We start from the raw sequence: 57,671 nt of genomic DNA, 5'->3' as shown, positions 1-57,671 counted from the left end.
GCCTGTTTGTAGATTCATCACTTGTAATAATGTATGTAATACTTCCTCTAACATTTCCTGTAAATCAGTTGCCTCATTTAACAACTCCGCAATTTCTTTCAATGCTTCTAACCGCCGCATTTCCTTTTCATCATAATTCATGTTCATCACCAATTATCATTATAACATTAAGAAATTTCTAAATACTACAAACAAAAAAAGAAGCTAAATACATCAGCTTCAGTTTAGGTAATGAGACAGTAAGAACACCGTCTTTAAATGCTGCCGCAATTCTTTCTTGATTCACAAATACCTCTCTTTCAAAATCGACTTGAATGTTTTCTTTTTGAAATCCTGGTAAATCTGCTTGCACAATATATTGATCAGAATCCTTTGGAACATCCACTTTAAAACTATTCATGTTCATTGGTTTAGAGAAAATATCAAGGTCCAAACTGAGCAACACCATTTTGACGATTTACTAGCTTTTGAAATATATTACGCATTTTCTATTCCTTCTTATAGATATCAATGAACGATGATCTCTTTCTGTCTTTATTAAATTAATTAGTCAAAAAGGGTCGAATTATTTGTTTGATATTTTAATCATGTATTTTTCAATCTAAATATATTATGGTATGTGAAATTTCAATATTTAAAAGGTATATTGTCTCGTCACAGCTCTAAAAGTTAAATCGTAGAAAGGTATACAGTAATACACTATAGAATACATAATTGGGAATTTCTAATCTATTTTCATTTGGAGGATAACACTATGGGGTATATTGAAGATTTACGTAAAATTGTAGGTCCACATCCACTTAATTTAGCAGGGGTTGCTGTTGCTGTTCTAAATGAGCAAGGACAAATTTTACTTCAGAAAAGACAAAGTGGTATTTGGGGCGTTCCTGGTGGTTTTATTGAATTAGGTGAATCAGCAGAAGATGCAGGAAGACGTGAAGTTTTCGAAGAAACTGGCATTGAGATAGGAGAACTTAATTTAGTAAGTGTTTTTTCTGGAAAAGAGTTTTTGGTAAAATTACCGAACGGTGATGAATTTTATCCCATCACAATCGCTTATATGTGTAAAGAAATAAAAGGTGGCGTATTACAAGCTGATGGTATTGAATCTTTAGAAGTTAAATTTTTCAGCTTGCATCAATTACCAGAAAATATTAGTCCATTTATTAAAAAGCTCATTCAACAACAAGTTGTATCCATATAGAACATATAAAAAAGACTTTTATTTTTAAAAGTCTTTTTTACATAACTCTCATTTTTTAGTTTTCTTCACTCCACTGTAGCATGTAAACAAGACTTAAAGTGCCCAATTGCAAACTCATGTCCTTGCTCATTAAAAGAGGCCACTGCTTTTTCGTGTACAACGATATGAAACCCTTTATTATAGGCATCAGAACACAAATGTATGAATACATGGTATATCTTAAAAACGCCTTCGAGCTTGTCGGAACAAGATTTTTCACAACTTATAATGCAAATTTATTTCAAAAGGACAAAATGGTATATAAATTTGCTTAGCATATGTTTTTTTTAATATGTTGATGGGACTTCTTAAAGGCTGAATTAATATAATTTTTACAAACAAAAATGGACCTTTAAAAGAGGTCCTTTATTTCTTACAAAAAATCAACACTATTATTTAAACATAGTCTAATCAAAAGAAAAACCAAAGACCACTGTATTTTCAGTCTTTAGTTTTTCTCATGTAATTAAAGCATCTGCGACAAAAACAAAATATTATGGTTTAATGATAACTTTCCCACCTACTCTTGTCATCGCTATTGCTTCAGTCACTTTGGTGCCGTTAGTTGATGTATCTCTATAAAAGGCATCCAACGCTTCATCAAACCACTCTGCGTCTTTTAATTTACTAGCTTATGTGTAATGTAGATGGTCAGATGATAAATAAGATGTTACTAAAAAAGGGATTAGCAAGGGTTGCTTATGTATATGCACCAAACACAACTCACATCGATGAGTTTTATGCAATTCAAAAAGAAGCACAGAAAAAAGGAATTGGGATATGGAGTATTGAAGACTATGCTGCTAATGATTTCAATACAAGTTCTTCAACAAACTCTAATCATCCTAAAACAAATTCTACCCCCCTCTCAAAACAATTCAAACGATAATAAAGAAAGCAATGTAGTTTGCAAGGGAAAAATCAAAGGCAATGCAAACAGCAAAATTTATCATGTTCCTGACGGGGATTTTTATAATAAAACAACGAATAACATTGTCTGGTTTTGCACAGAAAAAGAAGCGCAAGAAAATGGATATGTAAAATCAAAACGTTAAAAAAGCACTTAAAAAAGTGCTTTTTTTCATTAACTATATCATGCATCTTGATATTACACTCGTTGGTGAAACAGCTCATGATAAACATCTACTACTTTTTTGATTGCTTCTGCAATTCCAAGATGGAAACCATTCTTTTCTTCTAATGGTGTTAATTCCATTAAACGGACTTGATTACTTTCCATAGGGTCTTTAGGCTGTATATTACCCTCATTCTTCGGATAAACTGCCCAAACTTCGTGCACCGTTCTAAATACACGCCAGTTACCTGGGGATTCATTTTTATATAAGAAAGGAGAATCCATATTGTCACGATAAGAAATTAACTGACGCATAACATCATTCTTTTTTCTCTTTGCATTAGTCCATATGGCATGTACAGGTCTGTATTTAAAATCAACCATAATTGTTCCAATATATTCATTATCTTCGTATATATCCATTCGAGCATCCGGTCGATTATGCGTTCCATTCGCATAAATCGGTTTATCCAGAACTGTTTTTTCCTTATCGAATGGTAATCTTTCATCATAAACCAAACGCAATCGAATATTCTCTTTCTTAAATTCAATTACTGTTCCTGGTTCTAAAAAAGGAACTGTAATTGTTTTTGAATTAGGATGGGTATCAAAAATCCAACCCTTTACCACTTCAAAGCCAACAGTTTCTTTTTGTAATCCGTCTATCAATTGTAAAAACCCCCAAATTTCATACAATAAATCTGTTCGTTTCCAATAGTAGTCGTAATTGGTATCCAGTGTAATGGATAACTCTTCATTTTTTAACAAGCGATACAGTTGATATAACTGTCTGTATCTTAAGTCCAAATGCAAGACATGAGGAATGCTCAACACTTGTGTCTCTTCTACTTCTTCTATCCAATCTTCTTTTAATACAAGCAAGCATTCACTTCTCACACGTCGAACAAATCGTTCATATTCTATCAATTCATCTAATACTTTAGAGTTCAATCGAACTTTAATGTGTTCATCGTGATGAAAACGTCGTTCATCTTTAATCTCTCGTTGTATTTTTTCTTTATGACTATGGAGATATTCCAATAATTCGTTCATTTCTCGCGAGATAAAACGCACGATATTTTTAATCCATTGATTCTCTAATAAGTTATGATTTCGAGTATGTTTAGGTGTGTAAACGTAATCTCTACTTTCTAGATGCCGAGAACGATAGCGGATACTAGTAGCATCAACAATTCCAGCTTTTCCTTCTGGCACTAAATTATATTCCTTACGAATCCGCATACGAGGTTCGGTTTGAATCATTTTTAAAGAATTAATCCATTTCAAGTAATCTCTTTTAACGATATATAACTTTCGAAGAATATGAATGGGAATAGGAAGGGAGCTATTAATTCCAAGACTTGCATTTTTCCTTACCAAGTCTTGTGCTAGTCCATTCAACGTTTCTTCCACTTCATCACGCATTGAAACCCATTGTTCTTCTGTGATTTGTTTTGGTTGTACCTTGAGCCAAGAATAGTAAGATACATTTTTTACAACTACTTTGATACGATAATGTCCAGGAATCAGTGGATAATATCCATCGCGATTGTCTGAATCCTTACCATTATTATATAGATATACAGGACTTATTTCAGAAGATATATATGCAATATCATCTTCCCCAAATTCTAAATCCCGTTCTGGGAGGGTATCCAACCCATCCATATAAAGACGGGCTGTTTCATCCTCACAAATAAATTCTAATAATAAATGTTTGTTTTCTACGACTTCGGGTACGTTTTCATCTTCCATTCGATACAAAAGCGTTTCATCTTGTACGAAGTTAGTAACAGGTATTTCTTTTTCGCTTGGGTGATTAGGATTTTGACGAAAAATAACTTTAAACGGTATGACCATATAAACGTAACTCCTTCGCTTTTTCCGCTATCAATTTTCTTGTTTGTTTAAATTCATATGAATCTGGCATATTAGATAATAATTCTAATAGTTTACTATTTTCTACTTGCTTTGTATCAGGATTATATTGACCAAGTAATTCAGTAAATTGTTCATCCGACCCGCGGACTTTTGTTAGAACACGTTGTACTAACTGAATATCAAAAGCTTCTTCTCTACTAAGAGGAGCGTTTAGCGGAATGTTATTTAGGAAATTGCTGATTTGACGAATAATACGCCATCCGATTCCCAAGTTTCGACTGCAATTTTGCAATTCAATGTGCAAATCCCAGAGGAACTTAGATTCATTTTCATGTAATGAAATTTCACGTTCTTTTCTTTTGAATGTTTCGTATTCATCAAATGTAAATGGCTCTGACTTCGGTATAATTGGTTCTTGTTTACGCTGTTCTTCCATTTGTAGCACATTGGAGTATGGCTGCATGTTTAAAGTAATTACATTTGCTCGGTCTAATACCTTATCAGAGAATTGGAATGTAGATTCATCAAGATTTACAGTTCCTACAAAAATCACGTTACTTCCTATACGTAAAGTAGGTGGAAATACATTTTGGTTGTAGATTCTTGCACTAAACTCTTCATTATACAAACGCAAGATTCGTTTATTTTCTTCCAACTCAAGTACCGATAAGAATTGTGAGAAATAATGTTCAACGCGTGCAAGATTCATTTCGTCAAAGCAAACGATATGCAAGTCTTCACCATATTCATTAGCACGAGCTAAGATATTCATCACGCCGGAATCTCCTGGGCGATATACGTTATGTAATGTATCTAAATACCCAATTACATCTGCATCATCTTGCCAAAACGGACGAACCGGTACAAATAGCATTTGGTCCTTGTTTAGTTTCACAGCATTTGCATAACATTGGACAAGCTTTGATTTTCCAGTACCACTCATACCAGCTAAAATTACAAGACTTCCCGTTTTCATTGCAGTATGGAAATTATATAAATCTTTAGTGTCGTAATAGAGTCCTAAACGTTTGCATTCATTTTGAAATGCTTCCATAAACTCATGTTCTCTGTATCCAATAGAGTGTTCTTCTGGTGTAACAGTCTCTACAGGTCCTTCATCTATTAATTGCTCTTTTGGAGCGTCTGGTGCTTCTAATCCACCAATAGGTTCTCCATGTTCTTCAAGCAAACCTTGCAATTCATCGTATTGGTTTGATTCCATAAAAAGAACCTGTTCATGCACATAACTATTCATGACATATTCCGTTTGTAAATTGATGGAATTTACTTGATTTGATGATGTATAGAATCGAAAACCACCATGAGCGTAATCATGTTTTTCAAATGAACCGTATAGTGTATATTCTTGCTTGTCTGGTTGATGTTTCCATAAAATCATAGTTGGAGTATCGTCATCATCTTTAGGAATTTGTTTATTGTCTCCTATATATTTCTTACCCTGTAATTGTTGTTCAAATACCTCTTTTGTACGCTCAGTTGTTTCTTCTGAAAAAATTGGAATCGGGTCCAAAAATATACCAGGGGCAAAAGAATCAGACTTCTTAACAATACTTACATCCCTTGCAACATGATACTCCATTCCTCCACTTGGTTTTTTTAAATCTACTTTAAAAAAGAGTATGTAGCGATTCAAAAAATCGCGAAGCGCTTGCTTTCTGTCGAAGTCGCTTTTAGTAATATCATCATAAAAACCCCAATTATTTAACTCCTCCGCATAACAACATACATCTCTTATTTGTCGAGGGAAACTTTCAGGCGGCGTAGAAACGATTCGTATATAAAATTGTAAATTATCGTTTCGATTGATAATAACAGAACTTCTTCCTGTTGAAACCTCTCCGTCATTTGCTAAAATCCCTGCAATATCAAAATCCCATTTTTTTGCTCCGTACATGCTACAAAACCCTCTCTCTTATTCTGTTATTTTGGTTTAATAACTCTTTTACTTGATTGAAATTTTTACAAATGTTGATTTTAGTTTTGTCGATTTGTGAATACGAATCGTTTGCATTCAATAGAAATTGGTCTTTATTATCGAGTTCGTATGATAAAACCCAATAAGATTCACAGTCGAGTGGGAATTGATAATCATGGACAGCACCTGCCTCTACAAATTTAAATTCGATTTTTTCATTATCAAATTGGTTTGTATATACGGGTTTTCCAATTACAAGAATTCGAGTTTTATTTGTTTGATTCAAAGTTGCTTTAATTTCAGTCGTTGTTTTGTTATCAGAACCTTCCTTTGTTAGTTCTTGCAATTGTTTCTCATGCAATTGTTTCTCGTTCATTTGTTTTGCATGTAAATGATTTAATTGACCTTGCAAATCTTTTATTGTTTCTTCGTACTCTGCTTTTTCTTTATTCCATTTTTCTTGTTTCCCCTTATACTCGTTAGTTATTGTTTCATTTTCTTTCGATAACTCGTTATACAATCGGTTTTTTTCATTTAGTTTTTCAGTGGTTTTCTTATTGCCTTCTTTTATATCATCTATTTTTTTCTTATGATTTTCATCACGTTTTTCCAACTCCTTCGTCAGGTTTTCTACCTTTTGTTCGAGTTGTTGTATCTTCTTTTGGTCTTTTTTAGAGGTCGTCGTTACCTCTTTTGGTTTTTCGTTAGGAATTGGTTTTTGTTTTGTCATCGGTTTTTTATCGTTCGATTCAGTGTTTTCTGATTTAAGTGTAATGGATTCATTCGGAAGATTTAATAATTCGCTCTGTTCATCTTTTAAAAGTGCATACAATTGGACTGCCTTTTTTTCTTGGTCTTCAGAAAATAGTTTTGCAAATACCGTAGCAGCATTAATGTGCTCTGCAATATTTACTAGTTCGTTTACCTCTTTATCTACCAACGATAATCCATCTAGTAGGCTTGGCGCAATTCCTTTGGACCAGGACATCAATTTTGGTAAATACTTTGTGTCAAGCAAGTTTGAAATAAGCATATTTCTATTTGTTTTATTAGCTTTATTAACGATAGACTGAATTTTATTTTTTCGGACGCCATTAACTGGAATTTCTGTTTTTTCGTATATTTGAGCCAAAACTTCATTACTAAATCTAGGTAGCAACCATCGCCACACATCTTTACTAGACATACAGTCCCTTCTTTCTAAAAGTGATATTGTTTTTTTGTGTGTCTGAATCCGTTTACATAATTATCACTCCCCTCACAATTGATATTTCTAACCGTTTATTCCTATTATGTTAAGAGTCTATAAGAATATAAAGATAGAAAATATACATAACAAAATTTTTCTTGTTCAATGAGTAATATTCTCATTCGTTATTTCCGATAAAGTCCTTAATAAAAGATAAGAAAATATTTCCTGAATCACAAATGTATGATTACATGATATATCTAAAAAAACACCTTCGAGCCTGTGTGAACAATTCTTTTTGCAACTTATAATACAAATTTATTCCAAAAGGACGAAATGGTATATAAATCTACCGCCTTTCAATACAATGCGACCATGAATTAGTTTTACATTATCCCCCTCCTACGGCGTGCAGCTCTTTTTTAATCAACTAACGGTCTTTATTCAAATTGGCTCTGTTAAATTTTAATGTTGATAATTGAGTAAATTAGAGGGAAACCCTTATATTTGGATTTCCTGTTTTTATACTTTCGACTTTTTCGCTGTTAAGAAACATTTTTTAGCCAAGTAATAATTCGAAGTACCTGAAATGGTTCAAACCAAGTAATTAAAAACATCACAACGAAGAAAGAAATAAGTGATATGAATTTTAATGTTCCTTTTTCCCGTTTAGCAACTGCTATAAAACTTAGTGCAATTCCAACTAAAAAAGAAATAAAACTAAAAAGGACAATCGGTTCAGAATAGCCATCTATTTTCCAATTTAATCCGAATAATAATAGCCCTATAAACATCAAGACCACCGAAAATACACTAAATTTTCTAATAATTACACCTCCAAATATGATTTTACCATTTTAAGGAGTAAACGATAATTATTTTTTGTGCATAAGAATTAACAATTACACGATAAACTTAAGCTCTCATATGTATCAATCATTTCATACACAAATGAAGATAGGAGAAACTCTTTTATATTATGTTTAGTGCTTTCGTTACTGCAACTATCAACAAATAAAAACCAAGCAAGTTATCGAGATATTTTGTAGCCACGCCTTTAAATCGGTCTATTCATTGTTTCATACGAGAATGGAGACCATTTACATTTTGAATGTGATACAAGCCTTTAATAACGTACTTACCATCATTTGACTTAATTCTGTAATGTTCATTCCCCTTTTCTTTAGCGTAGGTTTTGTACACTCTCCAAGTATCTGTAACAAGTACATTATTAGGGGTCAGTTTAGAGCCAATCATAGTATCCACCTTATTTTTGACAACACGCCCCAAACAAGCAACTTTTGAGACAGTTGCTTGTTTGGGGCTAATGCCTATATGTTTGAATTTTCCACCTCGCTTACGGAGTTTGCGTTCCGTAATGCCACGTTGCCCTTTTTGAGAGTATAGGAAATAAGTCTCATCAACTTCAACGATACCATCAAATTGCTCAAACTCCATTTGTTTTAATGCACTTAACAATTTGTGCCTCCAATATAAAAGTGTTTCACTTTATAAAACCGAGTTCTAATGATTCTTTCATAGCTTTTAAAGCAGCAAATCCGTTGAGTTAACAATATGAATTCCATATGTTAGTTTTAATTGCTCAAATGCTTTTTCCGTTTCCTCTTCATAACTAGGAATAGGACTCATACAATCATTTAATAGATAAATATTGGAGGTTACAGAACGGTCATCTGTATAATGTTCAACAATTTGCTTTACTGATTCTAAGACACAGTGAGATTTGGCTTCTCCTGCAATAATGATTTTTTTGTAAGATTTTAATGAATTTAAAAATTCATAATTCCCTTCATCGCCCACTGCATATTCAGGCTTAATCATCCCATACATTTCACTTAATGGATTTTTTCCCTTTACGATTTTTTCTATTTTGGTGTTTCGAGCAATAGAGTGGAAATGAATCATATTAGAAAATTGACCTTCTAATGCCGCCCCATTAGTTCCTTCAATGCAGTGATATGTCCAAATACACAGTTGCTTCTTACCTATTTTTTCGAGATTACGCAGATAGTCTAAGCTTTCTTTTTGCTTTTCCACCGCTATCCAAATCCCCTCCTCTACATCATCTAATTTAATAATAGTAAATGGGGCTGGGTGATTCCCTTCTCTATCCACCCACCAACAAGGGTGAAAAATTTGATGTAAGTCATGGGTATCTAATGACACTGCGATAGTGGTAATTTTATTTAAGTTCTTATAGATAAAATTTGTGATATTTCGAATATCTCGATGAGAATTTGGAACCCCTAATTCTCCGTTCTCCATAAAATCATTTTGAAAGTCAATCCCAATAACCATTACTCGTTCCTTATCTTCGCTCGCAGGAACTAATTCCTCTGCCTTTGCCAAAACAAGTAAATCATTTAGTTTCATTCTGTTTGTTCTACCAATTTCATCAATCCTAACAATGTCGTCAAATCTTGTCTTCAACTTAATTCATCTCCTATCTCAATGTTTTTTAATTTACAATTTAGGATACTACTGTGCAAAAAGGAAACAGTTTCAATACGAAAACATACGTTCTGTTTAACTACGAAAAAAATAGCTCATTCTAGAGTCTGTTTTTATGTATATAAGTATCAAGGTTTAGTCACGGCCCATTAAACTACAACAACATTTACTGTAACAACAATATACAAAACACTGATTAGTTGTTCTAAAGAGTCTTTTCAGATTCTGTTATTAGCTAAATAATTTCTTTACTTTCACATACATATTTTAACATTAGTGATTAATAAAAGCTAACCATATCCTTCAATTGCAAACAGATAGTTAATTGAAGGATTATTATGAGATATTACTGTAATAATAAGCTTTGAAGGGAAAGTGGATTCCTAATATTCATAAACAAATATCCGTACATACGCCAACAAGGTGCACTTCCTGTATTCCTCTTTCCCTTAATTTCATTTCTAAGTCCGTTCCAACAAAAGCACTATAACGTGTTTTGTCCATATAGTATACATTCTCATTATCTTGATATTTTTCATACAGATCTTGCAACTCTCCGTATAAATCTCTTCCTTTTGTACCCGCTATATTATGTGGTGGAAATAATTGTGTCTCTGGATGATAGGAATCATTCTTTTCATGTTTATCAATAGTAAACACAACATAATCTCCGTTTTCAATATACTCCTTCGTAATCGCTACAAGATGCTCTTCAATATCTTGCCCTGCCTTTCCACACGTTAAAGCACCATTTTCTGCTACAAAATCATATGTATAATCAATATTTATAAGCGCCCGCTTCATCACTTATTCTCCTCCCTACTTGTTTCACGCTAAACAATAGAAAACGAGTTTTAACGACTCAATATATTTTATTCGACATTTTCAAACAAATCCCTACGAAGCATTTATATATAAGATACAGGTATTTGTCATTTTTATTTGATTTGGATATATCGATTGGAATACGTCGGTAATATTGCACTTTTTATTATCATCCAGTAAGATCCTTTCGCTTGACAATCCCATTTTACGAAAAACAGATAAAACAAAAAGTACACTACTTTTTCAGTAGTGTACTTTTTATTATGCATAACATGTTAGCTATTTTAAAACGCTGGTTTATTTTCAAATTTAGCCTGCACAAAATTAATAACTTTTCCTGATGGATCATTATTTTCAAATTGAACTGCCGTTATTGTATGGTAGCCTGTCTCTAACGTGCTTTGTTTTAATTCTACTGTTGTCTGCGTCATGTTAGTAACATGATGTTTATCTTCAAATATTTTATCTACGAATACAAATGTCTCTTTATCATTTTGAAAATGAGTAAGTTCTAATTCAACTTGCTGAATGAGGGCGTCTTTCTTTACAAATACAGTTGGTATATTCCCACCCTCTGAAGTGCCATCTGGTGTAATTACTTTTACTCTTCCCTCGCCAATCGGCATTGTCCCCTCAGGAAAAGGCGTTACACTCTCTTCACTTGCATTCACAACTTGTTCTTCTTTTACCGGCTGGGTTTCTTCTTTTCCGTTTGAGACACCACACCCAACCAATAACAAAGCAGACGATCCAGCGATTATGAATTTTTTCAAAATTCATCCCCCCTGTAAATTTATTCTTTATTTATTATACAGAAATAACTATCTGTTCTAAGCTCAGTTTTTTTAAACTTCCGTGAACAAACATTCTGTTCATCACTACTGTACCATATTTTCTTTTTTAACATCATTAATTTTTTCAAGAAATAATTAGAAATTCCTTCTTATTCCTCATTTTAGCCCATTATTAGTAAAAAATATCCCCTTCTAAAAAAATTAGAAAAGACATTGGATGCACCAATGTCTTTTCTAATTTTTCGCACAGCACTCTAAAAAATAAACTTTGTAATATCCTCAACTTCTTTTCGCGCTAGTTTTTTCGCTTGATCTTTCGGATAACCAAGTGAAATTACCATATTGATTTGTTTCTCAGGCTCAATTTGTAAATATTGTCGCAGTTGATTTTGAGCCAATAACACAGGTCCTGTCATTGGACAAGTCCCAAGTCCTCTTGCATATGCTGCTAACATTAAATTTTGTGCAGCTAAACAGCTACTCTTAATCCCTTCTTCTTCCCATACTGAATTTGGAACGAAGTCAATCGGATCAAATATTTTTTCGCGAAACTTAGATTCGTATGGTGTAGCTAAGCATACAATTAAAACTGGTGCATCAGAAAAAGCTGTTGCATATGGTCCAAACGAACGTGTAAGTAATTTACCTGCTTTTTCTTCACCTTTTTCCGTTGCTTGTGCAGCCAACTTATGTAAAGCATCCCATGTCATTTGTTCAATTTTTTTAATTTTATCCCGATTCATAATGACAATAAATTCCCACGTTTGTGAATTCGTATCACTTGGTGCGTAACGAGCACAATCAATAATTTCTTCTATATCACGAACAGATACTTCTTGCTCTGTGAATTTTCGGACACTTCGTCTTCCGTGAATTATTTCTTTAAATGCTTCATATTTCATATACATAGAATCCCCTTTTATAGCGTTTTCAGAAATCACCTTACGATCAATTATACCACAAAAAAAAGCTGGAAGAATACCAGCTCCTCTTTCCTCTCACGTTCAATTAGTAACTTTAAAAGGTGCAATACTCTCCTCATAAGAAGCTTGTAACCGCTTCGTAACTGGCCCCCTTTCTCCATTACCAAATTGCTCGGCTCCTATTTGAATGACAGGAAATATTTCAAGAGGTGTTGCGGTAAAAAAGCATTCATCTGCTTTGTATACTTCTTGTAATGAAAACTCGCGCTCTTCTACTTCAATATGTAGGGCTTTTGCTAATGAAATGACATGATGACGAGTAATCCCATGTAAAATAAAATGATCTGCAGGGTGCGTAATCACCTTATTATTTTTTATAATAAAGAAATTTGAATGACACCCTTCTGTTACAATCCCATCTCGAACTAATATTGCTTCTTGATACCCTTCTTCATTAATTTTATTCTTAATCATAATATTAGGTAGTAGATTTAAAGATTTGATATGGCAAAATTTCCAGCGAATATCTTCTTCCACTGTTACTTTGATACCCTTTTCCATAGTAGTAATTGGTCTTGGGAATGGTACAATATTTGCAAAGTACATTGGCTCTAAATGAGAGTTGTATATATGATTTCTCGGCTGCACGCCTCTTGAAATTTGAATATACACATTACCATCTTCTTGAAATTGATTTTTCTCAATTAATTGATGAAGTTGCTGAATTAATTCTTCTTTTGTAAAGGGTGGAACAAGATGAATTTCCTTCATAGATTTAAAAAATCGCTCTAAATGTAAATCTAGCAAGTGAGGTTTCCCGTTGTATAAACGAAATACTTCATATATCCCATCCCCAAATTGTAGACCTCTCTCTTCTAATGCAACCATTGGCTGTTCTTCCTTGGTATTTACAATTTTACCATTAAACAAAATCCAATCTTTGTGAGCACCATTCATCATTTCTTCACTCCTTTACTTTTATTAATTCCATTTTACAACTTTCCCCTGTTTAACAGAAAGAATTTTCTGTTATTTGAGACTTAAAAAACACATCACCCTTTAAATAGTGATGTGTTTTTCTCTACTTTACTTATTTCAAAAAGTATTTTTCAATGTCATCTAGCATAAGGTTCGCAGCTTTAATGCCGCCAGCTGTATTCCAAATAACTTCATCTACTTCAAATACTTTATTATTTTTGGAAGCTTGTAACTGTTTAAAGAGTGGGTCTTCTGTCCATTCTTTCGCTATTGTATTTCCTTCATTCGATTTCTTAGCATCTTTATCGGATGTGAAATAGAATAAGTAGTCTCCATCCATATTCGGAATTTGTTCTTTTGTAACACCTTTTATCGCAAAATCATCCTTATCTTGAAGTGGTGGTCTCTTAAATCCAATATCATTTAACACTACACCAGAGAATGAATTCTTTTGATAAATACGAACGTCACCTGGAACGAATCGAATAATTGAAACTTTAGATTCTACTTTATCTCCTAGTTTCTCTTTTATTCCTTCAATACGCTTCTTATAATCACCAAGAGCTTTTTGCCCTTCTTTTTCTTTATTTACAGCTTTTGTGTATAACGTAAAGTTTTCTTTCCAATCTCCGCGCAGTGTTTCAGCATAAACAGTAGGTGCAATCTCTTTTAATTGTTCATATACTTTTTCATGACGCATTTTATTCCCAATAATTAAATCAGGCTTTAGTTTCATAATTGCCTCTAAGTTAACATCACGCTCAGTTCCTACAACTTTTGTATCTTTCAATTCTTTCGCTACATGTGGATACCATTCATCACCAGCTCTTGGTTTTGTAGAACCAACCGGTGTAACTCCGACCGCTAAAAGTGCCTCGGCGCCTTCATTTGTTAGGACAACCACTCTTTTAGGTGTCCCCGTAATCGTTGTTTCTCCCATCGCATGCTTAATTACATACGAATCTTTTCCTTTTGCTTCATTCGTTTCTTTCTTCTCTTCTTTGCCACACCCTGCAATCATAACCATTAACATTACGATGCAGAGCATAAAGATATTTTTAGTTCGAATCATACTTCCTCCTAGATGAAATTGATTATCATTGACATTTTAAAGGTTAATGTATTGAATAAATGTTGTCAATATATTTTAAAAAACTTTTCTAGCATATATTTCCTCAAAAAAATCCCTCCCTCTAAATTCTTCTGTCTGCAAGACATTCGAGGCAGGGTATTATTCGATTCTATTCATAATCTTTTCATATTTTAATATTGATCATATTTGATATAAGATGGATCATTATATATCCACTGATTTCCTCCTAGGTTTAGCCAACCATTTTGGTTTGCGTATACTAAATAGGATTCTGGATAATTTAACTGATGGATTACTGATGATGATGTCGATGGACCACTTCTTAAATTTACGTTCGTTCCTAGAATATTTGCCACTCCAATCGGGCTTCCATCACTATTCCCGTATTTCACGTAATCAATATATGATGGATCATTATATATCCATTGGCCTGCGCCTAAATCTAGCCAACCGTTACTTTCTTGATAAACTACATAGGATTCTGGATAATTTAACTGACGAATTACTGGGGATGATGTTGATGGGCCGCTTCTTAAATTTACGTTCTGCCCACGGATATATGCCACCCCTTTTGTTTGAGGAGTTGGATTTGGAGGATTTTGGTTTTCCGTTAACCCTAAAATTGCAGCGATTCCTTTTGCATACGCTTGACATAGATCTTCTATAAACTGCGGATTTTTTAATAAATTTGCATCAAAGGTTGTATCAATAAATGCTGTTTCTGTTAATAATGCATCCATAGTCGTTTCCCTTAGTACTGCGTAATTGGCCTTTTTCGCACCACGATCACTCAAACCGTATTTTGTTAAAACAGGATTAACTGCCGCATGCATCTTTTGTTGTTTAGCTGCTGCAGAACTACTATCTGATAGTCCATTATAAATATAACTTTCAAAACCTGTTCCGCCGCCGCTATTAATATGAAATGAGATGAAGTAATCTGCTCCGAAAGAATTAGCAATATTGGCACGTTCTGATAACGGGATAAAGACATCACTATCGCGTGTCATCTTAATATTAATTGTATAATTTGCAAGTAAAATATCTCGAACACGCTTAGCAATTTGAAGTGTTAAATCTTTTTCTTGCAAACCGTTACCAACAGCACCGGAATCGTATCCACCATGACCTGCGTCTATAACTAATTTCATATGCCATTTCCTTTCTGTATTTAATAGAGCATATAATTATGCTCGTCCTATTTTATGTACAACATAAAAAGTTGGTTACAAAACAAATAAAAAAACCCCCTTATGTAAGGCGGTTTCCATCATCTCGATTAAGCCAATTTAAAATAAATATGTACGACTGATAATGAACATGTCGTATACAAAACAAACAAAATAAAATAGCTATTCCAATGCCACTATATATTAAGCCAAACTTCAAAAAAATATTTAACATTGGCGGAAAATTTATCGTATTTTGCAATAAATATAAAGTGAAAAACAAAATAAAAAATACGGGAATGTATTGCCATTCATACGGCTTGCGTTTTTTACGCATCATTTTCCGAATGAAAATTTGGCAAAGTTCTGCCACAACAAAACACCCCCCTATTAGTAAAAAACCCGACGTCATCGTCATACATCCACCTGCCTTATATTCATTTCTTATCTCAGGTATCCTTTTTCCTTCTAGAAGCGCTTTATGTATATTTCACCATTCCATATAAAGCCGAGTCCCTCTGTAAAAGATTTAGCTTGTTCAGTTAGATCTCCTTTTAGTACCTGGATATCTTTTATATCTCTATGCTTCATCATTTCTTCAAATGTAAAGTAAGCATTTGTTCCATATCCGTAACCTTGGTAATCAAAATGAATAATTAAATTAGATAATACAGCGTGTTCACCTTGTACTGTATAATCCATTACACCAATATATGTATCATCAATTTTTATACAATATTGAACTTTCTTCCTATTAAAACCATGAGAAGCAAACATTTCTTCAACAACTCTTTTTGTCTCTGTATTCACTTTTTCAAACGTAATCATATGTTGTCCACCCTCTTACTATTAGTGTATCAAGCATAATACATATTTATGAAAAAAACCTTAAGGTCGTATATGACCTTAAGGTTTTTCTACTTAAACTAAGCTATACGCACGCTTTGTTTCTTCATGAAACTCATTTGTATCGTATTTATGCTCTACATAAATTTGATGCCATACCATAAACGCAAGTACTGTCCAAATTTTACGGCTATAATCACCTTTATCCGCACAGTGTGCTTCCAGTAAGTTTAATACGTACTGTTTGTCGATTAAATGCTCTGTTTTACTTTCTTTAATAATATTAACAGCCCAATCATGCATTTCATCTTTTAACCAGTGACGAATTGGTACTGGGAAGCCTAGCTTTTTGCGATCTAATACATGATCTGGAACGATTCCTCGCACTGCTTCGCGTAAAATTGCTTTTGTTGTCCCATTTGCAATTTTTAATTCTGTTGGAATTTTAGACGCAACGTCAAACACTTCTTTATCTAAGAACGGTACACGAAGTTCTAATGAATTTGCCATCGTCATTTTATCAGCTTTTAATAAAATGTCGCCACGTAGCCATGTAAACATGTCGATATATTGCATTTTGCTAACATCGTCATAATCCTTAATTTCATTGTACAATGGTTTCGTGATATCCATATAGTTTACACTTTCATTGTAATACTTCATTAGCTCAGCTTTTTCTTCTTCACGGAAGATTTTCGCATTACCATAGTAACGTTCTTCAATTGGTGTACATCCACGCTCTAAGAAGCTTTTCCCTTTAAATCCTTCTTTAAGCGCACCACTTAATGCTTTTAAAACGCTTTTCCCTGGAGTAGGGATGTAAGAGAACATTTTTAAAGAATTTGGCTCGCGATAAATGTTATATCCACCAAACAGCTCGTCTGCACCTTCACCAGAAAGAACTACTGTTACATGCTTACGAGCTTCCTTTGCAACGAAGTACAATGGTACAGCAGCTGGATCAGCTAAAGGATCGTCCATGTGCCAAATGATTTTTGGGAATTCATTCATGAATTCTTTTGCTGTAATGAAGACACTATGGTTTGTTACACCTAGTTTTTCTGCAGTTTCTTTTGCAACATCAACTTCACTGAAGCCGCGGCGTTCGAAACCAACAGAGAATGTTAAAAGGTTTGGATTCATTTCTCTTGCAATAGAAGCAATGATAGATGAATCAATACCACCAGATAAGAATGAACCTACTGGTACGTCACTACGCATATGCACTTTTACAGAATCGTACAATACATCACGAATCGCTTGAATGTGCTCCTCTTTTGTTGCACTTGAAGCATTGAAATACGGTTTCCAGTAACGATGAATTTCCATTTCTTTACCGATTTCTTTTACGAAATAATGACCAGGTTCAATTTTATTAATATCAACAGTTAGTGTTTCTGGCTCTGGTCCATATTGGTACGTAAAGTAATGTTGCAATGAAGTTGGGTTTACCCCTTTGTCTTGCATTACATGCATAATACTTTTCTTTTCAGAAGCAAAGAATGTTGTATCACCTTGCTGTGCGATATATAGTGGCTTAATACCGAAGTGGTCACGTGCACCGAAAAGTTTCTTTTCTTCACGATCCCAAATCATAAATGCAAACATACCACGTAAGTAATCTACACATTTTTCTTTCATATGTGCATACAATGCAATGATAACTTCTGTATCAGATTGTGTTGCAAATGTTGCGCCTTTTTCAAGTAACATTTCACGTAATTCTACATAATTGTAAATTTCACCATTAAAAATAATTACATATCGATCATTTTCATACGTTAGTGGCTGATGTCCTGCCTCTAAGTCAATGATACTTAAACGGCGGAAGCCAAATTGTACATGTTCATCACGAAAATATCCTTCGTCATCTGGACCACGGTGGAAAATAATCGTGTTCATATTTTCAAATTGATGTTTTTCTGTTTCTGAAAACTCTCTAGGGTTTTCACATAAACATCCTACAAAACCACACATTCTTCTTACCCTCTTTCAGTTTTCATTCTGTTTCTATACTACTATATCAACCCTATTTATACTAGCATAATCAACTCAATATGGCGATAAAAACTATAAAAAAATCACTCCATTTCACATTTTACCCAATTTTTTTGAACAAACATGAAAAATAGGCACTCACATTTGCACACATTTGTCATATGATATTGCAAATTGATTTCTAGGAGGCAAAAAACATGAGTGATGAAAAAAAAGATTCTTCGTCTCGTCCACCAATTCGTAGTTACTTAAAGCAAATCGATGATTTTTTTGAACAAACACCATTGCGTGATGTAATTGCAGATATGAATCACTTTTTTCAAAAAGGAAACCGTTTATTAACATTTCCTGTAGACCTATATGAAGCTGGTGAAGACCTAGTCATAAAAGCAGAACTCCCAGGCGTTCAAAAGGAACAAATCCAAATAGAAATTCAAAGCGAATACTTAAAAATCTCTGTTACGGAAGATTTCATGGAAGAAACAAAAGATGAAGTTTCACATAATTACTATCGCCGTGAGCGCTCCATGTCAGGAGCTTCTCGCATGATTAAACTTCCATATTTAATTGAGAAAAAAAACGCAAAAGCTTCCTATCAAAATGGCATTTTAGAAATCCGCGCTCCAAAACTTCCACAACAGCACGACATTTTATCGATAGATTAACCATTATATATTTTTCCATATACAAAAAGAAGGATGCTCAGCATCCTTCTTTTATTTCAATAACCGTTCCATATCACGTAAAATATCTTCATATGGTGTATTGCTCATTCCGCTATACTTTTTCATTACCTTACCTTCTTGATCGACTAAGAAAAATGATGTTCCGTGGATAACTTGCCCATTCTCTGGTTTATCTACAAGTGATTGGAAATTATCCTTTGAGAATTTCTTGATATCTTCTAATGAGTACCCTGTTAGCAAGTTCCAATTACTTGTATCTTCTGTGAATTTTTGTATAAATGTTTTCAAATTCTCTGGCTTATCAAGTTCAGGGTCTACACTAAATGAAACGAATTGCACATCTAGCTTTTTCTCTTTTGCCATCTTCTGCAACTTTGCCATATTCGCAGTCATTGGAGGGCAAACCGTTTGACAATTTGTAAACATAAAATCAGCCACCCATACTTTTCCTTTTAAATCTTTTGTTCCAAACTGTTTACCGTCTTGATTTATGTATTCAAAAGTTTCTAAATCCCAATTTAATGGTTTACGGAGTTTTGACCCTGAGCCGCATCCTGCAAGTATAAAGAAGCAAAAAACAACTATGAGACCAATCAGCTTTTGATAACGCTTCATTTTCAAACCTCTCTTCTCTTTCTTTAATTTATGTATGACATGCTTATCATAACAAAAGTAAACACTATGAGAAAATTGTTTATCGCATTTGTTCACGAAATCGTACGAATTTAGGTATGTTACTTCCTATTTTTGAGCGAATTACTAGACAATTATTTCATTGTTTACTAATATCATTCCCTTCTTACTTCTTTACATAACGATTTTCAATAAGTCACTCACTTTGTAAAGATGGCCGCACTATTTTTTTTACAATTTTTTAATCGACAATCAATTTTTCTCACTTTTTTCCTTTACAACATTTCGGTACAATACAACTACAGAGATTTTAAATGAGGTGATGTTCATGGTAAAACGGTATGAAAACATGGATAATGTTAGTACAAAAAAACCAATTCGTTCCTTTTTACGTTGGCGTAAAGAACGAAAACAAAGCAAAAAAGATTTTTCTTATTTAGTAGAACAATCACCTGTCAAGCATACTCAGTTTTTACGAACGAACACTAAAAAAACAACGATTACATGGATAGGTCATTCAACATTTCTTATACAAACGAATGGACTCAACATTTTAACAGATCCAGTATGGTCAAACAAAATAAAACTTGTGCCAAGGTTAACGAATCCCGGCCTTACATTACAGGAATTGCCCCAAATTGATATTGTCCTTATTTCACACGGTCATTATGATCATTTAGATTTTGCCACACTTCGTCAATTGAATTCAGATGTTCTATACTTAGTACCTACTGGATTAAAAAAGTTATTTACAAAAAAAAAGTTTCTGCGAGTAGAAGAATATAATTGGTGGGAATTCACAAAAATTAATGATGTAGACTTTCACTTCGTACCAGCGCAGCACTGGACGAGAAGATCATTGTTTGATATGAACACTTCCCACTGGGGTGGGTGGGTTTTAAATAATGGTACAACAGATGAAACGATTTATTTTTGCGGTGATAGCGGCTATTTCCGAGGATTCAAAGAAATTGGCAACCAATTTTCTATTGATATTGCCTTAATGCCTATTGGTGCATACGAACCAGAATGGTTTATGAAAGTATCACATGTTTCTCCAGAGGAAGCAGTACAAGCTTTTCTAGATGTAAAAGCAATGCATTTCATCCCAATGCATTACGGTACGTTTGCACTTGCTGATGAGACGCCTAAAGAGGCAATTACACGACTTCGTAATAACTGGAACTTACGTATGTTACCGTGGGACCAACTTCATGTATTGTTTCTTGGGCAGACATATATTTCGACCCCATCCAAAAATAAGAAAAAAGAGCATACCCAAGCGTTCAAACATCTTAATGTATAACAACCTTTTTTGAAAATACATTATATAGAGAAAAAACAAAAAGGGTGTTTTCATGGAAAAATATTTACAAAAACGTTGCATCATTAGCGGAAGCGCCTTGATTACTCTTCTTATCTCATATTTTCTATATTAGTAAAAAAAAAAGCTACTTGAATGNNCATTCAAGTAGCTTTTTTTTACTCTGCTAAATACATAAATCCAATTGCGCCTGGTCCTGTATGAGTACTAATAACTGGAGTTGTATAAAAAATTTCTGATTGTGTAAACCCACTAATTTTTTCAACAGCTGCTTTTACGCTTTCTGCTAGGGGAATTGCTTTTGCATGAGGAATAGCAACTGCCTTTATTACTTTTCCTGCCGTCTCTTCTTCAAATAGTTTGGATAATGTTTTTACGATTTGTCCTTGACTACGCACTTTTGTTACAGGATTATATACACCCTCATCTAGACTAGCAATCGGTTTAATATTCAATAAAGAACCAATGAATGCTTTTCCTTTTCCAATACGTCCACCTTTTACTAGATTTTCTAACGTATCCACAACTACATACAAACGAGTATTCTTTCTTACTTCATCAAGACGATTTAAAATATCTTCTAACGAGCGCTCCTCTTGAGCCATTTTCGCAGCTTCAATTACTTGATATGCTAAAGCATGTGTAATAAATTGAGAATCAACAACAGTAACTTTTGTTTCTGTCATTGATGCAGCACTATTTGCCGTTGCAACTGTACCACTCATTCCACTTGTCATATGTATAGAAAGTACCTGACTGCCATCTTCTCCTAGCTTTTCATACATTTCTACAAATGATCCCATAGCAGGTTGTGATGTTTTTGGTAATTCTTCTGATTTTATCATTTCCTCAATAAATTCATCAGGTTGTAAATCTATACGATCTAAATATGTTTGTCCATTTACAGAAATAGATAATGGGATAACATGAATATCATATTTCTCAATCACATCTTGTGATAAATCTGCCGTTGAATCTGTTACAATTTTTATTTTTTGCATATTTTTTTCTTCCCTTTCCAATACGCTCTCCTTGTTATTATACTAGTATTCACAATGCTTTCAACAGTTTGAGCTTATTTTCGACAAAATTCTTTGGTTTTTATGCCCAAAAAGAAAATGACAGAGCACATTTGCCCTGTCTCTATTTTAGATTATGCATTTTTTTCAAGTGAATTTGTTTGATACACATTTGAATAATCATTCCACTTTAAGCAACTTTGTAAATATTCGCGAAAAGAGTATGAGAATCTCGGTTGTTTTTGTTTTTGAATTTTAGCAATAAATAGTTGAAGACGTGACTGAATTAGAAATGCTAACGGATGTTGTGCGTGTAAGACAGGGATTTCAAATATTTTGACACAATTCCCTGTTGAATGGGTGAAATAAAAACTTTTCATGATCACGATATCAATCCTCTTTTTTGTTGGATTTATAACTTTAGTATAAACTTACATTGGTGAAAAGTTTGTCTAAATTTCGGGGATTCCACAATTTTTTTCTTCTTTATATTGTATACGATTACAAGTATAGTATAACAAATATATTAAAAAAGTGCCTTCATAATGAGGCACTTTTTGATTCTTTATTCATTTCTCGTTTCATTTTCCTCTTATACACAAACTTTGATGCTGTAATACTTAATTCATAAATTACAAGAAGAGGTACCGCTACTGAAAAATCAGAAATAAAGTCTGGTGGCGTAATACAAACAGCAATTACAATTAAAATGAAATATGCGTATCTTCTCACTTTTTGTAGTGCTATCGGATTGAGAACTCCTATGCTTGTTAAAAACATTGCGATGACGGGAAGTTCAAAAATCACTGCAAACGGTACAGTCATATTCATAACAAATGAAAAGTACTTATCCGTTGTAAACATTGTCTGAAACATATCCTCACCGAGACTCATTAAAAATTGTAAAATAAATGGCAAAATAAGAAAATAACCGAAACAAAGTCCTCCAATAAACAATAAAAATAATGCCGGTATATACAGAATTGTCATTTTTCGTTCATGTTCATGTAATGCTGGCTTTACAAATAGCCAAATTTGTAAAGCTGCAACTGGTATTGTACAGACAATTGAAAAGACAGCTGCAATTACAAAATAAATCCATAAAATATCACTCGGACCTAAAACAGTTAATTTCATATTCAAATCTTTTACGATAAAATTATATATTTCTTTCGTAAATGAAAAGCCAATGACAATAAAAATCAGAAACGTCAGCGCTGTTATAATGAGTCGCTTCCTTAACTCTCCAAGGTGTTCTATGACACTCATCTCTTGATTGTTCATTCTTCTCACCACATTCCCCATTCACTATACGGCATAGAAACAAAATTTATTTTTTTTCATCTGTATCATCGTGTAAACCTTTTGCAGACCTTTTAAACTCTTTTAATGTCTCCCCAAAAGCTCGTCCAATTTCAGGTAACTTTTTTGGACCAAAAATAATTAAAGCGAGTACTAAAATTAATATCAATCCTGGAACCCCAATATTTGGCATATGACTTCCCCCTTAATCTCACTTAATTTTATTTTGTCAAAAAAGTTTGTAAACGTCAATGTATCCGCTGTCTTTTGTCAAAAAAATTCGAAAATATAATCACTTAAACAATTTTCATTTTCTATTTCTTTTGTATATGATAAGGTAAAGAAAATACATCTTATTTCATTAACTGAGAAAGGATTTAAACCATGGCGCAAAAAATAACACGAATGACACAGTTCGTCAAAGAAGAGATTGCTAATGCGATTACCCATGGCATTGGTGCTATTTTAAGCATTCCTGCCCTTATCATATTAATTGTTCATGCTTCGAAGCATGGCACAGCCTCTGCTGTTGTTGCATTTACTGTTTACGGTGTGAGCATGTTTCTACTATATTTATTTTCTACGCTATTACATAGCATCCATCATCCAAAAGTAGAAAAATTATTTACGATTTTAGACCACTCTGCTATTTACCTATTAATAGCTGGCACCTATACACCGTTTTTACTTATTACACTGCGTGGCCCACTTGGTTGGACATTACTTGCAATTATTTGGACGCTTGCTATCGGTGGGATTATCTTTAAAATTTTCTTTGTACGCCGTTTTATTAAAATGTCAACACTGTGCTACGTCATTATGGGCTGGCTCATTATTGTCGCTATCAAACCACTTTATGAAAATTTAACTGGGCACGGATTCTCACTATTGTTAACCGGCGGGATTTTATATTCAGTAGGGGCTATATTCTTTCTTTGGGAAAAACTCCCCTTCAACCACGCGATTTGGCACCTTTTTGTATTAGGTGGTAGCACAATGATGTTTTTCTGTGTATTGTTTTATGTATTGCCTGTTGCATAAAAAAATCTCAGCTTGAACAAGCTGAGATTTTTTTATTACTTATGTAGTTGAGCTGCAATAATATCTTTCGTATATTGCGTTAATTCTTTTACATCCATACTTGCGTATTGTTCAGGTGTAATTGGTTTGGAAATGGTTACCGTTGCATGCGCAGGCTTCATGCGGTTTCCATTTGCTTCAAACATCTTATATGTCCCATCTAATGTTACGGGTAAGATAGCGACACCAGACTTTACCGCAAGATGAAAACTCCCTGCTTTAAATTCTCCCATTTCACAGCCCTTGCTGCGTGTTCCTTCTGGAAAAATTACAATCGAATGACCATTTTTTAAAAGTTCAATTCCGTCTTTAATGGCTTGAAGAGACTGACGACGATTACTACGATCCATAAATACACAATTCATCAATTCCATCCAAGTTGGTACAAGCGGAAATTTCTTAATTTCTGCTTTTGAAACAAATCCAATTGGTTTATTTAAGTACCCAAGTAAAACGGGAATATCCATGTCACTTTGATGATTACTTACAACAAGTACAGGCTTATCTTTTGGCACATTTTCAAGTCCGTTTACTTGTACAGTCGATCCGGCTACACGAACCATTTTCTTACCAAACCAGCTTGTTGTTTTATGCACAAGGCGATCTTTTTCTTGTGGCGACATCGTATTTGCTTTACGCTTTATACGCCATAGCCTCGGTGTAATACCAATTACAATTAAGATTAAATAAAAGATTTTAAAAAACGTTTGAATCATATAGAACCCCCACCTATTATCTTTCCGTCATTAATTATACTAGACAAACGAAGGAAAAAGAAGAAAAAATGTCCAAACGACAAGCGTTTGGACATTTTTGAGTTTTCTATATTAGAAATGTTTTGCTACTTCACGTGCATTTGCAATTGCTGCTTCTTTAATTTCTTGTGCTTGTTCAGGATTTGCATTCATTCCTTCAACTGCAAGGTATTCTGTATCAGATACACCCATAAATCCTAATACAGCATTTAAGTGGTTACGTCCAAAGTCCATTGCTGCATATGCTCCTTCAGAGTAAATGCCACCTGTAGCTTGAATGTGAAGTGCTTTTTTACCTTCTAATAATCCAACTGGACCATTTTCAGTATATTTAAATGTTTTACCTGCGATAGATAGGTTATCTAAGTATGCTTTTACTACTGGTGGATAGCTGAAGTTCCACATTGGTGTTACAAATACATAACGATCTGCAGTCATAAATGTTTCTAAGTTTGTATTCATTGCTGCAATTTTTTGTTGTTGGCTTTCACTTAACGCCTCAAAGCCTTCACCTGCTGCAAATTTCCCCCAAGCTGCAAATACTTCTGCATCAATTTCTGGTACTGTTGTGTTAAATAGATCAATTGTTACCACTTCATCTTGTGGGTGTTCATTTTTATACGTTTCGATAAATGCTTCCCCTACTGCCATACCGAAAGATGCTTCTGCTGAATTTGGATTTGCTGTAATAAATAGTACTTTTGTCATTTTTATTCTCTCCCTTAATTAATATCTTTAATTTGAGATTTTTTATTTAAAAGTAAATCACTTACCTTATGTAAGTATCATACAAAATCATTCTTTTTTTGTCAATAAAAAATAGTTACTTTTTTTTTGTAAGTAAATAAACCTTTCATCTCCTTTCATTAAATCTTCACATTTCATTATGAAATCTACACGAAAAAAAGCTATCTCCCATTTAAGGAGATAGCTTTTTCTTAAGTATTACTTTTGAAAAACATGTTTCACTTTTTCACCAGGAACATTACTTCCACCCCGGCCCTTCACATCTTCAATCATCATTGTAACAATCATATTCGGTGAATTTACGTCAAAAGCAGCGAACCATCCAAGTTCTTTTCCATCTGCTTCCTTCGATTCTTTCAACTCAGCTGTTCCCGTTTTTCCAGCGAGAGTCATACCGTCAATTTTAGCAATTTTCCCTGTGCCATCTTCATCATTAATTACTTTTGTTAACGCATTTTTTAATATCTCTTGGTTTCCCTTAGAAATCACATTTTCTTTCCAAGGTTTAACTTGTTTATCATCTTTAATAAGGTGTGGAGACGGTATATTCCCTTCATTAACAATTGGTGCATACGTTAATGCTAAATGAAGAGGCGTCATTAATACTTTGCCTTGTCCATACCCTGTATCGGCCATTTGAATATCATTTTTAATACCATCTTTTGCAATTGTTGAAACTGGGAATGGGTATTCAATTGGTAATTTTTCATCAAATCCGAATTTCTTTGCTTCGCTCACAAATTTATCTTTACCAATTTTTATCGCTTGTTGTGCAAAGTAAATGTTATCAGAATACTTCATTGCTTTATCAAAATCAATTGGACTTGCATCTTTTACACGTGTTACATAATAATTTCCCCATGAAGAATCTTTTGTCCATTGTAATCCTTCAATTTTCAATTCCTCTTTTGGATCAATTGTTTTCGTTTCAAGACCGATTGCACCTGTAATTGCTTTAAATACAGAACCTGGTGCCGATGCTTGTGTAAAGCGATTCGTCATTGGCTTTTTCAGATCATTATCCCACGCTTCACGTTGTGCTTTTGACGCACCTCTTACCATTATATTCGGGTTATATGCAGGGCTACTTACAAGCGCAATTGTTTCACCAGTTTGCGGATTGATGGCTGCACTTGAACCAGCCTCTCCCTTCATTTCATTAAAGATTTTTTCTTGAACTGTACTATCAATTGTTAAAGTAATATTTTTTCCATCTTTTGCTTCTTTTTTAGCTAAGTCTTTCATCTCTTTCCCTTGTGCATCCTCCATAAAGACACGACCACCTTTTTCGCCGCGCAATTCAGCTTCAAATACTTGTTCTAATCCAGCTTTCCCAACTGGATCATCCGCTTGATAACCTTTTTTCTGAAGGGTCTTTAAATCTTCTGCATTCACTTTTCCCATGTATCCCGTTAAGTGTGCTGAAGCTTCTCCTAATGGATATGTACGAACTTTTACTGGACGAGATGAGACTCCTGGTAAATTCATATAATCATTTTGCGTTGCACCTTCTTGTAAAATACCGAGTGGTACAAAATAATCTGGTTTCACCCATTTAGCTGTAAGCTTTTGATCAATTTCCTCTACAGACATATTAAGTAATTTTGCTACTATTTCTTTCGTCTGCGGTGCAGCGTCTCCTAATTGTCCTGGAATCATGCCAATTTCAGACGCCTTTCCATTCGTTGCGAGCCCTTTTCCATTACGATCATATATTTCTCCGCGCTTCGCTTGAACTGTTTGCATACGTATTTTACTGTCTTTTGTCATCCCTGGAAAAATAAAATCTGGAGTCCAATCTATTTTCCAAGATTCTTTATCTCCATCTTTTTCTTTCACAAGTTTTGCTTCGTCCGAGAAGGAAATTTTCCCGCCAACTGTATCCATACTCACCTTAAAAGGAACTGGTCCTTTATCTTCTTTATCTTCTTTAACTTTTCCTGTTTCTACTTTTAAATTTTTAACTTCAATACCTGCATAAATCTTTTCATACTTCTCTGTAAAATCTTTTTTTGAAATGGTTTTTTTTGCATTTTCTGATAATTGATCATACATATCTGCAAACTTTTGCTTATTCCACGCTTTTGCATATGTATCAAATGCTTGTTCTGGCTTCTCTTCTTTCTCACACCCAACTAGCATGAGTGTAAAACAAAGAAAAAGCAATCCCCATAATTTTTTCAATCGATTCTCCTCCTTTAGCTAAACAAAGAATTTATAAATGGAAATCTTTCTTTTATAGAATTTTGCTAAAATCCTAAAACTTACAACCTCTCCCATTATATCACCAAGAAAGTTCATCCATAAAGTCTTATCTTGTTATCCAAATAAAAAGATTGATGTGAACATCCCACATCAATCTTTTTATAATTATTGTTGTTTTTCATATATGTGATAGTAGTATGTATATGGATTCTTTTCGTCCGTAACGCCTTTTTCTACAAAAACTTCTTTCCACTCTTTCATATTCATTTCTGGGAAGAAAGTATCCCCTCCAAATGAATGGTGAATCTTCGTTATATAAAGTTTGTTTACATATGGTAAAAATAATTCGTAAATTTGCGCTCCGCCAAATATGAAAATTTCTTCCTCATTTTTACATAGCTCAAATACTTCTTCTACTGAATGCGCAATTTCACAACCTTCTACATGATAATTCATATTACGCGTTACAATAATATTTCGTCTTCCTGGAAGTGGCCTTCCGATTGCCTCATAATTTTTTCTTCCCATAATAAGTGAGTGACCCATTGTTGTCTTCTTAACATATTGCAATTCACTTGGTAAATGCCATGGTAACTTATTATCCTTACCGATAACTTTTTCTTCATCCATTGCGACCATAAATGAAATAATCATATTTTCATCTCCTTTTATGTTTACACTGCGACAGGCGCTTTAATTGCAGGATGTGGATCATAGCCTTCTAATGTTAAATCCTCCATTTCAAAATCAAAAACAGACTTTACATCTGCATTCAATTTTAACGTCGGGAATGGGCGTGGTTCACGCGCTAATTGCTTTTCCACTTGCTCGAAATGATTTGTGTAGATATGCGCGTCTCCAATTGTATGAACAAACTCTCCTACTTCTAAGCCACATTCATGCGCAATTAAATGTGTTAGCAACGAATAGCTTGCAATATTAAATGGAATGCCAAGGAAAATATCACCGCTTCGTTGATACAACTGACATGATAGTTTTCCGTCTGCTACGTAAAACTGGAATAGCGTGTGACATGGAGGCAATGCCATGCTTGGCACATCTTCAGGATTCCATGCAGAAACGAGTAAACGACGAGAATCTGGTGTTTTCTTAATCATTTCAATTACATCTTTTAACTGATCAAGTGTTTCTCCAGCTGTTGTTTTCCACGCGCGCCATTGCTTTCCATACACATCTCCTAAAGAACCATATTGCTTTGCAAAATCATCATCTTCTAATACATTCTTTTTAAACAATTCCATTTGCTCATCATAGTGTTTCTTAAATTCTTCATCCTGCTGAGAACGAAGTCCAAAGTCTGTCATATCTGGTCCTTTATAAGAATCACTTTCCACCCAGTTTTTAAACGCCCATTCATTCCAAATATTATTGTTATTTTGAAGCAAATAACGAATGTTTGTATCACCTTTCATAAACCAAAGAAGCTCACTGGCTACTAAGCGGAATGGTACACGTTTTGTCGTTAATAAAGGAAATCCTTCACTAAGGTTAAAACGCATTTGATATCCAAATACAGATACAGTCCCTGTTCCTGTACGATCTTCTTTTTTTGTACCATGCTCCATAACATGGCGGCATAAATTTAAGTATTCATATTCAGCATGTTTCATATGTAAGAAAAACCCTCTTTCGCATCTATTTCCTATATGGAGTTTATCATACAAAAAATAATTCTGCATGCAAAACTCTCCGTAAAACATATAAAAAAACATTTCAATATAATAAGTATTAACTGAATTTTAATTTGGAATCTCAATTTTAATGAATCTTACAAAATTCTTAACTTTTCATCTTTTCAGAGGGATTTAACTTCTTATCAAAGAAAATATAGTGCGGAAGTATAAAATAATATTTGGAGGTTAGAAGCATGAGTAAAACAAAAATCCCTGTTGTTTGTACATTACAAACAACAATTGAAAAAATGATGAAAGATTTACACGTCCCTGGGGCTGCTGTAGCAGTAATAAAAGATAGTGAGGTCATTGTTTCAGAAGGATTTGGCTATCGAAATTTAGAACAGAAAGAGCCGGTTACTCCTCAAACACATTTTGCAATTGGATCTGCGACAAAAGCGTTTGGTACGCTTTCTTTAAGCTTATTAGCAGGGCAGAAAAAGTTTGATTGGGATGCTCCTGTCCAAGCTTATATTCCTACATTCTCTTTATCCGATGTATTTGCAAGCTCGCAAATTACAGCTCGAGATTTAGCTTCCCACCGCTCTGGCGTAAGTCGTCATGATGCTCTTTGGTACAACTCTTCCTTAAAGCGAAAAGAACTCGTTGAAAAAATAAAACATTTATCACTCGATGCTCCATTCCGTACCGCTTTCTTATATAACAATTTAATGTATGCAACAATTAGCTATATGGTAGAAAACATTACAGATCGGACATGGGAACAATACGCCAAAGAACATATATTAGAACCACTTCAAATGGAACAAACAAACTTCTCTGTCATAGACTCACAAGATACGAATGACTATGCTTTTCCTTACGTTGAGAAAGATGGGGAAATACAAGAAGTACCATTCCGTAATATTGACACTGTAGGAGCTGCTGGATGCATCAATTCTACAATTGAAGATATGGCAAATTGGGTGCTGTTCCATCTAAATCAAGGAAAAATTGGAGAGCATGAATTACTATCTTCTGAACTACTACAACAAATGTATACACCGCACAATACAATTCCTGATCAACCTATTTTATCTACACCTGAATCTCCATTAAATAGTTATGGTCTTGGCTGGTTTATTAGTGCTTATCGAGGTTATAAAGTGATCCATCACGGCGGAAATATCGATGGTTTTACAGCACTTGTTTCATTCATTCCAAAAGAAAATATAGGTCTTGTTATATTAACCAACTCTGGAAATACATTACTTCCTAGTTATCTTGCAAATCAAATTTATGATGAACTCCTTGGATTAGAAACAATTGATTGGCATAAGCGCGCTATAGAAGACACCGCTAAATTGAAGGAAATGATGAAAGAAGTAAACCAATCACTTCCAGAGCAAGTAAAAGGAACAGTGCCTTCTCATACATTAGGAGACTATACTGGAACATTTGAACATCCAGCTTATGGAACACTAGAAGTATATAAGCAAAATGAAGAGTTATCTTTACAATTTACAGAAATGAAAGTCCAATTACAGCATTATCACTACGATATGTTTTGTGCAACATTAGACTTATTCCAAACAGAAATGAATGTGTTGCTTGCTTATGAGATGAATACAAATGGGGAATTCCAAGCGATTCAATTACACGTACCAGTTATGTTAAGTACACAACCTCTAGCATTTACAAAAATAAAATAAAAATACCGATATACAAAATAGAGGGAGTACTATACTTCCCTCTATTTTTATTGTTCTAACCGAGCCCACATTTCAACATTAGGCGTATAAGAAACTTCTACGACAAAACCGTTCGAATCATAAAAATCCACTGTATATTGGTTACCCAAAATTCAATGTGATAAATACCTGGTTCAAACTGCTGCATCCCCTTTTCTTTCTATCATTTTAATACATTGACTCAACGACATGTAAAATTTCATTCGGTGTATTTACCATATAATCTGGAGAATCTTCCTTGACCGTTTCTATCACATCATATCCCCATCCAACCCATATCACATTTACTCCAACTTTTTTACATGCAACAATATCTCGTTGTTCATCTCCAACATATAACATATCTTTTTCTGTTATTTTTTTTGTTTTTAAAAATTTCTTGATGATTTTATCTTTACCAAACAGATTTTTCGAACAAAAAACTTCTTGAATATTTTCTATTTGATTATTATGTAAAAACGTTCTAATATGCTCTTCTGAATTAGAAGATATTACTGCTATTTTATACCCCTTCCTATCTAATTCATCTAATACTTCCTTCATTCCATGAAATAAAACTAAATCTTTAATAGCTGGCTGATATAGCTTATAAAATTCTAGCGCTAATACAGGTAATTTATACAGTGGTACATGCAGCTGTTTACATCTTTCCGGAATAGATAACTTTCTCAAAGGCTCAATTTCTTCTTCACTTACTGTTTTATACCCATGTTTTTCAGCAAGTTGATTATAAATAGGCACAAATATATCTTGTGAATCTACTAATGTACCATCAAAGTCAAATACAATATATTTCAACATAATGAATACTCCTTTATCCTCTTTTTCAAACAAATCTAAACATCATTCTATTCGCTGTTAAGGCCTACTTCACCTTCACATCTATAAAAACAAAAAAGAACAAGGGCATCGCCCTTGTTCTTTTTCACTAAGACAGCCATTTCGGCGGCATATTCGTATTCCAATAAATATCTCCTAGCTCATGGTGCGCTGTATAACCATCATCAAAGCGGTGGTAATGGAAATTAAAATAATATCCATTTTGCGGTGGATGATCACGTCTTACATGAAAACGCAGTAAGTCGTTTCCTGTTTTTGTGTCATATACATGAAAAATCTTTTCATTATTACCACCTGCTGGTTTTTGTGAAATTGCTAATGATTGTAATGACTCTTCTGGTAAATCTGTAGCAAGCTCTGCAATTGCCTCTTCTATTTTAGGTAAAATAATATCTTTAAACTCATCTTCAATGACAGGACCGATTTTAGAACCAAACTTTTGCATAGATTGTTTTTCAGCCTCTTGCATTGCATATGTGATAAAGGTATCTGCGGTTAACCTCTCACGATCTTGTTCATATGTATAGGACGTCTGCTCCAAATTTTGTTGCCTTGTAGGCTTGTCCGCTTTTGCATTATCAAGCAAAATAGAAGGAGGCGTCACTAAGCCAAATGTAAACACAGTAATTAATGCGACTAACGTTTTTCTAAACCAATTTGGCATTTTTTATTCCCTCCTCTTTCACTACTTATATTTCTATAACGGTTGTTTCTTCCATTATACAAAATGATGCTAATTTTTGCACTTTACAAATTTATTAATTTTCATATTTTTTTCATTTGAATATGGAATAGTAAGATTTCATACAATATAAATACAACTATAGTGAGGAGGATTTTTTATGACTCTAGATGTCATGTACTCCGTCGTAAGCATTTTTGTTCTCTTATATTTTATTTACCAGTCTATTACAGATTAAAAAAGAGCCATCCTGGCTCTTTTTCTATGGCAAAAATACAATCCAGCCTATTACGATTAATAAGAAAATACCAATGATGATAGCTGGTAATAAATAAAACTGTGCGAGTATAACTGTTCCATAAATCAAAACAGCTGGAATAAACAAACACATCGTTGCCCTTCCTTTTAACCATAATAACTTCCCTTGCTCACAATACAATTGGAGAAACATTTTCTTTGCAAACTCATTCCATTGATCACCAGAATAACGTGCAATTGCAACACAGGAAAATACGATAATAATAAGCGCAATCCACCATGGTGTTACTTTTATAGATGTTGCACTCATCAAGATAATTTTAATATAAAAACTTAAAGAAGTACCTGATCGAAAATACTCCTTTATAAATGATTCAATAATACGCGAATCCGATTTTTTTCCCAGTATATGCTTCGAGCGTGGAAACAACCATGGTCTTGAATTATTACTTGGCTTCGTAGTTTGACCACTAAAGTGCATAATTTCCCTCGTCCAGCGCATACTCTCTTCCTTTTCTTTTTCAACTTCCTTAAAAAAGAAACGTTGATAGTTCATTTTTTGTTTTATCAATATCAAACTAATTCCAATCAATGCAATGATAAATAACACTGCATATACTGGATGTTTAAAACCTAAAAACACACCACTTCCCAAGCAAATAAAACTCATAAAAAATACGATAATCTTTACAATCCATGATACCCAGCGCTTTCCACCACGCACATCTATATATCTTACCAATAGTGATAACATGCACCGAAAAACGGTAAAGGACAGCCAAAATAATACAACTTGTAAAAGAGAAGCCCCCATACTCTTAACCAATATAGGTAACATAATGAGCGTTACAATACTATTCATTATACTTATTCGAATACATGTATATATCATTCCACACTTTATTAACTTTTGCATATGAACTGGATGTTGAATTAAAAACAGGCTATCTGCTTGTTCAAAAAACGAACGCATCCCTCTTGAATATGTAGCAAAGAAAAACACAAACAAACCTATTAAAAAATAAGCAGGTTCTTCAACTGTTAATTCTCGTGTCCATAATGAACGGTAATAGATTCCACTAAATATAACCGCTGGAATTATAATATATAGAGCTACCGTCCAATCCGTAACAGATCGAATCGATTTCCATTTCCTCTGCCATTCATAACGTAACCTTTTATAAAATTGTTGTTTCATCATGTTGTTCCCGCCTTACGATTGCATCAAAACAATCTAATAATGACCTTTCCGGCATTTCTGCTAACGATTGAATCGTTTCTAAATTCCCATTTGCTACTAAAGTACCTTGTGAAATAAGTAAAAATCGTTCACATATTCTTTCGGCTGTATCCAATACGTGCGTACAAAGTAAAATTCCTGCGCCTCGCTCTTTCTCTTTATATAAGAAATTTAAAAATTCTCGTGTTGCTACTGGATCTAATCCAATAAACGGCTCATCGATAATATAAAAGTCTGGTTCCGTTAAAAACGCTAAAATCAACATCGATTTTTGTTTCATACCTTTTGAAAAATTCGATAAATATTCGTGTTTATACTTCTCCATTCGAAATGTATGTAAAAACTCCTGTGCCCGCTCCTCCCAGCTCCCTGCTTCACACCCACGTGCAGCCATTAACAATTCAATGTGCTCCCATAGCGTTAAGTAATCATAATATGTTGGATGTTCCGGTACATAGGCATACGGATTCTCTTTTTCACCAAATAAAATTTCGCCATCCATATGCGCAAGCAAGCCAAGCATTGATTTAATCGTCGTACTTTTTCCAGCGCCATTTGCACCAATAAGAGCGACTAATTCACCTTTTCCAATTGAAAATGCTATGTCATGGATTGTTTTTTCTCCTGCTTCATAACCCGCCGATTGAATATTGACCTGTAACAAATTACTTCCCCTCTTCCCACTTACAATAAAATCCAGGGGAATTATAACATATTTCCCCTTAAAATATCATTCTATATATCTAATATATTAAATATTCATATTCGTATTATTAGCAGGAAAAAACGATTTTTAACAGAATATTTAACATTTGGAGTTGTTAATTTACATTTATAGATGGAGTTGAGAGAATGGAATCTCACATTCGAAAAGCGACTGTGAATGATATAGAAGCACTTTGTTCACTCACGAAAGAATTAAAAGGCTCTAATATTTCTCATGTCGACATGCAAAACCGCTTACAATTTGTTGAAATGAGTCCGTTTGATTTCTTATATGTTTACGAAGAAGATAATGTGATATTCGGATTCCTCGGATTTCGCATACGAGAAAACTTAGAAGATGTAACACGATATGGGGAGATATCCATTATTAGTGTTGATCTGTCAGCACGCCGAAAAGGGATTGGCCAAATTTTAATGGATTATGCAGAACAACTAGCAAAAAAACATAACTGTATTGGAACATGGCTTGTAAGTGGTACACAAAGAAAAGAAGCTCATCCGTTCTATAAAAAATTAGGCTACGAAGTAAATGGTTATCGATTTGTAAAATACTTTTAATCTACTAGCTGAAAGGAATTATTATTATGACAAACATTCAAGCAATATTTATCGATCGTGATGGAACCATTGGAGGAGATACTACCGTACATTATCCTGGTGAATTTACCTTATTTCCCTTTACACATGACGCTTTACGTGCATTAAAAGCACAGAATATAAAACTATTTTCCTTTACAAATCAACCTGGTATTGCTGATGGGAAAGCAACTATAGAAGATTTTATTCAAGAATTGGAATCATTCGGTTTTGATGATGTATACCTTTGTCCTCACAGACATGGAGATGGATGTGAATGCCGAAAACCAAGTACAGGTATGCTCTTGCAAGCAGCAGAAAAACATGTGCTAGATTTAACAAAATGTATTGTCATCGGTGATCGCTGGACTGATATCGTTGCTGGTATAAATGTGAATGCAACAACGATCTTAGTTCAAACCGGAGCTGGATATGATGCTTTGCACACATATCGCGATAAATGGGCTGATATGGAACCAGATTATATTGCAGAAAACTTTCAAGATGCTGTCAACTGGATTCTGCTGCAACATATAATACAATTTTAAAGAATAACCTTCTTCTCAACAATTAGTACCACATAAAAAGCTTAACACATTTATCAAGCGTAATATGTTAAGCTTTTTATTTTTTATATACAAATATACTAACAATCACAAATAATATTGTACGTTGTATTCATAGAAATTGGTACAATAACTGGGATAAAACCAAATGATTCACATAAATAAACCCCTAATACTTCAACCATTTCAGCAAAAAATAAATATAGATTTCCTGGGCTCATGTAGAAATCAATTAATTGCACTGGCTTATCACAAGGTGTGGATTTAGGTATGGATTCTGTGGCAAAACAACTTCACCCTATCATATATAAGTTATAAGAACAGACGAGTTAGCTTGTACAATAGCAACATATGTTGAATGATAGCGTTCTGTTTGTGTTTTCACCTGCATCCATATTAACTTTAGAATGTTAGTTCATAATGAAAATAGCGATTATCCCTCAAATAACCATTTTCAGCATATAATCGCTGGGCTGATTTGTTATCTATTTCTGTTTGCAGTTTTAATCCTTTGGCGCCATTCTCTAATGCGAAGATTCTAGCTGCTTCTAATAATTTCTTTCCAATTCCAGCTCCGCGTTTACTTTCTTGTACAAAAAGGTCATTTAATATCCATAACTCTTTCATCGAAACCGATGAAAAAGAAGGGTACAATTGGGTAAATCCAAGGTATTGGCCATCCTCTACTGCTACAAAAATAATAGATTCTTCTCTTTCTATGCGATTACGCAAAAACATTTTTGCTTCTTCTACATTCGATTCCTGTCTATAGAACATGCGATAATTATTAAATACAACCGCTAATCCATCTAAATCTGTAATTTTTGCTTCATATATTTTCATTTTGTTCCGCTCCCTTTCCAATACTCTTTCATAATGTTCGTTGCCCATTCGGGTTGTGTAATTCCATCATTCGGTACAAACTCTCTCATAACGGGTTTTATATCCAATATAGGTGTGCCATCAATTGCATCTAATCCTTCAACTACAATTGATTTTCCTTCTCGCCTTACAACTTTTGCAATTGTCGCTCCTAATCGATTTGGACGATTTTTCCCTCGCTGTGCAAAAATACCTACTTTCGGATATTCCTTATTATTTCGTGGATGTCTAGCCGAATATTGAATCTGTTCATCTTTCACTTTATGAAAATAAAAGATTACTTCAATATGCGAAAAACTTTCAATTCCTTGTATACTCTCTTCTGCATATGCATCAGTTAACGTAATAAGAGATTGTACATCTCCCCATTCATCATCCATTATCATTTTTCTTTCATTATGTACAAAAGCAATTGGCTGAAGTGAAAACATCCATACTCCCCCTTTTTGTAACCACTTTCATTATAAAATATTTTCTGAATGTTTTCCATCTATACAATCACATCAGTTTACATAATAAAATTATGTTATTGTATTTTATTCTCTTGTACTGCATCCAAATAGCTACCTAAGGAAATATTCACAGCTTCAACAGCATGTATAAAAGTTGTATCAAATAAAGGAACTTGAGTATCCTCCTGTTTTACTAATAACCCTATTTCCGTACACCCTAATATAATTCCTTCTGCTCCATTTTGTACTAAACTATGTATTATTTTTTTATAGGAATCTCTTGATGTTTGATTAATCTTTCCTAAACATAACTCGTTATATATGATTCTATTTACTATTTCCCTTTCTGTTTGATTTGGTATTATTACTTTCATACCCTTTTCTTCTATACGTGATTTGTAAAAATCTTGTTCCATCGTATATTTCGTTCCAAGTAAACCAACTGATCGAATTCCTTGTTTTTTTATTTCCATAGCTGTTGCATCTGCAATATGTAAAATAGGGATACTCACTTTCCCTTTAATATTACCAATCACCTTATGCATTGTATTCGTACAAATAACAATGAAGTCTGCACCAGCTTTCTCAAGAGAATATGCAGCTTCTCCCAATACGCTTCCTGCTTGTTCCCAATCACCCTCAGATTGATATTGTTCAATCTCTTCAAAATCAACGCTATATAAAAGACATTTTGCTGAATGTAATCCTCCTAACCTGTTCTTTACTTCTTCATTGATAATACGATAATATTCTGCTGAAGACTCCCAGCTCATTCCACCAATAAGACCCATCACTTTCATAATTATTCTCCTCCTTGTTTGGAATAACAGATTATTTTTCTATTATTATTATATATTTTCCATACAATAAAACACGACTTTCACTTAAACTTTAAAGTCGTGTTTTATCCAACTATCACAAATATTATACAATTCCCGTTAAGCTATAAACACTAATCACCACAAAAACAGCCAATGTTTTAATAATCGTAATTGCAAAAATATCACGATATGATTGTTTATGTGTTAATCCAGTTACTGCCAACAATGTGATAACGGCACCATTATGCGGTAATGTATCCATGCCTCCTGATGCCATTGAAATAACTCTATGCATGACCTCAAATGGAATATTATATTGTTCAGCTGCCGCAATATATTTCTCTGACATCGCACTTAAAGCGATTCCCATACCTCCTGATGCTGATCCAGTAATCCCGGCAAGAACGTTTGTAGTCACTGCGCCATTTACAAGTGGATTGGTGAACGTTGTAGAAATACTATCTCGAATGACACCAAAACCAGGTAATGCTGCTATAACTCCTCCAAATCCATATTCAGCTCCCGTATTCATAGCAGCAAGCAATGCACCACCAATACTTGCATTTAAGCCAGCTTGAAACCCTGTAACTAAGCGTTTCCAATTTAAAATTATCGTTGTAATAATTCCGATTAAAAGAGCCAGTTCCACAGACCATACGCCTAGCACACCGGTAAGCTCCACTTTACCAAACGCCTTTAATCCAATCGATGAAAAATCAAACCCCTTTGGATACCAGGTTGGAATCAATACTGTAAACACTTTATTCATTACCCCTACTAAAATAAGTGGTACAAAAGCAAGTACTTGACGAAGCGGTGTGATTTCAGAAGCAGGAATAGCTGGCTTTATATTTTGTTCTGTTTCTGTTGTAGCAGCCATTTCAGGATTTTCATCTCCAAACCCATAATATCCTTCGCCACTTTCTTCGGCCTTTTTTCGTCTTCTTTCTAAATACAACATACCAACAAGAAATACAAAGATTGCCCCAATAATTCCAAGAAATGGTGCTGCATAAATGTCTGTTTTAAAAAACGTGGTTGGAATAACGTTTTGAATTTGCGGTGTCCCTGGAAGCGCATCCATTGTAAACGTAATCGCTCCAAGAGCAATTGTTCCCGGTATTAATCGTTTTGGAATATTAGCCTCTCGAAATAAATTAGCTGCAAATGGATATACCGCAAAAGCAACTACAAATAAACTAACACCACTATAAGTTAATATAGCCCCCATTAGAACTATTGCTAGCATGGATCGTTTCACACCTACTAGCTGAATAATAGTTTTTGCAATAGACTCCGCAATACCTGACATTTCTACTACCTTACCGAAAATGGCTCCGAGTAAGAATACAGGAAAATATAATTTAATAAATCCAACCATTTTTTCCATAAAGATATTAGAGAAAAAAGGTAATACGTGACTTGGTTCTGTTAATAAAACCGCAAATAGTGCACAAATTGGAGCAAACAATATAACTGAAAAACCACGATAGGCAACAAACATCAGCATGCAAAGAGCCAATAATATAATTACTAATTCCATCTCCTGCACCCCTTTTCATTTCCGAGGAAATATTTCAAAAATATTCAGAATTTTCACTATACACTCACGGAAGTTTCATATTGATAGTCAAAACATATACGATATAATTTTTTCACCTCATGATAAGAAGGAATGCGTGGATTGTTACTCGGACTTCCACTAGCTAGTGCATCTTTCGCCATTTTTGAAAGAGCATTTTCAAATTCAACCTGATCAATTCCATACTCTTTAAGATTCGGGATACGTAGATCCAAACAAAGTTTCTTTATTTCAAAAATCGCATGATTAGCAACCTCTTCGTCAGGAAGTAAATGTAAATCTGGATTGATGTACCGTCCGATATCTGCAAGTCGCTTGACGCAACAAACCTTTGTGAAATCTAAAACTGCTGGTAATAACATCGCATTTGATATCCCATGGGGTACATGAAATAGTGCTCCGATTGGACGTGACATTCCATGAACTAAAGTGACCGACGCATTTGAAAAGGCAATGCCAGCTTGTAAGGAAGCAATCATCATTGCTTCTCGTGCTTCTATATTTGTCCCATTTTCATAAGCAATCCGCAAATGTTTCATAATCGTTCCAATTGCCGCAAGTGCTAATACATCTGTAAGCGGCTGTGAAAATCTAGAAAGATATGCTTCAATTGCATGACATAGTGCATCAATACCTGTTGCTGCAGTAATATTCTGCGGAACAGAACGTGTCAATAAAGGATCGATAATCGCTATTTGTGGTGTGAAATTTGTGTGCTTAATCATCATTTTGACATCTGTTTTTGTATTTGTAATCACAGCAACACTTGTAACTTCTGAGCCTGTACCAGATGTTGTTGGAATTGCAATAAGAGGTAAGGCTTGCTTTTCTATTTCTACTTGATTTTGAACATAATCTTCAATCTCTCCCCCATTTGCAAACAGAACTGCTACAGCCTTTGCTGCATCAATACAACTTCCTCCACCAAGTCCAATAACCAAATCACATTTTGACTCTGCACATATCGTTAACGCTTCCGAAACATGAATATTTGTTGGTTCGGCATTTACATTTTCATAGGTAATAACATCTATTTTTTTTGCTTTTAGTAGTTTCACGCACGCATCAATATAGCCAAGCTTTTTCATAATAGAATCACTGATAATGAAAGCTCTTTTTCCTAGCTTAATTGCTTGTTCTCCTAATTTATCTAGTGAATTTCTCCCATATAAAACGTTCTTTGGCATACGAAATTCTGCGATTTCTTGCAAGTAACCCACCCCTTCTTTCCCTACTAAATATTTTATAATGTGAACCTTCTACTACATAAATTATCAAATTTAATATTCTACTTCGCTTTATTATTTCCTCCCAGACTAATAATTTTATTAGTAAATTCCTGTAAATGTATAAACAGCAATTACTAAAAATACAGCAATCGTTTTCAATATTGTCACAGCAAATATATCACGATACGATTGTTTATGTGTCAATCCTGTAACAGTAAGGATTGTAATAATTGCCCCATTATGTGGCAGTGTATCCATTCCTCCGGATGCCATAGAGACAATACGATGCATAACTTCAAGCGGAATATGATATTGTTCTGCCGCTGCAATAAATTTATCACCCATAGCACTTAAAACAATTCCCATGCCTCCTGAAGCCGAACCTGTAATACCAGCAAGAATATTTGTTGTTACCGCTCCATTCACGAGTGGATTCGTAAACGTTGCAGAAATGCTATCTCGCATAATCGCAAACCCTGGAAGCGCTGCAATCACACCACCAAAACCAAATTCCGCTCCTGTATTCATTGTTGCCAGCAACGCTCCTCCAATACTTGTATTCAGTCCTGCTTGGAACCCTGTCACCACACGCTTCCAATATAATAATAGCGTTGTTATAATTCCAATGATAAGTGCTAATTCTACCGACCAAATACCAAGTACTGCACTTAGCTCTACCTTACCAAACGCTTTCATTCCAATTGAAGAAAAATCAAAACCATTTGGATACCACTTCGGTATTGTGATTGTAAAAACCTTATTCATAACCCCTACCAAAATAAGTGGTATAAATGCTACGACTTGCTGTAATCTCGAAATTTCAATACTTTGAAGAGCAGTATGATTCTTTTGCTCTAACTCTAGTGATGCAGCCATTTCAGAACCCCCATCTTCAAAACCAAAATAGCCTTCTCCAGCTGCTTTCGCCTTCTTACGTCTACTCTCTAAATAGATCGATCCTAACGTTAAGACAAAAATAGCCCCAATAATACCAAGTATTGGCGCTGCATAAATATCTGTTTTAAAAAATGTTGTCGGGATTACATTTTGAATTTGCGGTGATCCTGGGAGTGCATCCATTGTAAATGTGACAGCTCCAAGAACGATTGTTCCAGGTATTAAGCGCTTCGGAATATTCGCTTGACGAAACAGTTTTGCAGCAAATGGATATACTGCAAATACAACAACATAAACACTGACACCGCTATAAGTTAAAACAGCCCCCATTAAAACGATAGCCAAAATGGTCCGTTTTTCACCCACTATCTCAATAATTGTCTTAGCAATGGAATCTGCAATTCCAGACATTTCTACTACTTTACCAAAAATTGCACCAAGTAAGAAAACTGGAAAATATAATTTAATAAATCCTACCATTTTCTCCATAAAAATATTTGAAAAGAAAGGTAGTACAAAACTAGGTTCCGTTAAGAATACTGCAAATAGAGCAAAAATTGGTGCAAATAAAATAACTGAAAATCCCCTATAGGCAACAAACATAAGTAAACTAAGTGCTAATAAAATAATAACTAGTTCCACTTCTCTCACCTCTATTTAATTGAAAATTCAATCCTTTCACCCTAGATTTTTTCTATGTATTACAAAATATCGTTTTTATAACACTCCAAACCCTAACATTCCTCCCCCTTTTCCAACAAAATTTTTATGATTAAAATAGCATATTTATTACTATTCTATTACATATAAAAAATCCCTTTAAACGAAAACAATTTAACTATCGCTCGTTATAAAGGGATTTTCCTTTTTGTTTTATATTTTAAAACTTTTGTCTTTTGCACAAAAGCTTCGCAACTCTTCGACATGTTTCACAATATGCGTCGCTCCTGCTTCTTGTAATTCTTTTTCACTCCCATATCCATACAATACACCGATAGAATCAATTCCATTACAATTCGCTCCTATCATGTCATGCTTTCTATCCCCAATCATTACTACCTCTTCTCTTTGCAGCTCTGGATTGGTATGCAAAATATATTCAATAATTTCATCTTTCTTGATTCGGGTTCCATCTAAATTACTACCTACTATTTCTTCAAAGAAATGAATCAAATTAAAGTGTTCTAACACTTGTTTTGCAAATACAGTAGGCTTGGAAGTTGCAACAAATAATCGTTTCTCTTCATCTTTTAATTCTTGTAAAATATACGGAATCCTCTCATATACACAATTCTCAAGTAGGCCGCTTCGCTTTAGATATTCACGAAAATAAGTAACAGCTTGCTCTACTTGCTTTTCGTCCATTCTGTATCTACCTGCAAACGAATGCTGAATTGGTGGACCAATGAAAGAATCTAGCTCTTTCTGATTCAGTTCTTCTATTCCCATTTTTCGCAATGCATATAAAACCGAATTTACAATTCCTTCTTTCGGATCTGTTAATGTTCCATCTAAATCAAATAGAAAAGTTGTATACATAATTCTCCACCCCTAATTGACAAATCACCATCCTTTCTATATTATCAAAATATTCATTCGTTTTGAACTTTTATTTTTTCGTGCACGTTATTACTCAACTCAAAGGTAGATATCGTTCTGTTGTATGATGAGCATAATTTCATAGAAACATGGTGACCAAAAATGATGACAACATTAATTTTTATAATGACTTTCACGATTATCATCCATGCAGTCGAAACAAGTTCTTATAGCATTCGGCTTGCAGGTGTTCGTTTAAAGAAAATTGCCGTTGCATTATCTGTAGTTGGAATGGTATTACTTATTTCACGAACATCCAACTTGCTACAAGCTTTTTTACTTGGTGGCATTATCGATCAAGCGAAGAGTGGCGCTTCAATTAATTTAGAAAGTACAATGCGCCTTGTTTTATTATCCGCTTCTATCGGTACACTGCTCGCAATCATTCTATATCCAACTTTAACAAAACTCTTTGGATATGTAATTCAGCGCTTCGAAACAGATGGTTCATTCATTCGAATGATGAAAACAAACAATGTGCAAAAATTGAAGTATACAAAAAAATATGTTAGATTTCCAAAATTCGAAATGATCCACCGTATGCGAGTGGGCGGCATTCCAAAACGAATTATGTTAATTAATATGTTTGCAACCGCAATTTATACTGCGGGGGTCCTTTCCGCCTTATATGCTTCTTATTTAAATCCGGCTTATGCAACGAAAGCAATCACGGCTTCTGGCCTTATTAATGGATTTGCTACAATCTTATTAACTGTGTTGCTAGATCCACGTATTGCCCTTTTAACAGAGCGAGCGCTTCAATCAGAAAATGGTGCTGATACAATGAGTAAGATGTTTGGTTGGCTTATGATTTCAAGATTTCTTGGTACATTATTAGCACAGCTCATATTTGTACCTGGTGCATATTGGATTTTATGGATTATTAAACTTACGCAGTGAATGATGCTTCTCATTATGGCAGCTCGATTAACAGAAGCAATACTTAATGAAGAGTATATTTAATAAGGAGAGAAATGTATGTATATTAAAACAGAGCAGGATATTATTAAACTCATACAAAACGATACTTGGATGATGAAAATATTACAGACCGCAAAAACCCTACAACTTCCTGATTGGTGGGTTTGCGCTGGATTTGTTCGTTCTAAAATTTGGGATGTTCTTCATGGATATGACGTAAGAACGCCAACGCCAGACATAGATATCATCTATTTTGACCCATTACATATTAGTGAATCCACCGAAAAAAAATTAGAAAATAGGCTTAAACATATAGATTCTACAATTCCGTGGTCCGTGAAAAATCAAGCTCGCATGCATGTAGTCAATAACATGCCCCCTTATTTATCTTCAGTCGATGCCATTTCTAAATTCTCAGAAACAGCGACTGCTCTTGGAGTCACATTAGATGAACAAGATAATGTGGTGCTAACTGCCCCTTGCGGAATAGAAGACGTTCTCACACTGCAAGTGAAGCCAACACCTCATTTCCTCGAAACGAAAGAGCTCACAAATATGTATGAAACGAGATTACAAAAAAAGAATTGGCAGAGTAAATGGCCTAACATTACAATCTTCCATCCTGAAATTTAAACATAAAGAAAAAAGGTGCTTCTCATTTTTAGGAAGCACCTTTTCCTAATTCACTTCAAAAAATCAATGACAGTTTCTGCGAATCGATCTGCCGCTTCATAATGCGGTGTATGACCACATTCTTCAAAAACTATGACTTTACCACTTTGTACGTCTCTTTTGAACGTTTTAATTTGTTCTTCACACATTACCACATCGTGTTTTCCTATGATGAGCAACATCGGGTTCTCCACATCTTTTAATTTTGATAATATCGATTGATAAATTTCCCCTTCCCCTTTCAATCTTGTAAAATGAATTTCGGAACGATCATAAAACTCTTCCCATTCTTCTTCACTATATAAGCTATAATCCGTTTCATCCTCGACATAATTATAAATTTCCATTCTTTTATCCCCTAATTCATCGCTTAATTTCGAATAAGCTTCTAGTAATTCTACTGAACTAGCATTACTTTCTGCAATAGCCATACATTCATTCCCTTGCTTTTCTTTTCCATACTTCTTTAGTAAAACTCCTGTCCTTTTCAATAAAGCTCTACTTGTTAATGCAAAATCAAAAGTAGGGCCTTCAAAGATAATCTTTTGAATAGATTGTGGATACATTGTTGCATATAACAACGCTAGAAAACCACCAAAGGAATGCCCAATAACAGACCATCTTTCAATTCGTAACATCTTCCTTAACTCTTCACAATCTTCGATAAGATCCTGCAATCCAAACTGCTCTTGCTTCCCAATTTCATCCGAACGTCCTACCCCACGTTGATCAATGGCAATAAGCCGAAAAGTATCTTGTAATCTATGTGCTTGATGGTAGGTGAAATCAAAACACATCTCACCAGGACCTCCATGAAGATACAATACAGGATGATTTTCTCCTGATCCATACGTCTCCACATATAGCTTTTTCCCACGTACTTTCATCATTTTGCCTTGTAATAATACTTCCTTTTCTTGTTTGATCTCTTTGTCCTCCAATTTTTCATCTTTTGATCTCATATACGATTAGGAGGGCCACGAATTCGTACACGTTATGTATCTGTAATATAACAATACATCTTTCTATCCTCCGTTTAAAAACGCTACATTCAATTTAAATAGTACCAATTGGATTTTACGTTTTTATAAAAAAGCTTCATCCACCGCTTTTTTCACCGCCTCTCCTCTTCCTGAGACTTGAAGTTTCATATAAATAGAAGAAGCATAATTTCTTACAGTACCTTCAGATAAAAACAACTTTGCTGCAATCTCTTTATAACGAAGTCCTTCTTTAAGACATCCTAATACATCCATTTCACGTGGAGTCAATTCATAAGGAGGCTTTTTCGGTATTGGACTATATTCTTTAAAAAAGCGAGTTGCCACATCCTGAGATAGCATTGTCCCACCTGAATGTACTAATCGAATAGCCGCTACTAACTCTTCTGGTTGAACAGATTTAAGTACATACCCCTCTGCTCCCGCTTCAATCGCTTCAGAAACACTAGAAGTATCCTCAAAAGTTGTGATCATAATTATTTTAGTATCTGGCCACCTATGCTTGATTTTCTTCATTGTTGTAATCCCATTCATCTCAGGCATTTGTATATCCATAAGAACAATATTTGGCTGCCTTTCTTCACATTGTTTTAAGGCTTGTACCCCACTATTCGCAACCGATACGCGAAAACTGTATTTATCCAATAAAAGTTCTAAACTATCTGAAATAATAGGTTGATCATCTACTATTAATATATGAATCTTATCTTGGGCAGATGATTCTTCTTTATGTAAGGTCGGAATCAAACAACTCACAATTGTCCCTGTATCCTTAGTCGAATCAATACTCAAATTCCCATGATATTCACTTAGGCGTTCTCTCATTCCCGATAAACCAAAGCCCTCCTGCATAACTTCCATGCCTATACCGTTATCTTGTATTTGAAGCATCACATAATTTTTATGATATTGTAAAAGAACTTGTATCTTTTCAGCTCCCCCATGTCTTGTTGCATTTGTCATTGCCTCTTGTAAACACCGACAGAAAGTTCTCTTTAGTTTTTTAGCCATTGGATAATATTCTCCAACCGTACGGAAAACAACATGAACATTTGTATTACTTTTAAACTCCTCTATTAAGTTCAATAAAGACACATCTAAATTTGATTCTTCTTGTGGATCCATTTCGTGAACCTGTCTTCGAATATTATCTAATACAGATCTTGATATATCTAATATTTCTTGTAATTTTTCCTCCCCCTCCTTGGTTGCTAGATGTGGTCGTAATGTTTCCATACTCAATATAACCGAAGTAAATTTATAGCCTATCGTATCATGTAATTCTCTTGCCATTCTATCCCTTTCCTCAAGCAGAGTTATTCTTTCTACCTGGGAAGAATATTGTTCTAAAATTGCATTCTTATCCTTGATCAAATTTAATTTTTGCTTTATGGCATCCATAGAATAAACAACTCTTTGTAGCAAATGACCTATGCCATATATAAAGAGAACATCAAATATACTTAGAAGCAGCTTATTACGATCAAACCCAAAATTAAAGAAAACCCCCAATACACAGATAATTATCATTGCAGGTAATGTATAAAAATTTAGTTTTCCACGGCAAAAAAATGCAAGCGTTAAAATTGCAGGGGATAAAAATTGAGCCAAATGATACGTATAAGCAAAATAAAGCGAAAGTCCCCCCACTAAGATAATTTCTGTTACTACATATAATTCACTTCGTAATTTATATAACATGACAGGTATGACATAAGACAAAACTGTACTTATAAAAACAATCTCAAGTGGAAAGTTTGGGTTATCTTGATATGTCAAAGTAACAATTGCAACAATCCAAGTAATCCGAACGAGTATCATTACCCATTCCTGCCAAATTAACTTATTTTTTATGTCATTCAACTTTCATATGCCTCCTATCCAAATGAACATTATACCTTTTCCCTATATTTCCTATTTTTTCATTTTCATCATAGCAAGGTTATGACACTTTGTCACTGCCTTATATTACATTCTTTTTGCTATGTTTGTAACCGAAACACATCACTAATATTAAGGGAGTGAACAAAATATGTGTATTTTAAATGTACAAAACTTAACTAAGAAAATTGGAAGGCGGACACTCGTTAATCGAATATCATTTGATGCTCAAAAAGGAGAAATTCTTGGTCTTCTAGGCCCCAATGGTGCTGGAAAAACAACCACAATTAAAATGATTGTTGGCTTAATCTCTAAAACAAGTGGAACAGTCACAATTAATAAAAAAGACACAAGCAAAGACTTCAAAGAAGCTATGAAAGATGTTGGGGTGATTGTTGAGAATCCTGATTTATACAAATTTTTATCTGGCTATGATAACCTCCTTCACTTTTCTAGAATGACACCTAATATTCCAAAAGAACGTTTGGATGTAGTTGTTTCTTTAGTTGGGTTAGAAAAAAGTATTCATAATAAAGTTTCCACTTATTCTTTAGGAATGAAACAGCGGCTTGCTCTTGCAATTGCTTTTGTACACAAACCTGCCCTTCTCATTTTAGATGAACCTACAAATGGACTGGACCCTCAAGGAATTAGAGATTTAAGGTTTCATTTAAAACAACTAGCTACAGAAGAACAGGTAGCAATTGTTGTTTCAAGTCATCTAATGGCCGAAATGGAAATGATGTGTGATCGCATCGCTATTATAGACAAAGGAAATCTAGTTGGTATACATGATATAAAGGATATTACAAAAGAACAGATACAAGCTGTGCGATTTGAAGTAGACCGAACAGATTTAGCAATCCCACTCTTACAAAAATTAGTAATAGGTGAAGAAATCATAACAAGTCACAATGGCATTACAATCAAAATAAGTAAAGAACATATACCTGAAATTTGCGATACATTAGCCAAAAATGGAGTGAATGTTTATGGCATTAAAACCATGAAAACAACTTTAGAAGACAAATTCATTGAAATGACTGGAGATGGCGTGCACAATGATTAATCTAATAAAAAATGAAAACATGAAAATTTTCAAACGAAAAAGAACTTGGATTATGGTAGGTGTTATGGTTGTATTTATTTTCATTCAATTCCTAAACGTAAAGCTTTCCAGTCAAGTTAATTATGGGGATGACTGGAAGACATCTCTTATTGAAGAAAATGCATTGCTTCAAGTTGAAAAAGAATCTCTAAAATTACCTATTGAAAAAATGGAGAATGAAAAAAAACTTCTACTAAATAATTATTACATCGACAGTAATATAAAACCAACAAACAATGCATGGTTCTTCACAATTGGACAAAGTACGAACTTTTTAATAGCTATCTCCATTCTTACACTCATAATAGCTGGTGAAATTGTTGCAAGTGAATTTCAATCCGGTACAATTAAATTTTTATTAACACGAACCGCGACTCGCACACAAATATATTTTTCTAAATATATTTCTACGTTATTATTTGGATTTTTCTTAATCATGATAACGTTTCTTCTTTCCATTCTATTTAGTGGCATTCTTTTAGGCTTTGATGGAATAAATGGTGAATACTTATTTGTCAAAGATCATGTCGTTCAAAAAACAAGCATCCTTCAGGCACTAATTGGCAGCTTATTATTTAAGATTCCTTACTTAATTATTGTTGCAACTTTAGCATTTATGATTTCAGCGGCGTTTAAAAGTTCTACATTCTCTATCGTATTTTCTCTTTTAGTAGCAATTTCGGGTTTTGTCATGAGTATCTCATTAAAAGGTTTCAGTTGGACAAAATATTTCATCTTCTCTCATACGGATTTATCAAGTTTCGTATATGATAATCCTCCTGTAGAAGGTATGACTTTCGTTTTTTCTATACTGTTTATCTTAATTCATATATTCATCATGCATGGCATTGCATACCCTATATTCGTAAAAAAAGATGTCGCTTAAACTTTTTTTGAAGACTGGAGGAAATACATTGAAAAAAGGATTGATTTATTTCTGTATGTTAATAACTTTAATTCTTACTGGTTGTTCAAGTTCCGAAACTGAAACAAAGGAACAACAACTTGAGCTACCTGCTACTGATGTTAAAACGTTAAAACTAGATAACCGAAATGGTAATATTGATATTTCCACAAATCCTAAATCAGACAAAATAGAAGCTTCTATAACTGCAAAAGCTAGAGGTATTAGCATGGATAAATTAAAGCTAGATCTTTCAGCCAAAAATGGAATTGCAACTTTAAACACTTCTTTTGATGGACAATTTTTTAGCAATAGTGAAACTTGGGTTGATGTCAAACTATCATTACCTAAGAACATAAAAGTAGAATTTAACGAAAATCATAGAGACGGCGATATCAAAGTCTCTAACCTCGAATCAGATATTAATATACTTAATGTCAACGGTAATATTAACATTTCCAACGTTAATGGAACTGTAAGTGTAACAAATAGAGATGGAGATGTAGATATTGCGCATACAAAGTCTGACATTAATCTTGATAATAATAACGGCAAAGTTGTTATTACGGATATAAAAGGATCTATAAGAGCGAAAATTGGAGATGGTTCAGCTGATATCAATAATATTGAAAAGCATGTTACCATCTTAGGTGCAAAAAGCGATAAAATAAAAGTAAATCATGTTAAAGGGAAAATAACTTTTAATAAATAAAATTGATTTACTTATACAGGCTAAAAACCAACCGCATTCTTTAATAATTCGGTTGGTTTTTTTCCTTAAATACACCAAATATTTTCTTAATATTCAATTATTTTTATTTAAATAATCCCAATCACATTCAAAAAGACAATGACAATCGCAATTGGCGCAACATATCGAAGTAAAAACACCCAGCAAATAAATACTGATTTCCTGTAATTCCCGCCAATAAAAAATTCTGCTTCCAGTACCTTTTTCTCCATTTTAAATGAGACGAAAATACTAATGAATAAAGCTCCAAGTGGCATTAATATATTACTAGATAAAAAGTCTACCGCGTCAAAAATATTTTTGCCGAAGATTGTTATATCATTCCATACACCAAATGAAAGTGCAGATGGGATACCTATTAAGAAAATTAAAAATCCAATGATCCATGACAATTTCTTTCTTCTTTCTTGCTGTCCATTCGCTAGTGCTGAAACGACTGTTTCAAGTAGAGAAAATGCAGATGTTAGCGTTGCAAATGTAAATAGCGCAAGAAATACTGTTAAAAAGACATTTCCAAATGGAATTTGACTAAATACAGATGGTAATACAATAAATAACAATCCTGGTCCTTCTGTTGGCTCCATTCCTAGTGAAAATACTGCTGGAAAAATAGCAAGCCCTGCAAATAGAGAAACAAACAGGTTCAGTCCAACAATCGTTACCGCTGAACGTGGTAAACTTTCTTTTTTATTTAAGTAAGAACTATACGTGACCATGATTGAAATTCCTATACTAATTGCAAAAAATGATTGTCCCATTGCAAATAAAATACTTTCTGATGTGATTTTTGAGAAATCAGGCTGTAAGAAGAATTTGACCCCTTTCATCGCATCATCAAGTGTTAAAGAGCGAACAATAAGAGCTACAAACAGAACGAACAATGCTGGTAACATATATTTACTCGCTTTTTCAATTCCATTTTGTACACCTTTTGATACAACCCAAATCGTAATAAACATAAAGGCAAAATGTCCAGTGATTGCCCAAACAGGATCCCCAATTGTTTCTGTAAATAAAGAACTATAATTTTGCTGCGGTGTAATCAATTGTCCAGTTATTCCTCTGAATAAATAGATTAATACCCAGCCACCAACAACACTATAAAACGATAACAAAATAAAACATGTTCCAACGCCAAGGCGTCCAATCCAGTGCCAACCTGTATTGGGTGCGATACTTTTAAATGCTCCAACTGCTTGTTTTTGTGTACTGCGCCCTATCATAAATTCAGCTATCAATAACGGAAGACCTATTAATACCGTAAACAATATAAAGATCAAAAAGAATGCTCCTCCACCGCTCTTCCCAGCAATATAAGGAAATTTCCATATTGCTCCAAGTCCAATTGCAGATCCTGCTGCGGCCATTATAAAACCTAATTTCGAAGTCCATTGCTCCGTCTGTTTCATCTTATTTTCCTCCTAATTAAATCCTTTTATATTAATAAATAAATATAATTGACCAATCCAAATAAAACCTCCATTTCTTCCTATATATAATAAAAAATGGCCCAGCATCTCTTTATATAAAGAGACGCCAAGCCATTTACTTAACGCGGTACCACTCTCATTGATTCCATTATGAATCCACCTTAGCAGTAATCGTTTGATTACAAACCTGTTATCGAAGGTTAACCGTTAAGATTTACTAAGAATTAGACTTCTGTTCCACCTTACTGCTCCTAGGCGAGTTCAGGATGTTATTTGACTATGTCACACCAACCCATAGCTCTCTGTACAAACACATGACCTTACTACTCCTATTCAACGCAATCTAATATTCTGAATATAATTTCTTTTGAAATTACTACGAATTATATCGGTTATATTTACGACTGTCAAGCAAGATAATTATTTTTTTGTCGAAAAAGAGATTTTTTTATAGGTAAACTGCACGTAAAGCTCTATCTACTTCCCAAATCTTATGTTTGGGCAAATCAACAAATATTTACAAGTATTAGTTATATGGATGCACTTAACATTGTTTAAAACTATCTAAGTTAACCTTTTGGGATAGTTTTTGGTCCTGTTTTATTATTTACCATTGTTATTTTAGATCTGTATATGATGGTGTCAGGTATGAAACACCTATTAGAAAAAGACAGTAATTATTCTACAAACCCACTGCTCTTAAGTGTTTTATCAAAAGAAAAAAATCGAGAAGAAAAGGGAAATCCGCACCGTTTCAAACAAATATTCACCGCGAAAGAATCATAACTATTCTAGCAAAAAGAACCTTCGATATTACCACGAAGGTTCTTTTTTAGAAGATACATGTATATTCTAAATTCATATGTATTCCCTTTACTTTTTCTATGACTTTATTAGATTTTTAATCATCATGTAATCCATCTAATAGCTCTGAAAATGTATGACAAATAAGCTCTATAGCTGCTTCTCCTTCTTCCTCATGATCCCAAAATACAATTGTTGGTGATAATTTATCCGCACGATAGTCAAAACATATTAGATTTCCAAAAGGATCTTTCGCAAAAGGAATAATCCCCTCTATCTCAGGCTGTATAGGATCGTAAAACATCCCTATATTCATTTCTTCACTTGTAAAACTTAATAAATCATTTATTACACCTTCTCCCCCAGTTACAAATTCAAAAGTATTTGGCTCTGGATATCCGCCATTATATTTTTTAACACATTCTTTATAATCGCTTGGAAAGTTTACTCCAAACGATTTCTCTATTTTATTTATTATTTGTTCATCTACTATTTCTTCTGAAAATAACCACTTGATTTCTCTCATGATATGCCCCATTTCCTTTCTTTAATTGATGATCTTTCATTGTTTTCCTAATTTAATCAAATATAGCTTAATTAACTATGAATAAATATTGAGTCTTGAAAACATTCATGTTACATGCATTTAGCTTTTAATCTTTTAATTTGTTCTAATGCTGCACTATAGTAATCTTTAATTAACAAAATATGATTCATTCTAACGAAAAACATTTATTTAATTGGGATTCCATAAACTCTCTTATACTTTCTACCATACTCACCATCAAAGGGCACATTAAATGTTTCGAAATAAACTATTCTTTTACTAAATAGCTTTCAGCTATATCAATATCATGAGTCAAATCTAATTCCGGAAACGTTTTATCTAGAGTCCTCAAACAAGTAATAAATTGAGGACTCTGTAAAATTTCAGATATATCCTCAAATACTTCGCTAATCCAATACAAGTCCTCTTTATCACACTGTTTTAAATATTGAATAGTTTCACTTTCATTTTCAGACAAAGTATCAGTTATTTTTTTCCAGCATTCTTGAATTCCATAATCATCATTTAATGCCTTGATTTTTCTTTCTTTCAATATTGACTTCATTTTATCTTTAAGCATTTTTTCCTCCTATGGTTGTTTAGTTGCATCAGGAAATCATCCATTTTTCGAATCAAATTTTAACTTTGATTCATAGTTACTCTTTGGAGTTTCACGAAACTCTCTAAACCCTTTCCCTCCACAACTATATCTATATACCTGCTGCAGAGAAAGACTGCTTTCTAATACTATTCAAACTACATTATCGAACTATCTATCTTGAAGTGTTTTTTCTTCATCAACTAATCTTCTAATATTATTTATACACTCCATTAAATTTATTTTTAATGAATTTAAATCGCTACATATCCTTTTTTCAACAGGGTCATCCCAATCGGAATTTTGTGTAACATATAATAAAAATGTTTTCAAACCTCCGTGCCAACCTATGTCAATTGCATAATTAAATGGATACTTCACTAAAAGCATATCATCTGTCAATAAATCACTTTCTTCATCAAATCCTTCTAAAATCCTTCGGTCAAAACCATCATAAGCTACTTCACCTGGTCGAAAATCAATACTTTCAAACATAGTATTCAACTCCCACTTAGTTAATTTTCCATCTACATTTCTATCCCCTCAGAATCTAGCAAAATAAGCAATTACAATTATAAATTTTAATATTTTATTCCTTGATTATATCCACCTTTATATGGTAGTTCATTTTCAAAATCACATGAGGCAACTACTTGATAACCCTCTTTCCACAAAAACACAAGTAATTTTCTGATTTCTTTTTTATAATCGCTGCTTTTATTACAATCAGATGTATCAATATCTAAAAAATATGGAAAGTAAAGAAAGCCATCTGGAAATTCTTTCGATTTTTCTTCATCAAATTCTTTATTTTTTATAACATCAACACTGAAATAATCACCTTCTATAGAAAAAAATTTATCATGTTCCAAATGTAAACAAAAAGAAATTTTTTCAGTTAACTCTTTAATTGATTGAATAGTATTTATAAAAACTTTACAATATAAATCTTCCAACCTATATTCCTCCTTATTTAATAGGTATATATGGTGGGTTATCAAATTTTCCACGCTCTAAAATTATAGATACATCAGCTTCTATCCCTAATAGATTTTCTATTTCTTTTCAGAGTCCTCTCAATTTAGCTTCACCCGCTTGAATTTTTCCACTCTCTAAAGCATGAAGCATAGTTCTTTCTTTTACAGAACCTGGATTTGGAGTTCCAAAATATTTTTTTACAAGTCCTTCAAATTGCTCTTTACTTACACGGACACCTATATCAATATCTGATGTTAATTTTGCAGTTCCTCCTGCTCTACTACCTTGTACAAAAAATGTCATCACTTATGTTTCCTGATTCCCTCTTTAATAAGTTACTCATATTGGAAAACTGATCTTCTGTTAATCCCTGAGGAATTTTTAAACCGTTAGCTCCATTACCAACATCCTTCTCACCAGTATCTTTCACATTCTGATACGCATCTTTCAGCAGGTTCTTTCCTCCACTAGGAATCTTGCCTGCACCTTGTGTCTCAAAAGCAAGGCCTCCACCAAATTCCGGCACATACTCTCCCAATTTTTTCATAGCATAACGAAATTCCTTACCAACTTCTATAAAATCATTTTTAACCTTTGTCTTCCCTTTATTTCATAGATCCCCTATTTTATTACTTAACCCTTTTGTCTTTGATACCAAGAAAGATACGCCTTCATGTAGCTTTCTTGATACTTTCTTCGCTCCATCAAGAAGAACTTTTCCGCCTTTTTCTATTGCTCGTATGACAATTTTTCCGCCATACTTAATTGCTTTTCCAGCAAGGTTCGCGGCTTTTTCAATTGATACAAAGTTTAAAAGCGTCCAGCCTGCCGCAATGAGTCTTTCTTTTGTGGATAATTCTTTTTCAGTGACGGAGGCTTTAACGTTTACATGGGAAAATACAGTTACTTGATTAAAAATTTAAACAATGCGTCGTAATTTCCCTTTCCATATTTTTCCTTTTAATTATATCTATTTTTTCATTTAAATCAAAAAAGATATACACAGCATACTCTCTAATATTTACCTAATATATCAAAATGATAATTATAACCCATTCACATTACGGACAAATATTATTCAATAAAATAACAGATAGACGTACCCAAATAGACTGTGTTGATATAAAATTGATGATACAAAAAAACTGGAAGATTTATTATATCTTCCAGTTCAACTTGTTTAGATAAGTTCTCCGACATATAACACGATAAAATAAGTCAACAGTCTCTTCATTTTTCTAACATCACTGTTAATTTATTTTATTTGGTATGATTTTTTGTCAGTGCACAAGGAACTCACAAAAGGTCAATGACTTTGTATATCTCTGAACTGCTTCTAACTTAACATGTACCTTCAGAATCTAACCAAATAGTTAAATTAATTTTTGAGATAAATCCTTTCTTCTTCAAGAAAAGTATTAAAGTTTTCTAATAAACTCTCTTGAGTAGAAAATAATTTTTGAGGCATATAATTTATGAGAGATACCATATCTTCTGGATACCCAAAAGAATCATAAAAACTAGCTATTTTATTTAATAGCTCACGTTTGTCATTTGTATTACCTCTCACTTTAGATAAATAGACATACCTTAATTTTCTATATTCTCTTTGCCACTCTGGATTATCTTTTTCAAAATCAGGAAAAAAAACTGTTTTTTTATCTCTGACATTAAATTAAATATGTTGTCTTCAGATACATCCCAAGCTAAATTATTAATTAGGGGGCTTTCTTCTCCTTTTTCCAATAATTCAATTGCGTAATCAGTCAAAACTGAGATATTAAAAAATCGCTCTTCTATACCTATGTATATTGTTTTCCAATTATAGTTAATATCCTCTTTTTTTAAATCTTTTAAATTCAGCATTATTTTCCACCTTATTTTTTTGGAATTTGATTTGGTGTCCCATTAAAAAAATCATTATAATCTTCAATTGTTAATTCATTAAGTTCTTCACAACCAAATCCTCCCATACTTTTCACCTACTTTGTGCATATACTTAATTTAATATTAGGAGATTTTCTCGAAATTCCAAAATAACATTGTTACAGAAGTTACAATCTATAAAATTTTAACCCTTCGTGCACTTATACTATTATAACGTGCCTACTCATATCTACCCTAATACGTAAAAAAGCACTTGTTGCCTTTGTAAAGTGAACCCCATT

At 33.7% G+C, this 57,671-nt stretch carries 63 protein-coding genes, 4 pseudogenes and 1 other annotated feature (1 of these 68 running past the window's edge); of the genes and pseudogenes, 16 read left to right on the top strand and 51 right to left on the bottom strand.

What is annotated here, in order from left to right:
• Positions 1-141 carry the 5' portion of a GAF domain-containing sensor histidine kinase gene (locus CN288_RS14195; protein WP_026594312.1) on the bottom strand. The gene continues 978 nt to the left of window position 1, outside the view, so 141 of the gene's 1,119 nt are visible here — the first part of the coding sequence; the start codon lies at positions 139-141; the stop codon falls past the left edge of the window.
• A 37-nt stretch (positions 142-178) separates the two neighbouring features.
• A pseudogene (locus CN288_RS14190) lies at positions 179-485 on the bottom strand (hypothetical protein).
• Between the two features lie 269 nt (positions 486-754).
• Here CN288_RS14190 and CN288_RS14185 point away from each other — a divergent pair.
• Positions 755-1,204 carry an NUDIX hydrolase gene (locus CN288_RS14185; RefSeq protein ID WP_098302504.1) on the top strand — a complete coding sequence of 150 codons (450 nt, stop codon included), beginning with the start codon at positions 755-757 and terminating at the stop codon, positions 1,202-1,204.
• Positions 1,205-1,269: 65 nt separating this feature from the next.
• Here the strand turns inward: CN288_RS14185 and CN288_RS14180 are convergent.
• Positions 1,270-1,407: pseudogene (locus CN288_RS14180) on the bottom strand (isochorismatase family protein); the annotation flags it as partial.
• A gap of 503 nt (positions 1,408-1,910) precedes the next feature.
• Here CN288_RS14180 and CN288_RS30035 point away from each other — a divergent pair.
• Together CN288_RS30035 and CN288_RS30215 are read left to right on the top strand one after the other, a co-directional pair.
• Positions 1,911-2,132 (top strand): thermonuclease family protein, encoded by a 222-nt coding sequence (locus CN288_RS30035; RefSeq protein ID WP_369680624.1) that lies wholly within the window; start codon positions 1,911-1,913, stop codon positions 2,130-2,132.
• The gene (locus tag CN288_RS30215; RefSeq protein WP_441296558.1) at positions 2,041-2,298 is read left to right on the top strand and encodes a sunset domain-containing protein; all 258 of its coding nucleotides are present in this window, start codon (positions 2,041-2,043) and stop codon (positions 2,296-2,298) included. Before CN288_RS30035 ends, CN288_RS30215 begins: the two co-directional genes overlap by 92 nt.
• A 53-nt stretch (positions 2,299-2,351) precedes the next feature.
• On the opposite strand, the gene CN288_RS14170 is transcribed toward CN288_RS30215, so the two are convergent.
• The 15 genes and pseudogenes from CN288_RS14170 to asnB form a co-directional block, all read right to left on the bottom strand.
• The gene (locus tag CN288_RS14170) at positions 2,352-4,178 is read right to left on the bottom strand and encodes a nuclease domain-containing protein (RefSeq protein ID WP_098302502.1); all 1,827 of its coding nucleotides are present in this window, start codon (positions 4,176-4,178) and stop codon (positions 2,352-2,354) included.
• Entirely contained in the window at positions 4,162-6,114 is a 1,953-nt protein-coding gene (locus tag CN288_RS14165; protein ID WP_098302501.1) for an McrB family protein, read from the bottom strand. The genes CN288_RS14170 and CN288_RS14165 overlap by 17 nt, the downstream gene beginning before the upstream one ends.
• 1 nt (position 6,115) lies before the next feature.
• Positions 6,116-7,321 carry a hypothetical protein gene (locus CN288_RS14160; RefSeq protein WP_098302500.1) on the bottom strand — a complete coding sequence of 402 codons (1,206 nt, stop codon included), beginning with the start codon at positions 7,319-7,321 and terminating at the stop codon, positions 6,116-6,118.
• Positions 7,322-7,869: 548 nt separating this feature from the next.
• Positions 7,870-8,151 carry a hypothetical protein gene (locus CN288_RS14155; RefSeq protein ID WP_098302499.1) on the bottom strand — a complete coding sequence of 94 codons (282 nt, stop codon included), beginning with the start codon at positions 8,149-8,151 and terminating at the stop codon, positions 7,870-7,872.
• Between the two features lie 68 nt (positions 8,152-8,219).
• Positions 8,220-8,827: pseudogene (locus CN288_RS14150) on the bottom strand (IS1595 family transposase); the annotation flags it as partial.
• A 42-nt stretch (positions 8,828-8,869) separates the two neighbouring features.
• Complete coding sequence (locus CN288_RS14145) at positions 8,870-9,775, bottom strand: hypothetical protein (RefSeq protein ID WP_098302498.1); 906 nt, start codon at positions 9,773-9,775, stop codon at positions 8,870-8,872.
• A 414-nt stretch (positions 9,776-10,189) separates the two neighbouring features.
• A pseudogene (locus CN288_RS14140) lies at positions 10,190-10,600 on the bottom strand (cysteine hydrolase family protein); the annotation flags it as partial.
• A gap of 305 nt (positions 10,601-10,905) precedes the next feature.
• Positions 10,906-11,394, bottom strand: a complete 489-nt coding sequence (locus tag CN288_RS14135; RefSeq protein ID WP_026594309.1) for a hypothetical protein — start codon at positions 11,392-11,394, stop codon at positions 10,906-10,908.
• Positions 11,395-11,669: 275 nt separating this feature from the next.
• A complete protein-coding gene (locus CN288_RS14130) occupies positions 11,670-12,317 on the bottom strand; it encodes a nitroreductase family protein (protein ID WP_090689140.1) in 648 nt (215 codons plus the stop codon).
• Between the two features lie 102 nt (positions 12,318-12,419).
• Positions 12,420-13,295: a D-amino-acid transaminase gene (dat, locus tag CN288_RS14125; protein WP_026594307.1), complete on the bottom strand. Its 876-nt coding sequence runs from the start codon at positions 13,293-13,295 to the stop codon at positions 12,420-12,422.
• A 133-nt stretch (positions 13,296-13,428) separates the two neighbouring features.
• Positions 13,429-14,388 (bottom strand): ABC transporter substrate-binding protein, encoded by a 960-nt coding sequence (locus tag CN288_RS14120; RefSeq protein ID WP_026594306.1) that lies wholly within the window; start codon positions 14,386-14,388, stop codon positions 13,429-13,431.
• Positions 14,389-14,579: 191 nt separating this feature from the next.
• Positions 14,580-15,560, bottom strand: coding sequence for an N-acetylmuramoyl-L-alanine amidase (locus tag CN288_RS14115; protein WP_098302497.1), 981 nt, complete (start codon positions 15,558-15,560; stop codon positions 14,580-14,582).
• Between the two features lie 100 nt (positions 15,561-15,660).
• On the bottom strand, positions 15,661-15,990 hold the full coding sequence (locus CN288_RS14110) for a hypothetical protein (protein ID WP_026594304.1): 330 nt from the start codon (positions 15,988-15,990) through the stop codon (positions 15,661-15,663).
• Between the two features lie 56 nt (positions 15,991-16,046).
• Positions 16,047-16,406 (bottom strand): GNAT family N-acetyltransferase, encoded by a 360-nt coding sequence (locus CN288_RS14105; protein ID WP_026594303.1) that lies wholly within the window; start codon positions 16,404-16,406, stop codon positions 16,047-16,049.
• A gap of 93 nt (positions 16,407-16,499) precedes the next feature.
• On the bottom strand, positions 16,500-18,401 hold the full coding sequence (asnB, locus tag CN288_RS14100; protein WP_003197399.1) for an asparagine synthase (glutamine-hydrolyzing): 1,902 nt from the start codon (positions 18,399-18,401) through the stop codon (positions 16,500-16,502).
• Between the two features lie 218 nt (positions 18,402-18,619).
• Here asnB and CN288_RS14095 point away from each other — a divergent pair, with 218 nt between their 5' ends.
• Positions 18,620-19,087: an Hsp20/alpha crystallin family protein gene (locus CN288_RS14095; RefSeq protein ID WP_026594302.1), complete on the top strand. Its 468-nt coding sequence runs from the start codon at positions 18,620-18,622 to the stop codon at positions 19,085-19,087.
• Between the two features lie 51 nt (positions 19,088-19,138).
• Here CN288_RS14095 and CN288_RS14090 read toward each other — a convergent pair whose 3' ends face one another.
• Positions 19,139-19,723 carry an SCO family protein gene (locus CN288_RS14090; protein WP_026594301.1) on the bottom strand — a complete coding sequence of 195 codons (585 nt, stop codon included), beginning with the start codon at positions 19,721-19,723 and terminating at the stop codon, positions 19,139-19,141.
• A gap of 346 nt (positions 19,724-20,069) precedes the next feature.
• Here CN288_RS14090 and CN288_RS14085 point away from each other — a divergent pair, with 346 nt between their 5' ends.
• Positions 20,070-21,047, top strand: coding sequence for an MBL fold metallo-hydrolase (locus tag CN288_RS14085; protein WP_098302496.1), 978 nt, complete (start codon positions 20,070-20,072; stop codon positions 21,045-21,047).
• A 176-nt stretch (positions 21,048-21,223) separates the two neighbouring features.
• Here CN288_RS14085 and CN288_RS14080 read toward each other — a convergent pair whose 3' ends face one another.
• The 4 genes from CN288_RS14080 to tatA form a co-directional block, all read right to left on the bottom strand.
• Complete coding sequence (locus CN288_RS14080; RefSeq protein ID WP_098302522.1) at positions 21,224-22,066, bottom strand: DegV family protein; 843 nt, start codon at positions 22,064-22,066, stop codon at positions 21,224-21,226.
• A 152-nt stretch (positions 22,067-22,218) separates the two neighbouring features.
• On the bottom strand, positions 22,219-22,470 hold the full coding sequence (locus CN288_RS14075) for a DUF2535 family protein (protein WP_026594298.1): 252 nt from the start codon (positions 22,468-22,470) through the stop codon (positions 22,219-22,221).
• A gap of 154 nt (positions 22,471-22,624) precedes the next feature.
• A complete protein-coding gene (tatC, locus tag CN288_RS14070; RefSeq protein ID WP_026594297.1) occupies positions 22,625-23,368 on the bottom strand; it encodes a twin-arginine translocase subunit TatC in 744 nt (247 codons plus the stop codon).
• Between the two features lie 46 nt (positions 23,369-23,414).
• A complete protein-coding gene (gene tatA / locus CN288_RS14065) occupies positions 23,415-23,579 on the bottom strand; it encodes a twin-arginine translocase TatA/TatE family subunit (RefSeq protein WP_026594296.1) in 165 nt (54 codons plus the stop codon).
• A gap of 191 nt (positions 23,580-23,770) precedes the next feature.
• On the opposite strand from tatA, the gene trhA reads away from it, so the two are divergent.
• Entirely contained in the window at positions 23,771-24,427 is a 657-nt protein-coding gene (gene trhA / locus CN288_RS14060) for a PAQR family membrane homeostasis protein TrhA (RefSeq protein WP_026594295.1), read from the top strand.
• Positions 24,428-24,462: 35 nt separating this feature from the next.
• Here trhA and CN288_RS14055 read toward each other — a convergent pair whose 3' ends face one another.
• The 5 genes from CN288_RS14055 to CN288_RS14035 all read right to left on the bottom strand — a co-directional run bounded on the left by CN288_RS14055 (position 24,463) and on the right by CN288_RS14035 (position 29,804).
• Positions 24,463-25,182 (bottom strand): lysophospholipid acyltransferase family protein, encoded by a 720-nt coding sequence (locus CN288_RS14055; RefSeq protein ID WP_026594294.1) that lies wholly within the window; start codon positions 25,180-25,182, stop codon positions 24,463-24,465.
• A gap of 111 nt (positions 25,183-25,293) precedes the next feature.
• Positions 25,294-25,929 (bottom strand): FMN-dependent NADH-azoreductase, encoded by a 636-nt coding sequence (locus CN288_RS14050; protein WP_090689123.1) that lies wholly within the window; start codon positions 25,927-25,929, stop codon positions 25,294-25,296.
• 237 nt (positions 25,930-26,166) lie between these two features.
• A complete protein-coding gene (locus CN288_RS14045; protein WP_098302495.1) occupies positions 26,167-28,152 on the bottom strand; it encodes a penicillin-binding transpeptidase domain-containing protein in 1,986 nt (661 codons plus the stop codon).
• A 186-nt stretch (positions 28,153-28,338) separates the two neighbouring features.
• Positions 28,339-28,827, bottom strand: a complete 489-nt coding sequence (locus CN288_RS14040; RefSeq protein ID WP_098302494.1) for a dihydrofolate reductase — start codon at positions 28,825-28,827, stop codon at positions 28,339-28,341.
• 20 nt (positions 28,828-28,847) lie between these two features.
• Positions 28,848-29,804 (bottom strand): thymidylate synthase, encoded by a 957-nt coding sequence (locus CN288_RS14035; protein ID WP_026594290.1) that lies wholly within the window; start codon positions 29,802-29,804, stop codon positions 28,848-28,850.
• Positions 29,805-30,061: 257 nt separating this feature from the next.
• Between CN288_RS14035 and CN288_RS14030 the strand changes: the two genes are divergently transcribed.
• On the top strand, positions 30,062-31,519 hold the full coding sequence (locus tag CN288_RS14030) for a serine hydrolase (protein ID WP_026594289.1): 1,458 nt from the start codon (positions 30,062-30,064) through the stop codon (positions 31,517-31,519).
• A gap of 207 nt (positions 31,520-31,726) precedes the next feature.
• Here the strand turns inward: CN288_RS14030 and CN288_RS14025 are convergent, their stop codons facing one another.
• From CN288_RS14025 to CN288_RS14010, 4 genes are all read right to left on the bottom strand, one after another.
• The gene (locus CN288_RS14025; protein WP_026594288.1) at positions 31,727-32,359 is read right to left on the bottom strand and encodes an HAD family hydrolase; all 633 of its coding nucleotides are present in this window, start codon (positions 32,357-32,359) and stop codon (positions 31,727-31,729) included.
• A gap of 127 nt (positions 32,360-32,486) precedes the next feature.
• Positions 32,487-33,062 carry a YpjP family protein gene (locus CN288_RS14020; protein WP_026594287.1) on the bottom strand — a complete coding sequence of 192 codons (576 nt, stop codon included), beginning with the start codon at positions 33,060-33,062 and terminating at the stop codon, positions 32,487-32,489.
• A 280-nt stretch (positions 33,063-33,342) separates the two neighbouring features.
• A complete protein-coding gene (locus tag CN288_RS14015) occupies positions 33,343-34,539 on the bottom strand; it encodes an ABC transporter permease (protein ID WP_098302493.1) in 1,197 nt (398 codons plus the stop codon).
• Positions 34,517-35,242 (bottom strand): ABC transporter ATP-binding protein, encoded by a 726-nt coding sequence (locus CN288_RS14010; RefSeq protein WP_098302492.1) that lies wholly within the window; start codon positions 35,240-35,242, stop codon positions 34,517-34,519. Before CN288_RS14010 ends, CN288_RS14015 begins: the two co-directional genes overlap by 23 nt.
• 188 nt (positions 35,243-35,430) lie before the next feature.
• Here CN288_RS14010 and CN288_RS14005 point away from each other — a divergent pair, with 188 nt between their 5' ends.
• Positions 35,431-35,862 (top strand): GNAT family N-acetyltransferase, encoded by a 432-nt coding sequence (locus CN288_RS14005; protein ID WP_026594284.1) that lies wholly within the window; start codon positions 35,431-35,433, stop codon positions 35,860-35,862.
• A 26-nt stretch (positions 35,863-35,888) separates the two neighbouring features.
• The gene (locus CN288_RS14000) at positions 35,889-36,428 is read left to right on the top strand and encodes an HAD-IIIA family hydrolase (RefSeq protein ID WP_090689106.1); all 540 of its coding nucleotides are present in this window, start codon (positions 35,889-35,891) and stop codon (positions 36,426-36,428) included.
• Positions 36,429-36,526: 98 nt separating this feature from the next.
• Here the strand turns inward: CN288_RS14000 and CN288_RS28800 are convergent, their stop codons facing one another.
• The 8 genes from CN288_RS28800 to CN288_RS13965 all read right to left on the bottom strand — a co-directional run bounded on the left by CN288_RS28800 (position 36,527) and on the right by CN288_RS13965 (position 43,848).
• On the bottom strand, positions 36,527-36,688 hold the full coding sequence (locus tag CN288_RS28800) for a hypothetical protein (protein WP_176527677.1): 162 nt from the start codon (positions 36,686-36,688) through the stop codon (positions 36,527-36,529).
• Positions 36,689-36,848: 160 nt separating this feature from the next.
• Positions 36,849-37,289 carry a GNAT family N-acetyltransferase gene (locus CN288_RS13995; RefSeq protein ID WP_026594282.1) on the bottom strand — a complete coding sequence of 147 codons (441 nt, stop codon included), beginning with the start codon at positions 37,287-37,289 and terminating at the stop codon, positions 36,849-36,851.
• Positions 37,286-37,759: an SAM-dependent methyltransferase gene (locus CN288_RS13990; RefSeq protein WP_026594281.1), complete on the bottom strand. Its 474-nt coding sequence runs from the start codon at positions 37,757-37,759 to the stop codon at positions 37,286-37,288. Before CN288_RS13990 ends, CN288_RS13995 begins: the two co-directional genes overlap by 4 nt.
• Before the next feature lie 95 nt (positions 37,760-37,854).
• On the bottom strand, positions 37,855-38,580 hold the full coding sequence (locus tag CN288_RS13985) for an aspartate/glutamate racemase family protein (protein WP_090689104.1): 726 nt from the start codon (positions 38,578-38,580) through the stop codon (positions 37,855-37,857).
• Between the two features lie 124 nt (positions 38,581-38,704).
• On the bottom strand, positions 38,705-40,144 hold the full coding sequence (locus tag CN288_RS13980) for a GntP family permease (RefSeq protein WP_026594279.1): 1,440 nt from the start codon (positions 40,142-40,144) through the stop codon (positions 38,705-38,707).
• 56 nt (positions 40,145-40,200) lie between these two features.
• Positions 40,201-41,403, bottom strand: a complete 1,203-nt coding sequence (locus CN288_RS13975) for an iron-containing alcohol dehydrogenase (RefSeq protein ID WP_098302491.1) — start codon at positions 41,401-41,403, stop codon at positions 40,201-40,203.
• Positions 41,404-41,511: 108 nt separating this feature from the next.
• A complete protein-coding gene (locus CN288_RS13970) occupies positions 41,512-42,951 on the bottom strand; it encodes a GntP family permease (protein ID WP_098302490.1) in 1,440 nt (479 codons plus the stop codon).
• 231 nt (positions 42,952-43,182) lie between these two features.
• Complete coding sequence (locus CN288_RS13965) at positions 43,183-43,848, bottom strand: HAD family hydrolase (protein ID WP_098302489.1); 666 nt, start codon at positions 43,846-43,848, stop codon at positions 43,183-43,185.
• A 162-nt stretch (positions 43,849-44,010) separates the two neighbouring features.
• Between CN288_RS13965 and CN288_RS13960 the strand changes: the two genes are divergently transcribed.
• Both CN288_RS13960 and CN288_RS13955 read left to right on the top strand, forming a co-directional pair.
• Complete coding sequence (locus CN288_RS13960) at positions 44,011-44,808, top strand: lipid II flippase Amj family protein (protein ID WP_026594275.1); 798 nt, start codon at positions 44,011-44,013, stop codon at positions 44,806-44,808.
• A 78-nt stretch (positions 44,809-44,886) separates the two neighbouring features.
• Positions 44,887-45,462, top strand: coding sequence for a nucleotidyltransferase family protein (locus CN288_RS13955; RefSeq protein ID WP_026594274.1), 576 nt, complete (start codon positions 44,887-44,889; stop codon positions 45,460-45,462).
• A 50-nt stretch (positions 45,463-45,512) separates the two neighbouring features.
• On the opposite strand, the gene CN288_RS13950 is transcribed toward CN288_RS13955, so the two are convergent.
• Together CN288_RS13950 and CN288_RS13945 are read right to left on the bottom strand one after the other, a co-directional pair.
• Complete coding sequence (locus CN288_RS13950) at positions 45,513-46,388, bottom strand: alpha/beta fold hydrolase (protein ID WP_176527678.1); 876 nt, start codon at positions 46,386-46,388, stop codon at positions 45,513-45,515.
• 198 nt (positions 46,389-46,586) lie between these two features.
• On the bottom strand, positions 46,587-48,323 hold the full coding sequence (locus CN288_RS13945) for a response regulator (RefSeq protein WP_441296559.1): 1,737 nt from the start codon (positions 48,321-48,323) through the stop codon (positions 46,587-46,589).
• A gap of 211 nt (positions 48,324-48,534) precedes the next feature.
• On the opposite strand from CN288_RS13945, the gene CN288_RS13940 reads away from it, so the two are divergent.
• The 3 genes from CN288_RS13940 to CN288_RS13930 are packed head-to-tail and all read left to right on the top strand — an operon-like array spanning position 48,535 to position 51,107.
• Positions 48,535-49,452, top strand: a complete 918-nt coding sequence (locus tag CN288_RS13940; protein ID WP_098302487.1) for an ABC transporter ATP-binding protein — start codon at positions 48,535-48,537, stop codon at positions 49,450-49,452.
• Positions 49,445-50,377 (top strand): ABC transporter permease, encoded by a 933-nt coding sequence (locus tag CN288_RS13935; RefSeq protein WP_026594270.1) that lies wholly within the window; start codon positions 49,445-49,447, stop codon positions 50,375-50,377. Before CN288_RS13940 ends, CN288_RS13935 begins: the two co-directional genes overlap by 8 nt.
• 28 nt (positions 50,378-50,405) lie before the next feature.
• Positions 50,406-51,107: a DUF4097 family beta strand repeat-containing protein gene (locus tag CN288_RS13930; protein ID WP_090689076.1), complete on the top strand. Its 702-nt coding sequence runs from the start codon at positions 50,406-50,408 to the stop codon at positions 51,105-51,107.
• Between the two features lie 107 nt (positions 51,108-51,214).
• On the opposite strand, the gene CN288_RS13925 is transcribed toward CN288_RS13930, so the two are convergent.
• The gene (locus tag CN288_RS13925; protein WP_098302486.1) at positions 51,215-52,555 is read right to left on the bottom strand and encodes a sodium-dependent transporter; all 1,341 of its coding nucleotides are present in this window, start codon (positions 52,553-52,555) and stop codon (positions 51,215-51,217) included.
• A 117-nt stretch (positions 52,556-52,672) separates the two neighbouring features.
• Positions 52,673-52,922: a binding site (T-box leader), on the bottom strand.
• Positions 52,923-53,224: 302 nt separating this feature from the next.
• On the opposite strand from CN288_RS13925, the gene CN288_RS28795 reads away from it, so the two are divergent.
• On the top strand, positions 53,225-53,362 hold the full coding sequence (locus tag CN288_RS28795; RefSeq protein ID WP_176527676.1) for a hypothetical protein: 138 nt from the start codon (positions 53,225-53,227) through the stop codon (positions 53,360-53,362).
• A gap of 115 nt (positions 53,363-53,477) precedes the next feature.
• Here the strand turns inward: CN288_RS28795 and CN288_RS13920 are convergent, their stop codons facing one another.
• The 6 genes from CN288_RS13920 to CN288_RS13895 all read right to left on the bottom strand — a co-directional run bounded on the left by CN288_RS13920 (position 53,478) and on the right by CN288_RS13895 (position 56,050).
• Positions 53,478-53,906: an SMI1/KNR4 family protein gene (locus tag CN288_RS13920; protein WP_098302485.1), complete on the bottom strand. Its 429-nt coding sequence runs from the start codon at positions 53,904-53,906 to the stop codon at positions 53,478-53,480.
• 289 nt (positions 53,907-54,195) lie between these two features.
• Positions 54,196-54,507 carry a hypothetical protein gene (locus tag CN288_RS13915; protein ID WP_026593047.1) on the bottom strand — a complete coding sequence of 104 codons (312 nt, stop codon included), beginning with the start codon at positions 54,505-54,507 and terminating at the stop codon, positions 54,196-54,198.
• 189 nt (positions 54,508-54,696) lie between these two features.
• Positions 54,697-55,020 (bottom strand): hypothetical protein, encoded by a 324-nt coding sequence (locus CN288_RS13910; protein ID WP_098302484.1) that lies wholly within the window; start codon positions 55,018-55,020, stop codon positions 54,697-54,699.
• Positions 55,021-55,106: 86 nt separating this feature from the next.
• Positions 55,107-55,481 (bottom strand): hypothetical protein, encoded by a 375-nt coding sequence (locus CN288_RS13905; RefSeq protein ID WP_026593049.1) that lies wholly within the window; start codon positions 55,479-55,481, stop codon positions 55,107-55,109.
• A 109-nt stretch (positions 55,482-55,590) separates the two neighbouring features.
• Positions 55,591-55,806, bottom strand: a complete 216-nt coding sequence (locus tag CN288_RS13900; RefSeq protein WP_090689061.1) for a nucleotidyltransferase domain-containing protein — start codon at positions 55,804-55,806, stop codon at positions 55,591-55,593.
• Complete coding sequence (locus CN288_RS13895; RefSeq protein WP_026593051.1) at positions 55,784-56,050, bottom strand: hypothetical protein; 267 nt, start codon at positions 56,048-56,050, stop codon at positions 55,784-55,786. The genes CN288_RS13900 and CN288_RS13895 overlap by 23 nt, the downstream gene beginning before the upstream one ends.
• 193 nt (positions 56,051-56,243) lie before the next feature.
• On the opposite strand from CN288_RS13895, the gene CN288_RS28790 reads away from it, so the two are divergent.
• Entirely contained in the window at positions 56,244-56,414 is a 171-nt protein-coding gene (locus CN288_RS28790; protein WP_176527675.1) for a hypothetical protein, read from the top strand.
• 467 nt (positions 56,415-56,881) lie between these two features.
• On the opposite strand, the gene CN288_RS13890 is transcribed toward CN288_RS28790, so the two are convergent.
• Together CN288_RS13890 and CN288_RS13885 are read right to left on the bottom strand one after the other, a co-directional pair.
• Positions 56,882-57,073, bottom strand: a complete 192-nt coding sequence (locus CN288_RS13890; protein ID WP_098302483.1) for a DUF2247 family protein — start codon at positions 57,071-57,073, stop codon at positions 56,882-56,884.
• A gap of 20 nt (positions 57,074-57,093) precedes the next feature.
• Positions 57,094-57,369, bottom strand: a complete 276-nt coding sequence (locus CN288_RS13885; protein WP_098302482.1) for a DUF2247 family protein — start codon at positions 57,367-57,369, stop codon at positions 57,094-57,096.
• Positions 57,370-57,671 lie beyond the last annotated feature (302 nt).

It is taken from the genome of Bacillus sp. AFS023182, assembly GCF_002560575.1.
Taxonomy (GTDB): Bacteria; Bacillota; Bacilli; order Bacillales; family Bacillaceae_G; genus Bacillus_A; species Bacillus_A arachidis.
This window is presented reverse-complemented; position numbering and strand designations above follow the sequence as displayed.

Coding starts and splice junctions, on each gene's coding strand:
- CN288_RS14185 (WP_098302504.1), top strand. CDS start 755: ATGGGGTATATTGAAGATTTACGTAAAATTGTAGGTCCACATCCACTT.
- CN288_RS30035 (WP_369680624.1), top strand. CDS start 1,911: ATGTTACTAAAAAAGGGATTAGCAAGGGTTGCTTATGTATATGCACCA.
- CN288_RS30215 (WP_441296558.1), top strand. CDS start 2,041: ATGCTGCTAATGATTTCAATACAAGTTCTTCAACAAACTCTAATCATC.
- CN288_RS14170 (WP_098302502.1), bottom strand. CDS start 4,178: ATGGTCATACCGTTTAAAGTTATTTTTCGTCAAAATCCTAATCACCCA.
- CN288_RS14165 (WP_098302501.1), bottom strand. CDS start 6,114: ATGTACGGAGCAAAAAAATGGGATTTTGATATTGCAGGGATTTTAGCA.
- CN288_RS14160 (WP_098302500.1), bottom strand. CDS start 7,321: ATGTCTAGTAAAGATGTGTGGCGATGGTTGCTACCTAGATTTAGTAAT.
- CN288_RS14130 (WP_090689140.1), bottom strand. CDS start 12,317: ATGAAATATGAAGCATTTAAAGAAATAATTCACGGAAGACGAAGTGTC.
- dat (WP_026594307.1), bottom strand. CDS start 13,295: ATGAATGGTGCTCACAAAGATTGGATTTTGTTTAATGGTAAAATTGTA.
- CN288_RS14120 (WP_026594306.1), bottom strand. CDS start 14,388: ATGATTCGAACTAAAAATATCTTTATGCTCTGCATCGTAATGTTAATG.
- CN288_RS14115 (WP_098302497.1), bottom strand. CDS start 15,560: ATGAAATTAGTTATAGACGCAGGTCATGGTGGATACGATTCCGGTGCT.
- CN288_RS14110 (WP_026594304.1), bottom strand. CDS start 15,990: ATGACGTCGGGTTTTTTACTAATAGGGGGGTGTTTTGTTGTGGCAGAA.
- CN288_RS14105 (WP_026594303.1), bottom strand. CDS start 16,406: ATGATTACGTTTGAAAAAGTGAATACAGAGACAAAAAGAGTTGTTGAA.
- asnB (WP_003197399.1), bottom strand. CDS start 18,401: ATGTGTGGTTTTGTAGGATGTTTATGTGAAAACCCTAGAGAGTTTTCA.
- CN288_RS14095 (WP_026594302.1), top strand. CDS start 18,620: ATGAGTGATGAAAAAAAAGATTCTTCGTCTCGTCCACCAATTCGTAGT.
- CN288_RS14090 (WP_026594301.1), bottom strand. CDS start 19,723: ATGAAGCGTTATCAAAAGCTGATTGGTCTCATAGTTGTTTTTTGCTTC.
- CN288_RS14085 (WP_098302496.1), top strand. CDS start 20,070: ATGGTAAAACGGTATGAAAACATGGATAATGTTAGTACAAAAAAACCA.
- CN288_RS14080 (WP_098302522.1), bottom strand. CDS start 22,066: ATGCAAAAAATAAAAATTGTAACAGATTCAACGGCAGATTTATCACAA.
- tatC (WP_026594297.1), bottom strand. CDS start 23,368: ATGAACAATCAAGAGATGAGTGTCATAGAACACCTTGGAGAGTTAAGG.
- tatA (WP_026594296.1), bottom strand. CDS start 23,579: ATGCCAAATATTGGGGTTCCAGGATTGATATTAATTTTAGTACTCGCT.
- trhA (WP_026594295.1), top strand. CDS start 23,771: ATGGCGCAAAAAATAACACGAATGACACAGTTCGTCAAAGAAGAGATT.
- CN288_RS14055 (WP_026594294.1), bottom strand. CDS start 25,182: ATGATTCAAACGTTTTTTAAAATCTTTTATTTAATCTTAATTGTAATT.
- CN288_RS14050 (WP_090689123.1), bottom strand. CDS start 25,929: ATGACAAAAGTACTATTTATTACAGCAAATCCAAATTCAGCAGAAGCA.
- CN288_RS14040 (WP_098302494.1), bottom strand. CDS start 28,827: ATGATTATTTCATTTATGGTCGCAATGGATGAAGAAAAAGTTATCGGT.
- CN288_RS14035 (WP_026594290.1), bottom strand. CDS start 29,804: ATGAAACATGCTGAATATGAATACTTAAATTTATGCCGCCATGTTATG.
- CN288_RS14030 (WP_026594289.1), top strand. CDS start 30,062: ATGAGTAAAACAAAAATCCCTGTTGTTTGTACATTACAAACAACAATT.
- CN288_RS14025 (WP_026594288.1), bottom strand. CDS start 32,359: ATGTTGAAATATATTGTATTTGACTTTGATGGTACATTAGTAGATTCA.
- CN288_RS14020 (WP_026594287.1), bottom strand. CDS start 33,062: ATGCCAAATTGGTTTAGAAAAACGTTAGTCGCATTAATTACTGTGTTT.
- CN288_RS14015 (WP_098302493.1), bottom strand. CDS start 34,539: ATGATGAAACAACAATTTTATAAAAGGTTACGTTATGAATGGCAGAGG.
- CN288_RS14005 (WP_026594284.1), top strand. CDS start 35,431: ATGGAATCTCACATTCGAAAAGCGACTGTGAATGATATAGAAGCACTT.
- CN288_RS14000 (WP_090689106.1), top strand. CDS start 35,889: ATGACAAACATTCAAGCAATATTTATCGATCGTGATGGAACCATTGGA.
- CN288_RS13995 (WP_026594282.1), bottom strand. CDS start 37,289: ATGAAAATATATGAAGCAAAAATTACAGATTTAGATGGATTAGCGGTT.
- CN288_RS13990 (WP_026594281.1), bottom strand. CDS start 37,759: ATGTTTTCACTTCAGCCAATTGCTTTTGTACATAATGAAAGAAAAATG.
- CN288_RS13985 (WP_090689104.1), bottom strand. CDS start 38,580: ATGAAAGTGATGGGTCTTATTGGTGGAATGAGCTGGGAGTCTTCAGCA.
- CN288_RS13980 (WP_026594279.1), bottom strand. CDS start 40,144: ATGGAATTAGTAATTATATTATTGGCTCTTTGCATGCTGATGTTTGTT.
- CN288_RS13965 (WP_098302489.1), bottom strand. CDS start 43,848: ATGTATACAACTTTTCTATTTGATTTAGATGGAACATTAACAGATCCG.
- CN288_RS13960 (WP_026594275.1), top strand. CDS start 44,011: ATGATGACAACATTAATTTTTATAATGACTTTCACGATTATCATCCAT.
- CN288_RS13955 (WP_026594274.1), top strand. CDS start 44,887: ATGTATATTAAAACAGAGCAGGATATTATTAAACTCATACAAAACGAT.
- CN288_RS13950 (WP_176527678.1), bottom strand. CDS start 46,388: ATGAAAGTACGTGGGAAAAAGCTATATGTGGAGACGTATGGATCAGGA.
- CN288_RS13945 (WP_441296559.1), bottom strand. CDS start 48,323: ATGATACTCGTTCGGATTACTTGGATTGTTGCAATTGTTACTTTGACA.
- CN288_RS13940 (WP_098302487.1), top strand. CDS start 48,535: ATGTGTATTTTAAATGTACAAAACTTAACTAAGAAAATTGGAAGGCGG.
- CN288_RS13935 (WP_026594270.1), top strand. CDS start 49,445: ATGATTAATCTAATAAAAAATGAAAACATGAAAATTTTCAAACGAAAA.
- CN288_RS13925 (WP_098302486.1), bottom strand. CDS start 52,555: ATGAAACAGACGGAGCAATGGACTTCGAAATTAGGTTTTATAATGGCC.
- CN288_RS28795 (WP_176527676.1), top strand. CDS start 53,225: ATGAAACACCTATTAGAAAAAGACAGTAATTATTCTACAAACCCACTG.
- CN288_RS13920 (WP_098302485.1), bottom strand. CDS start 53,906: ATGAGAGAAATCAAGTGGTTATTTTCAGAAGAAATAGTAGATGAACAA.
- CN288_RS13915 (WP_026593047.1), bottom strand. CDS start 54,507: ATGCTTAAAGATAAAATGAAGTCAATATTGAAAGAAAGAAAAATCAAG.
- CN288_RS13910 (WP_098302484.1), bottom strand. CDS start 55,020: ATGTTTGAAAGTATTGATTTTCGACCAGGTGAAGTAGCTTATGATGGT.
- CN288_RS13900 (WP_090689061.1), bottom strand. CDS start 55,806: ATGACATTTTTTGTACAAGGTAGTAGAGCAGGAGGAACTGCAAAATTA.
- CN288_RS13895 (WP_026593051.1), bottom strand. CDS start 56,050: ATGAAAAAATTGGGAGAGTATGTGCCGGAATTTGGTGGAGGCCTTGCT.
- CN288_RS28790 (WP_176527675.1), top strand. CDS start 56,244: ATGACAATTTTTCCGCCATACTTAATTGCTTTTCCAGCAAGGTTCGCG.
- CN288_RS13885 (WP_098302482.1), bottom strand. CDS start 57,369: ATGCTGAATTTAAAAGATTTAAAAAAAGAGGATATTAACTATAATTGG.